Below are 55,062 nucleotides of genomic sequence, written 5' to 3' on the forward strand. Positions count from 1 at the left end.
GGTTTGAGGCCGGTTTCACCGTTCAGGTAGACCAGGCCGTCGATCTCGGGGGCGTCGGCGAAGGAGCGGCCGGTGGCGCCCTCTTCGTCCACTTCGTCGATCAGCACTGTCATCTCCTTGCCGACCTTGCGGGCCAGCTTGCGGATGGAGACCTGTTGCTGCAGCTCCATGAAGCGCTGGAAACGCGCTTCCTGCACCTCTTCCGGCACAGGATCCGGCAGCTCGTTGGCCTTGGCACCCTCGACCGGGCTGTATTTGAAGCAGCCAACGCGGTCCAGCTCCGCCTTGTCGATGAAGTCCAGCAGCATCTGGAACTCTTCTTCGGTCTCGCCGGGGAAGCCGACGATGAAGGTGGAACGCAGGGTGATCTCGGGGCAGATCTCGCGCCACTTCTGGATGCGCTCCAGGGTGCGCTCGACGGTACCCGGGCGCTTCATCAGCTTGAGGATGCGCGGGCTGGCGTGTTGTAGCGGTATGTCCAGGTAGGGCAGCACCTTGCCGTCGCGCATCAGCGGGATGACGTCATCCACGTGGGGATAGGGGTAGACGTAGTGCAGGCGCACCCAGATGTCGAGCTTGGCCAGCTCCTCGCACAGGGCGACCATGCTGGTCTTGACCGGCATGCCGTCGTAGAAACCGGTGCGGTGCTTGACATCGACGCCGTAGGCGGAAGTGTCCTGGGAGATCACCAGGATCTCCTTCACGCCGGCCTCTTTCAGGCGCTTGGCCTCGGCCAGTACCTCGCCGATGGGGCGGCTCACCAGATCCCCGCGCATGGAGGGGATGATGCAGAAGGTGCAGCGGTGGTTGCAGCCCTCGGAGATCTTGAGGTAGGCGTAGTGACGGGGAGTCAGCTTGACGCCGTGGGCCGGCACCAGGCTGGTGAAGGGGTTGTGGGTCGGCTTCTCCACGTATTTGTGAACGTGGCCCAGCACCTCTTCATAGGCGTGGGGGCCGGTGATCTCGAGCACCTTGGGGTGGATCTCGCGGATCTGGTTCTCTTTGGCGCCAAGGCAGCCGGTGACTATCACCTTGCCGTTTTCGGCCAGGGCCTCGCCGATGGCTTCCAGCGACTCCTGTACCGCGCTGTCGATGAAGCCGCAGGTGTTGACCACCACCAGCTCCGCATCGTCATAGCTGGGCACCACATCGTACCCTTCGGTACGCAGCTGGGTCAGGATACGCTCGGAATCGACCAGATTTTTGGGGCAACCCAAGGAGACGAATCCTACTTTGGGGGCCTGTTTTGTGTTGGACATCGCTCAATCACTCTTAGGTGGCTCTCTTATAAGGGCGCGGATTTTACCGGAATGGCTAACCAAAAACTATACAACCGAGGTTGTCAGGCCGAACAATATTTACGGTCAGCTTTTGTCCCTTGCCGTCAGGGAGGCTGTGCCCGCTCATGAGGGCACAGCCGCCGTCCCCTCGCCGTCGGGGGAGCCTGGCCCAGGTTGACCCGCTGGAGGGGACAGGCACTCAGGACTTCTTTGAGTAGTCTTTAATCTGATAGGGTGACATGTCCGCTGATGGGATATTAAAGGAGCACACAATGAAGAGCCGATCCTGGTTGATTGCCGCCGTCCTGGCACTTGCATCTGGCCCCAGTCATGCCGACTGGGCGAAATTGAAGGAAGCGGCCTCCGAGCTTGGCACCGCGGTGAGCGACACCAGCAAGGAAGCCTGGCAGGGGATCACCGACTTCTCCAAGGCGACCTGGGAGTCTGTCTCCACCTGGGGAGCCGATGCCTACAACAAGGCGGGCGCCTGGACGGAAGAGAGCGCCGCCACCGGCAAGGAGTGGTTGACGGCCGCCGACAAGAAGCTCGACACCATGCTGGAGCCCAAGACCCCCGCCGAGGCCAGAACCGCCCTGGATACCATGGCCGATACCGCCCTGGTGCGGCTGTTCAACGAGCAACCCTCCGCCAAGCTGCTGTTTGACAAGGCCTATGGCTATGCGGTGTTCGACTCGCGCAAGTTCTCCCTGATGGTGCACACCAACCAGGGATCCGGGGTTGCCATCAATCGCAAGACGGGCAAGCACACCTATATGAAGATGTTTGGCGCCGGGCTGGCTGCCGGCATGGGGGGCAAGTTCTACCAGCAGGTGGTGCTGTTTGAAGACAAGGCCAGGTTCGATGCCTTCGTCAACAAGGGCTGGGAGGCCACCTCCGAAGTGGGGGCCGTGGCCGGCAAGGAGAGTGCCGAGCTGACCGCCAAGTACAATGGCGGCATGGCCATCTACCAGATCGGGGAGAAGGGGCTGCTGCTCGATGCCAATATCTCGGGTTCCAAATACTGGCTTGATGAGGATCTGAACAAGTGACTAAGGTCCCTGGCAGCGATCCGGTATTTTTCTTTTATCATGTTGAAATACTGCCTGTTTAAATGACGTGACTTGCAGTAAAAAGGGGGCCTTCGGCCCTCTTTTTCATGGGCGCAAGCAAGACACAGTCGTTGAACAAGGAGAGTGGCATGACCCAAGCATCTGAATCTGCCGTGGACCGGCGCCGGGAGTGGGAGCGGCAGAGCATCTATCTGCGGCTGCAGGAGGGCAGTCCCATGGTCCTCTGGGTCAATGGCGATGAGGTCGAACCCCTGGCGGAAGGGGCGGCTGAGGGGGGCGTCTTCGGCTGGGGACGGGCGGACGAGGCGACCATGGCTCTGGCGCTGGCCATCGTCGCCAGGCTGGTGGCGGTGGGCCTGGTGGCCCCTGAGCAGGCCACCGAGAAGGCGCGCTTTCTGCACGACGAGGTGCTGGTCAAGCTACCAGCGGACGAGCACCGAGATCTGCATCTCGGTTATCTGAAGCTGGTGCTGGGGTGACATGAGCCGGGGCCAGGGGGCCCGCTTGTGGCTGCCCCTTGGCGCCGGCGGCCAGTCCATCTTCCCTTTTGGCACTCTAATTGCTTAAGGCTTGCCAGTGTCAATGATTTGTCTGGGAAGGGAAGATGGAAATTAGCGCAAGCAGCCTGATGCAAGAGATGCAGGCACTCAAGGTCGAAGCCGGTGCCACGCCGCTGACCCAGCCCGGTCGTCCGGTCAACTCGGATTTCGGTCAGATGCTGCAGCAGGCCCTGGACAACGTCAACGAGTTGCAGGGCAGCGCCAACGATCTGCGCACCCGGTTCGATATGGGCGACAAGTCGGTGGACCTGTCCGAGGTGATGATCGCCGGGCAGAAATCCTCCATCGCCTTCGAGGCGACGGTACAGGTGCGCAACAAGATGGTCGATGCCTACAAGACCATCATGAACATGCCGGTATAACTCGGCCCCATGGCGACCGAGCATCACGAAGATGTCAGCAATAAGGACCTGAAGAGTGGCTAACGATCCAAACGGCGATCTGCTGATGAACAACGAGGGGGCTGCCGCCCTCGATGAGCACGAGCAGAAGAGCTCGGCCCTGGGCTTTCTGTCCAACACCGATGTGTTGCGGCAGATCACCCTGATCCTGGGGTTGACCATCTGTCTGGCCATCGCCGTCTTCATCCTGCTGTGGGGCAAGGAGCCGGAGATGCGTCCCCTCGGCACCTTCAACACCCAGGAGCTGGTCTCCACCCTGGATTACCTGGATCAGCAGAAGATCCCCTATCAGGTCGAAGGCAAGAGCGTGCTGGTCAGTGCCGAGAATTATGCGGACATCCGGCTGCGCCTGACCCGCGCCGGCCTCGCCAGCAGCAGCGAGGCCAGCAACGACGGCGAAGCCATACTGCTCAAGGACTCCAGCTTCGGGGTCAGCCAGCGCATGGAGAGCGAGCGTCTGAAACTGAGCCGCGAGCGCCAGCTGGCGAGCGCCATCGAGCAGTTCCAGAACGTCGCCAAGGCCCAGGTGCTGCTGGCCATCCCGAAAGACAACGTGTTCGCCCGCAACGAGCGCAAGCCGAGCGCGACCGTCGTGCTGAGCCTGAAAGGGGCTGCCCTGGGCCAGGGGGAGGTGGACTCCATCGTCGACATGGTCGCCTCCGCCGTGCACGGCCTGGAGCCGACCCGCGTCACCGTGACCGATCAGAACGGTCGCCTGCTCAACTCCGGCTCGCAAGACCCGCTCTCTGCCCAGACTCGCAAGGAGTTTGCGATGCAGCAGAAGCAGGAGCTCGAATACAAACAAAAAATTGACGCCATCCTGATCCCGGTGCTGGGAGCCGACAACTATACCGCCGAGGTGGATCTCTCCCTCGACTTCTCCCAGCAGGAGCAGACCCGCAAGACCTACAATCCGGACCTGCCTGCGGTGCGCTCCGAGATGACGGTGGAAGAGAACAGCGCCAATGGCAGCAATGGCGGCGTGCCTGGTGCGCTCACCAATCAGCCCCCCGCCGCCTCCAGCATTCCCGAACAGGCCGCCGGCGCTGAAGGGGGAACCGGCTCTTCCGGCCGCTCCCGCAAGGAGGCGACCCGCAACTTCGAACTGGACACCACCGTCAGCCACATCCGGCGCCAGCAGGGCGGCATCCGCCGCATGACGGTGTCGGTGGCGGTGGATTACAAGGCCACTCCCGGTGCTGAGGGGGCCGTCACTCGCGAGCCCCGCAGCCAGGCCGAGCTCGATACCCTGCGCCGTCTGCTCAGCGGCGGTCTCGGCTTTGACGTGACCCGGGGAGACACCCTGGAGGTGGTTGCCATTCCGTTCAACCGCCCCGAGCTGGAAGCCGTGGCCGACATGCCTATCTACGAGCAGCCCTGGTTCTGGCGCGCGGTGCGCATCGCCGCCTCGGTGCTGGTCATCATAGTGCTCATCGTCACCGTGGTGCGGCCCATGCTCAAGCGCCTGCTCTACCCGGATGCCAAGCCGGAAGGGGAGCTGGACTTCGACAACCACACCGTACTGGGTGGCGACGACGAGCTGAGCCTGCTGGCGGCCCAGGCCGAGGCCGAGCCGGTGTTCGGCTTGCGGGATGGCCAGCTCAAGCTGCCTGATCTGCACCGTGACGAGGACCTGCTCAAGGCCGTGCGCGCCTTGGTAGCGAATGAACCAGACCTGGCCGCTCAGGTCATCAAAGAATGGGTAACGAACCGAGATGCCTGAAGAGAAGAAAAACCAAGTCACCGGTAACGACATCACCGAAAGCCAGCGCCAGATCCTGGATCAGATGGGCGGGATGGAGATGGCGGCGGTGCTGATGCTGAGCCTCAACGAGGAGGATGCCGCCCAGATCTTTCGCCACCTCGAGCCCAAGCAGGTGCAGCGGCTCGGCATGTCCATGGCCTCCATGTCGGATTTCAGTCACGACCGGGTGGCGGCGGTGCATCGTCAATTTATCGACGACATCCAGAAATACACCAACATCGGCATCGGCAGCGAAGACTTCGTGCGCAAGGCCCTGGTGGCGGCGCTCGGGGAGGACAAGGCCAGCAACCTGGTGGATCAGATCATCCTGGGATCCGGCGCCCGCGGCCTCGACTCCCTCAAGTGGATGGATGCCCGCCAGGTGGCCAGCATCATCCAGAACGAGCACCCGCAGATCCAGACCATAGTGCTCTCCTATCTGGAGCCGGAGCAGTCCGCCGAGATATTGAGCCAGTTCCCGGAGCAGGTGCGCCTCGACTTGGTGATGCGTATCGCCAACCTCGAAGAGGTGCAACCGGCGGCGCTGCAAGAGCTCAACGACATCATGGAGAAGCAGTTCGCCGGTGCGGCCGGGGCCCAGGCGGCCAAGATGGGTGGCCTCAAGGCGGCCGCCAACATCATGAACTACCTGGACACCAACATCGAAGGCCAGCTGATGGACTCCATCCGCGAGTCGGACGAGGAGATGAGCCAGCAGATCCAGGACTTGATGTTCGTGTTCGAGAACCTCATCGACGTGGACGATCGGGGCATCCAGACCCTGCTGCGGGAAGTGCCTGGGGATCTGCTGCAACGGGCCCTCAAGGGCTCGGACGACCAGATGCGCGAGAAGGTGTTCAAGAACATGTCCAAGCGGGCCGCCGAGATGCTGGCGGACGATCTGGAGGCCATGGGGCCGATCCGGGTCTCCGAGGTGGAAGCCGCCCAGAAGGAGATCCTCTCCACGGCACGCCGTCTGGCGGACGCGGGCGAGATCATGCTGGGGGCCGGCGGTGGCGAAGAGTTCCTCTAAGCCATGGGCAATGGAATGTGCGATGATGTCGCCCCCTTCGTCCGGCACGCCAGGAGTGTCTTTCGCACATGAATAACAAGAACAGCAAGCTGCGGGGTTATGTCAGACCCGAGACGGACGAGACCCGGGTAGAGGCCTGGGGCTGGCCCGAGATGGAGGTCGAATCCGAGATCCAGAGCAATGCCCTGGGGCTCGGCCCTGACTGGTATCGCCAGGAGCAGGCGGACGAGATGCCGCCAGAAGAGCAGCCGGAGGAGCCCACCCCCAGCATCACCGCCGAAGAGGTGGAGGCAATCCGCCAGGCCGCCTGGGAAGAGGGGATGGCCGAGGGGCGGGAGGCCGGTTTTGCCAAGGGGCTCGAAGAGGGCAAGCTGGAAGGCTTGCAGCAGGGCCATCAGGCGGGTCTGGAGCAGGGCCGCGAAGAGGGGCTGGCCCTGGGCCGCGACCAGGTGGAGCAGGAGATTGCCCACTGGCAGGGGCTCGCCGCCCGCCTCGCCAATCCGCTCCAGGAGCTGGATGGCGCCGTGGAGCAGCAGCTCATCACGCTGGTCCAGCAGCTCGCCCGCGCCCTCATTCGCCACGAGGCCGAGACCTCCCCAAGACTGCTGCTCGAGGCCCTCAAGCAGGGCCTTGCCCTGCTGCCCGCCGCCGAGCAGGGGGTCACCTTGATGCTGCATCCGGACGATGTGGCCCGGGTCGAGCAGGCCTTCGGCGCCGAGGAGTGTGCACGGCGCCACTGGCGGCTGCAAAGCGATCCCACCCTCTCCCCGGGGGATCTGCAGCTGGCCACCGAACTCTCCAGCATCGATCTGACCCTCACGGGGCGCATCGAGCAACTGCTGCGCAACTTCCTTCGTGACAATGCTGGCTGACACCCTTTTCCGGTCAGGCACAGGGGAGCCAGGCTGCTGCGCACCCTCTCCCTTCGCGGCAATGCCGGCTGACACCCTTTTCCGGTCAGGCAAGGGGAAGCCAGGCTGCTGCGCACCATTTCCCTTCGCGGCAATGCCGGCTGACACCCTTTTCCCTTTCTCTCTGGAGGCGCGATGACCGCATCCCTGCTCAGTCGACTGCAAGGCTACCGGGTCCGCGATCTCGCCCCCATACCGCCGGTGGCGGGCAAACTCACCCGGGTGGTGGGGTTGACTCTGGAAGCCATCGGCTGCCGCGCGGCCATCGGTGCCCTCTGCCGCATCGATACCCAGGACGGCGTGCTGGAGGCCGAAGTGGTGGGCTTCTCCGGTGATCGGCTGTTTCTGATGCCGAGCGAGCAGCTCAAGGGGGTCATTCCCGGCGCCCGTGTGGTGCCCATCACCGAGGATCACGGCATCCCGGTGGGCATGAACCTGCTCGGCCGGGTCATAGACGGCATAGGTCAGCCCCTGGACGGGCTGGGCCCCATCATCTCCTCCCAGACGGTGCAGTTCGCCCAGCATCGCATCAACCCCCTGGCCCGTCGTCCCATCCATGAGCCCATGGACGTGGGGGTGCGCGCCATCAACGCCGTGCTCACCGTGGGACGGGGTCAGCGGATGGGGCTGTTTGCCGGCTCCGGGGTCGGCAAGTCGGTGCTGCTCGGCATGATGACCCGTGGCTCGGTGGCGGACGTGGTGGTGGTGGGCCTCATCGGCGAGCGGGGCCGGGAGGTGAAGGAGTTCATCGAGGAGATCCTTGGCGCCGAGGGGCGCGAGCGCGCCGTGGTGGTGGCGGCGCCGGCCGATGCCTCGCCGCTGATGCGGCTCAAGGGGTGCGAGACGGCGCTCGCCATCGCCGAGTATTTCCGCGAGCAGGGGCTCAACGTGCTGCTGCTGATGGACTCCCTCACCCGCTACGCCCAGGCTCAGCGCGAGATCGCCCTGGCGGTGGGGGAGCCGCCGGCCACCAAGGGCTACCCCCCCTCGGTGTTTGCCAAATTGCCGGCGCTGGTGGAGCGGGCCGGCAACGGCAGCGACGGCCAGGGCTCCATCACGGCCTTTTTCACCGTGCTGACGGAGGGGGACGATCTGCAGGATCCCATCGCCGACGCGGCGCGGGCCATCCTGGATGGCCACATAGTGCTGGCACGGGAGCTGGCGGATGCAGGCCACTACCCGGCCATTGACATCGAAAAATCCATCAGCCGGGTCATGCCCATGGTGACCTCACCTGAGCACATGGAGCTGGCGCGCGCCTTCAAGCAGTTCTACTCCCTCTATCAGCAGAACCGGGATCTCATCACCATAGGCGCCTACAGCCAGGGATCGGATCCGCGCATCGACAGGGCCATCATCCAGAAACCCTATCTGGATCAGTTCTTGCAGCAGAAGATGCGCGAGGTCATTCACTACGACGAAGGCCTGCAATCCCTGCAGCTGGTGGCCATGCCGCTGATGCGTTAACCGGTGGAGAGCCCTTATGAGTAAAGGATTGACGTTGCTGGCGGGCCGGCTGCTGGAGGCCGAACAGCAGGCCGCCATGGCGCTGGCCAAGGCCCAGCAGGATCTCAAGCTGTTCATGGATCAGCAAAACGCCCTCAACCAGTACCGCCAGATCTATCACCAGCAGTGGACGGATCGCGGCCTGCAGGGGATCACGCCCCAGCAGAACAGCCAGTATCACGCCTTCATCAACAAGCTGGAAAATGCGGCGACCCAGCAGTACCAAGGGGTGCTGCAGGTGCGCGAGGCGCTGGCCCAGTGCCGTACCCAGTGGCTCGAAGCCCAGCAGCGGCGCAAGGCCGTCGAGCTGCTGCTCGAGAAGCAGGCGGGACGAGCGCAGCTGAAGGCCCAGCGTCAGGAGCAGAAGATGCTGGACGACTACGCCATACTGCGACGCTATCACCATTCTGGCCTGTAACTTGCTTTCTATTGCCAACACAGGCTAAGACGCCGCCTCCGCCCCTGGATGTGCGGTCATCACAGGATTGTCGTCAGGGATCCCAGCATGATACAGACCCAGTTAAACCTAGCGCCCAGTCAGGCAGTCCCTGCCGACGGCGCCCTGTCGCCCTCGCTCCTCGCCGGGGGGGAAGGAAAGGATCTGTCGCTGGCGGACGGCAAGGCCGCATTTGCCGATGCCATGGCCAGGGCCCAGCTGGTGGGCCAGGAGCCATCGGCCAGTCAAGGGGGTGACGACGCCCTGGCTGCGGCCACCCCGGATGCCAAATCTTTGGCGTCTGCCGAGGCAACGGGCAGTCAGGAGACGACCAGCAAGGCGCCCTCTGAGGAGACCGAGCTTCCCCCCGAGGATTTTTTGCAGCAGCTGCAGGCCTCCCTCAGGCAGGATGTCAGCCTGGTGGTGCCCCCTGCCTTGCCCCCCCAGGAGGTGACGGCGACCGTCGACGGCAATGACTTGCCGCCCGAGTCGCATCCCGTGGCACAGGCCGCGGGGCCTGTGATGGCGGGGACGGCGCCTGCCTTGCCGGTGGTGGTCGATGGGCAGGGCGCAGAGGCGCTCCCCCTTGAAAATGAAGAGAGCGGGCTCGCCGCTGACAAGGCACCCGTCGCCGCAGGCAAGGGCCAGCCCTCGGAGCCGCAGCAGAGCGAGCAGGCCACTGCCGAACACAGCACGGCGGCGCCCAAGGGCGGTCAGCCGGCGGCCGCGGTGGCGACTGAACCCTTGTCCGGCGAGGCGCGGGCGGCCCTGCTTGCCAAGGTGGTGGCCGGTGAGGCTCCCCCTGTGCCGGCGAGTCAGGGCTCGGTGGCGGGCGGGCAGCCGTCCGGGCCAGTTTCCCATGACGAACAGCTCACCGCGGCCTCCGCAACCACCGCCAGGGCCTTCGACGCCGGCGTGGTCAGGGTGGAGCCCCAGGGCGGGGCGCAAGCCACGCCAGAACCTGGCACTGCCGGTGGCGAGGGCGACAAGGCGAACCCGGCTGGTGACGCCCGGGAGGCCAAGCCAGGCGCGGCCCCCAGAGCCGAGACGGCGGCCAGTGGCACCACTCCCCAGCCCGCTCCATCCAGCCCGGATCCCGTGCTGACGGCGCCCCAGCAGACGCTGGCGCGTCACGAGTCCCAGGGGCCGCAAGCCTCGCTGACGGCGCTCTCGGCCGGCATCCAGCAGATGGAGGCCGAACCCGCGGTGGCCGTCGGAGCCGCCGTGGATCTCAAGCCGGCGGCGCAGAAATCCAGGCTCGATGAGCTGGGCAAGCAGCTCGGGATCGAGGTCAAGGGCACCGAATCGAGCGAGGGAAGCCAGCCGCTGCAGCATGCCCAGAGCAGCGATGGCAAGCCGGCGGCCGAGGTGAGCGCGCGGCGGGAGCCCCAGAGCCTGCCGCACCTCAAGCTGGCCACCCCGGAGGCGCCAGCCCAGTTGCACCAGAAGGTAAACCTGATGCTGGCGGACAAGTTGCAGCAGGCGGAGATCCAGCTAGACCCCCTGGGCCTTGGCAAGATGAAGATCCAAATCCAGCTGGATGCCTCCAGCCAGGCCAGCGTCCACTTCGTGGTGCAGCATGGCCAGACCCGGGAGATGCTGGAGCAGGCCATGCCGCGGCTGCGGGACATGCTGGCGGGGCAGGGGATCCAGCTCGGTCAGACAGTGGTGCAGCAACAGGCGCAGCAGCAGGGGCAACAGCAGCAGGGACAGCCGTCATCACAGGGCCAGTCCGGCTTCGGCGGTCAGGGTCAGCAAGGGGGAGGCTTTGCCGGTGGCGACCAGTCGGAGGGGGAGGGCAGGGCCCGCACCCTGAGTCTGCTGGTGGAATCGACAAACGATGCCGGAATTGATTTCTATGCTTGATGCCTGCCCGAGTAAGTTTATGATACCGAACAAGTTTGAGACTAGGGTGGACAAGGGATGGCAGACGATAACGAACTGACGCTGAAGGACCCGGCGGCGACCAAGAAAAAGAAGCTGATCATGATAGTCGCCCTGGTCGTCATCCTCCTGGGAGGCGGCGGGGCCGGTGCCTGGTTCATGTTCGCCGGTTCGGACGAGCCGGCGGCCGACACGGCCGAGGCCAAGCCCGAAGCCAGTGCGCCCCAGCCCTCTCTCTATGTGGGCATGCCGCGTCCCTTCGTGTTCAACGTGGCGGGCGGGCAACGGGATCGGCTGGTGCAGATCAAGATCCAGCTGATGGTGCGCGGGGCCGCTGACGAGACCCTGGCGAAACAGAACATTCCCCTGATCGAAGGGACCCTGCTGCGGGTCTTCAGCGCGGCCACCGCCGAGCAGCTGATGACCTTCGAGGGCAAGGAGAAGCTGCGTCAGGATTCATTGGAAGAGTGTCGCCGGGTCCTGAAGGATCTGGTCTCTTCCCCCGTAATAGAACAAGTGCTGTTTACCGGCTTTGTCATGCAATGAAAGGTGAAGCGTGAGCGATCTGTTAAGTCAGGACGAGATTGATGCCCTGCTGCACGGTGTCGATGATGTCGAAGAGGAAGAGCTAGGGGCGGCCGGGGATCCCGGTATCGCCCAGTTTGACTTCTCCTCCCAGGACCGCATCGTCCGTGGCCGCATGCCGACCCTGGAGCTGGTGAACGAGCGGTTCGCCCGTCACATGCGCATCAGCCTGTTCAACATGATGCGGCGCACCGCCGAGGTGTCGATCAACGGCGTGCAGATGCTCAAGTTCGGCGAGTACGTGCACACCCTGTTCGTGCCGACCAGCCTGAACATGGTGCGCTTCCGCCCCCTCAAGGGGACGGCGCTCATCACCATGGAGGCGCGTCTCGTCTTCATCCTGGTGGAGAACTTCTTCGGCGGCGACGGCCGCTATCACGCCAAGATCGAGGGGCGCGAGTTCACCCCCACGGAGCGGCGCATCATCCAGATGCTGCTCAAGCTGGTGTTCGAGGACTACAAGGATGCCTGGGCGCCGGTGATGGATGTCGGCTTCGAATACCTCGACTCGGAAGTGAACCCGGCCATGGCGAACATCGTCAGCCCCACCGAGGTGATAGTGGTGAGCTCCTTCCACATCGAGCTGGATGGCGGCGGCGGCGACTTCCACGTGGCCATGCCCTACTCCATGCTCGAACCCATCCGCGAGCTGCTGGATGCCGGGGTGCAGAGTGACAAGGGTGACACCGACGTGCGCTGGAGCAAGGCCCTGCGCGACGAGATCATGGACGTCAAGGTGGAGCTCAAGGCCAAGCTGCTGGAGACAGAGCTGACCCTGCGCGAGCTGATGGAGCTGCAACCGGGCGACATCATCCCGGTGGAGATGCCGGAGAACCTGCTGGTCTTCGTGGAGGACCTGCCCACCTTCCACGCCAAGATGGGGCGCACCAAGGAGAACGTGGCGCTCAAGATAGTGGACAAAATCAAGCGCCCTGACGGAGTCAAGACAGAGATGCATCTGGTGACCCGGGGGGGCGTGCGCATCGATGGCGAGGCCGAGCTGGAAGAGCTCGAGCGCAGCATCGCCGATAAACAGCCCTAACAGACCCGGTCGCCAACGACCTGGGTCAAGAAGCAGCATGAGGAAGTGAAGATGAGCGGAACCGATGACGAGCAGGATCTGATGGCTGACGCCTGGGCTGCCGCGCTGGAAGAGCAGGTGACGGCCGAGGCCAAGCCCGCCCCCCTGGAAGAGTTGAAGGACGACGCCCCCATCAGTGCCGAGGAGCGGCGCAAGCTGGACACCATTCTGGACATTCCGGTGACCATCGCCATGGAAGTGGGGCGCAGCCAGATCAGCATTCGCAACCTGCTGCAGCTGAACCAGGGCTCTGTCGTGGAGCTGGATCGGGTGGCGGGCGAGCCCCTGGACGTGCTGGTCAACGGCACCCTGATCGCCCACGGCGAGGTGGTGGTGGTGAACGACAAGTTCGGCATTCGCCTGACCGATGTCATCAGCCAGATAGAGCGAATTAAGAAACTCAAATGATCCGTGCTCTCGCTCTGATACTGTTTGCCGTCCCCGCACTGGCCAACCCTGCCAACCCGGGGGCGGGCGCCACTCCCCCCAGCATCACCTCCTGGCTGCTCTCCAGCCTGATGGTGATCGGCCTCATCCTGGTGCTGGGCTTCCTGCTCAAGAAGAGCAAGCTCACCCAGGTGATGGGGGGCGGTCAGATGAAGGTCATCGCCACCCTGCCGCTCGGGTACAAGGAGAAGCTGATGGTGGTCAAGGTGGGCGAGCAACAGCTGCTCATCGGGGTGACGCCGCAGCAGGTCAACTTCCTCTATCGCCTGGAAGAGCCCCTGGACGAGCGTCAGCCCCAGGCCTTCTCCCAGCAGCTCGGCAAATTGATGGGCAAGCATGAAAAAAGTTAACTGGATCGGGGGCCTGGGCCTGCTCTGCGTGCTGCTGTCGCCCCTGGCGATGGCCCAGGACGGCATGTCGGCGCTGACGGTCAAGACCATGGCGGATGGTAGCCAGGAGTACAGCCTGACCCTGCAGGTGCTGGCGCTGATGACCGCGCTCTCCTTCCTGCCGGCCATTGTCATCATGATGACCTCCTTCACCCGGATCATAGTGGTGCTCGGCATCCTCAGACAGGCCATAGGCCTGCAGCAGAGTCCGTCCAACCAGGTGCTGATCGGCATCGCCCTCTTCATGTCCTTCTTCATCATGTCGCCGGTGCTGGATCGCATCAACGAGGAGGCGCTGCAGCCCTATCTGGCGGAGACCATAGGGCCCAAGGAGGCGCTGGAGAAGGCCGAGCTGCCCATTCACCAGTTCATGCTGGCCCAGACCCGGGTCAAGGATCTCAACACCTTCATGGAGATAGCGAACGTGCAGGTGGAGAAACCTGCCGATGTGCCGCTGCGGGTGCTGATCCCGGCCTTCGTCACCAGCGAGCTCAAGACCGCCTTCCAGATAGGCTTCATGCTGTTTCTGCCCTTCCTGGTCATCGATCTGGTGGTGGCGAGCATACTGATGGCCATGGGGATGATGATGCTCTCCCCCATGCTGGTTTCCCTGCCGTTCAAGCTGATGCTGTTCGTCATGGTGGATGGCTGGAACCTGATCCTGGGGTCGCTCGCGACCAGCTTCGGGCTGGGGGCGGGGTGATGCCGTCCCTCAAGCTCATCCCGGTGTCCCTGGCCAGGCTGGTCGGGACGGGCGGTTAAGTCGCGCAAGGAGCACGAACATGAGTCCTGAAACCTTTGTCGACGTATTCCGCGAGGCGCTCTGGCTGGTGACCATCATGGTGTGCGCCGTGATCCTGCCGAGCCTGATGGTGGGGCTGGTGGTCGCCATCTTCCAGGCCGCTACCTCCATCAACGAACAGACCCTGAGCTTCCTGCCCCGTCTCGTGGTCACCCTGCTGGCCCTAGGGGCCGGTGCCCACTGGGGCTTGCAGAGCCTGATGGACTTCTTCCAGCTGATGGTGAGCCAGATCCCCGAGGTGGTCGGCTGATGCCAGTGTCGGCATTTGCGACCGTCAGGCTGCCGATGACGACCCGTCCCACGGCTTTCGGAGCGGCGGCGTGAGCTATACCACTGCGGTGATCATGGAGTGGCTGGCGTCCGTGCTCTGGCCGCTTGCCCGGGTGAGCAGCCTGCTGATGGTGATGGCGGTGTTCGGCAGCCGGCTCGCTCCTGCCAACGTTCGCATGGGGCTGGCGCTCGCCATCACCTTCATCATCGCCCCTCTGCTGCCCCCCATGCCCAAGGTGGAGCTGTTCTCCGTCGGCAGCTTCCTGGTGCTGGGGCAGCAATTGCTCATCGGCATAGCGCTCGGCCTCATGACCCAGTTTCTGCTGGAAAGCTTCGTGATGGCGGGCCAGATCATCGCCATGCAGACCAGTCTGGGCTTCGCCACCCTGGTGGATCCCATGAACGGCCAGTCGGCCCCCGTGGTGGGCCAGTTCTACCTGATGCTGGCGACCCTGGTGTTCCTGGCGGTGGACGGCCACCTCCTGATGATCAGGATGGTGGTGCTGAGCTTCGAGACCCTGCCGGTCTCGGACAGCGGGCTCAGCCTGCCCGCCATCCGCAGCCTGGTGAGCTTCCTCGGGGTCATGTACCAGGCCTCCCTGGTGATGGCCCTGTCGGCCATCATAGCCCTGCTGCTCATCAACTTCGCGTTCGGGGTCATGACCCGGGCGGCCCCCCAGCTCAACATCTTCAGCATCGGCTTTGCGGTCAGCATGATGTCGGGCCTGTTTATCCTCTGGCTCACCATAGGGGGTTTCATGGGGCACTTCGATTCCCTCTGGGAGCGGGTGCAGGAGACCAGCTGCGAGCTTATCAAGGTCCAGTGCCTGGGGGGGCAGAATGGTTGATACCGGTCTGCTCGACAGTTGCCAGCCAGTCGGGAGACTGCATCTCATTGATACCGAGCGGGTCAACGGCACCGAACAACCAGGCCATGCTATCGGCTGGCTGATCGACAGCGGCCAGTCAGTCGGGGGACTGCATCTCATTGATACCGATCGGGTCAATGGCACCGAACAACCAGGCCATGCTATCGGCTGGCTGATCGACAACGGCCAGTCGGTCGGGAGACTGCATCTCATTGATACCGATCGGGTCAATGGCACCGAACAACCAGGCCATGCTATCGGCTGGCTGATCGACAGCGGCCAGTCAGTCGGGGGTCAGCGTGGCTGATACCGATCAGGAACGCACAGAACAACCCACGGGCAAACGACTGCAACAGGCCCGGGAAAAAGGGCAGATTGCACGCTCCAAGGAGCTGGGAACCGCCAGCGTCCTGCTGGCGACCGTGTTCGGCTTGCTGATGATCAAGGAGAGCCTGGCGGGTGCCATGGTCAAGGTGCTCACCATGGGCTTTACCCTGGACCGGGATCAGGCCTTCGATCCCAACGCCATGGGGGTCATGCTGCCCACCCTGCTGTGGGAGCTGCTGCAACCCCTCGGCCTGCTGTTCCTGCTGGTGACCATAGCCGCCTTCGTGGGCAACACCCTGCTGGGGGGGATGAACTTCTCCTCCGAGGCCATGCTGCCCAAGTGGAGCAAGTTGAGCCCCTTGAGTGGTTTGAAGAGGATGTTTGGGGTGCAGTCCTTGGTGGAGCTCGTCAAGTCCATCGCCAAGGTGGTGTTCATCAGCCTGTTCGCCTGGTGGATGCTGTCGAGCCAGTTCAATCACCTGCTCAATCTCTCCCTCGAGGGTTTCCCCGGCGGCATCATAGACGCCCTGGATCTGCTGCTGTGGATGCTGATCATCCTCTGCTGCGCCCTGATCCCCATCGTCGCCATAGACGTGCCCTTCCAGACCTGGAACCACAATCGCCAGCTCAAGATGACCAAGCAGGAGATCAAGGACGAGTTCAAGGACAGCGAGGGCAAGCCCGAGGTCAAGGGGCGGATACGCCAGTTGCAGATGCAGATGGCGATGCGCCGCATGATGGGGGATGTGCCCAAGGCGGACGTCATCATCACCAACCCGACCCACTACTCGGTTGCCCTGAAGTACGACGCGGGCAAGCCGGGGGCCGCGCCCAAGGTGCTGGCCAAGGGGGTGGACGAGGTAGCGATGAAGATAAGGGAGATAGCGCGGGAATACGACATCCCCGTGATGTCCTCGCCGCCCCTGACCCGGGCCATCTACCATGCCACCGAGATTGGCCAGGAGATCCCCGAGGGGCTGTTTGCCGCCGTGGCCCAGGTGCTGGCCTACGTCTATCAGCTCAAGAAGTTCCGCCGTGGTCGTGGCCGCCGTCCGACCCCGGTCGCCAGGGATCTCCCCATTCCGCCGGAATATCGCAAGTAATCTCTATTTTGGGAGGCGCTGGTTGTCTCCATCCCCAGGGATCAGTCCACTGTGCCACCGGAATATTGCATCTAGCCTCGCTCCCGCCCCGTTTGCCATGGATCGGCTCGCTATTCCCCACACTGATCACCATGGCGCTGCCCATTCCAGCGGGATTTGCGGGCAACACCTCGCTGCCCATCAAGCTACCCGAACGTGTCCTCCGACGGACTTCTGACAGCATCAAAATAAAATTCATATAAATCAACTTGTTGGGTAATTGGCTTGATATTTGCTTTAATTCGCCATCGGCAGTGGTAAATCGAGAAGAGCGATGGGATTAAAGGCTGGAGTGAGCCGTTTCAAAGAGTACAGATGGTTGCTCAGCAAGGGGATAGGGACCCCGTTGCTGGTGCTCGCCTCCCTCGGCATGGTGGTGCTCCCCATACCGCCCCTGATGCTGGATATCCTCTTCTCCTTCAACATCGCCCTCTCCATAGTGGTGCTGCTGGTGGCCGTCTATACCCGTCGGCCGCTGGAGTTTGCCGCCTTCCCCACAGTCCTGCTGATAGCGACCCTGCTGCGGCTCGCGCTCAACGTCGCCTCCACCCGGGTGGTGCTGCTGGAAGGCCACAACGGCAGTGCGGCGGCGGGCCATGTGATCGAGGCCTTCGGCAACGTGGTGATCGGCGGCAACTATGCGGTGGGCATCATCGTCTTCATGATCCTGGTGATCATCAACTTCGTGGTGGTCACCAAGGGTGCGGGCCGGATCTCCGAGGTGAGCGCCCGCTTTACCCTGGATGCCATGCCCGGCAAGCAGATGGCCATCGATGCGGACCTGAACGCCGGTCTCATCAACCAGGAAGAGGCGAAGAAGCGCCGTCAGGACGTGACCCAGGAAGCGGACTTCTACGGCTCCATGGACGGTGCCTCCAAATTCGTGAAGGGGGATGCCGTCGCCGGCATCATGATCCTCTTCATCAACATCATCGGTGGCTTCATCATCGGCATGATGCAGCACCAGCTCAGCTTCGGTGAAGCAGCCGAGATCTACACCCTGCTCGCCATAGGTGACGGCCTGGTGGCGCAGATCCCGTCCCTGCTGCTCTCCATCGCCGCCGCCATCATAGTCACCCGCCAGAATACCGATCAGGACATGGGCACGGCCGTGCTCGGCCAACTGTTCGAGAACCCCAAGGCGCTGGTGATCTCCGCCGGCATATTGCTGATGATGGGCAGCGTGCCCGGCATGCCGCACCTGGCCTTCCTGAGTCTGGGGGCCGTGGCGGCAGCGGGCGCCTGGTGGCTGCTGCGCCGGGAGAAACTGAACAAGGCGAGGGCGGCGAGCGGTGAACTCTTGCCGGCCCAGGGGGATGCCCCGGTGGAGCAGAAGGACCTGAGCTGGGACGACGTCATGCCGGTGGACATCATAGGCCTGGAGGTGGGCTATCAGCTCATCCCGCTGGTGGACAAGAACCAGGGGGGCGAGCTGCTCAACCGGATCAAGGGGGTGCGCAAGAAGCTCTCCCAGGAGTTCGGCTTCCTGGTGCCTGCGGTGCATATCCGCGACAACCTGGATCTCGCCCCGAACCAGTACCGCATCACCCTGATGGGGGTGAGCACCGGCGAGGCCACCGTCTATCACGACAAGGAGATGGCCATCAACCCGGGTCAGGTGTTCGGCCAGATCCAGGGCATAGCGACCCAGGATCCCGCGTTTGGACTAGAAGCTGTCTGGGTCGCCAAGGATCAGGTCTCCCAGGCCCAGACCCTTGGCTACACAGTGGTGGATGCGGCCACCGTGGTGGCAACTCACCTCAGTCAGATCCTCTCCAACCATGCCGCCCTGCTACTGGGTCACGACGAGGTGCAGCAACTGCTGGACATGATAGGGAAGCATCAGAGCAAGCTGGTGGAAGGGCTGGTTCCCGAGGTGATCAGCATGGGCAACCTGGTCAAGGTATTGCAAAATCTCCTCAATGAAGGCGTGCCAATTCGCGATATGCGCACTATCCTGCAGACCCTCGTGGAATATGCGCCACGCAGCCCGGACCCGGAAGTGCTGACCGCCGCCTGTCGTATCGCCCTGCGCAGGCTGATCGTGCAGGAGATTGCCGGCCCCGAGCCCGAGCTGCCGGTGATCACCCTTTCACCAGAACTGGAACGCATATTGCATCAATCCCTGCAAGCAGGTGGGGGAGATGGCGCCGGTATAGAGCCGGGACTGGCGGAGCGGATGCAGCGCTCCCTGGTGGAAGCCACTCAACGACAAGAACTGGAAGGCCAGCCGGCCGTGCTTCTGACATCGGGGATATTGCGCAATACCCTGGCGAAATTTGTCAAGAATGCCATTCCTGGATTACGCGTCCTGTCTTATCAGGAAGTGCCTGATGACAAGCAGATCCGCATCGTCAGTGCGGTGGGACAGGGCTAGTTAGCGGAGATGACGGGTGAAGATTAAGCGGTTTTTTGCCAAAGACATGCGCACGGCGCTGGCCGAGGTCAAGGAGACTCTCGGGCCGGATGCCGTCATCATGTCCAACAAAAAGGTCACCGGTGGGGTGGAGATAGTCGCGGCCGTCGATTATCAGTCCCAGGTGCCTGGACCTAAAGATGCGCCGGTTCGCCGTCAGTTGAACGATGAGAGCGTCAATATCTCGTCTGCGGGCAAGCAGATGACGCGCTCGGCTCCCCCCAAGGAGCAGAACGAATACTATGCCGATACCCTGGCGGCCCTGCTGGCGCGCCAGCAGAAGCTCAACCCTGCCAATCCGGCGGGCAACGGCACCCCAGCTCCGGCACCATGGTCCGGGAATGGGGCCGCTGGCGGCAATCAGTCCGCGGGACTGGCGTCCGCCAACGGCGCACCCAGGACGCTGGCCGAACAGGGCCAGTGGGGTGCGGCCCCCGAGCCTGCCAAGCCGAAGGCGCGTCCTGCCCCCGGCCCCCGTGCTGCCCAGTCCGCCCCGCGGGATCAGGAGATGGAGGGGATGCGCAAGGAGATGGCCAGCATCCGCAAGCTGCTGGAGCACCAGATCTCCGGTCTGATGTGGCAGGAGGTGGAGCGCCGCGAGCCGATGCGGGCGCTGCTCATCAAGGAACTCAAGAAGATGGGGTTCGATGATGCCTTCGCCGATCAGCTGGCCGGGCTTATCCCGGAAGACATGCCCATCCATCAGGCCATGGCCCAGCTGGCCGAGGTGCTGACGGCCCAGCTCAAGATCAGCGAAGACGACATCTTGCGCCAGGGCGGTGCCGTGGCGCTGCTCGGCCCTACCGGGGTGGGCAAGACCACCACCATCGCCAAGCTGGCGGCTCGCTTTGCCATGAAGTATGGCGCCGAGCAGGTGGCCCTCATCACCACGGACAACTACAGGATCGGGGCCCACGAACAGTTGCAGACCTATGGTCGCATCATGGGTTGCCCGGTGCGTCAGGTACGTGATGCCGAGGAGCTGGCCAATGCGCTCTATCAGTTCCGTCACCGTCGGCTGGTGCTCATCGACACCGCCGGGGTAGGGCAGCGGGATATCCGCCTGACCGAGCAGCTCGACACCCTGGTCAAGAATGCCAAGGTGCGCATTCGCAGCTACCTGGTCATGTCAGCCACCTCCCAGCGCCGGGTGATGCAGGAGGCGGTGGATCACTTCCGGCGCATTCCGCTCTCCGGCTGCATCCTGACCAAGCTCGACGAGAGCCTGAATCTGGGTGAGGTGATCAACGTATGCATTCAGAACGCCCTGCCCATCAGCTACATCACAGATGGACAGCGGGTGCCGGAAGATATTCAAGTTGCCAATGCGGCGCTGCTGGTCGGCGCGGCCATGGGCTCGCTGGAGCGGGAAACAGAAGACCCTTACTTCTGGGGTTCAGGCTTTGGCGAGGCCGAAGATTCGGAGTTTTATGAGTAACATGTATATGGATCAGGCGAGTGGTCTGCGCAAAATGCGTCAAAACAATCGAGTAAAAGTGATCGCCGTGTCCGGAGGCAAGGGGGGCGTCGGCAAGACCAACGTGACCCTGAACGTGGCGGGAGCCATGGCCGCCCAGGGCAAGCGGGTGTTGGTGCTGGATGCCGACCTGGGTCTGGCCAACGTCGACGTCATGCTGGGGCTGCGGGTGCACCGCAACCTCTCCCATGTGCTGGCGGGGGAGTGCACCATAGACGACATCATCGTCGAGGGGCCCTACGGCATGATGATAGTGCCGGCCACCTCGGGCACCCAGTCCATGGTCGAGCTGTCGCCGGTGCAACATGCCGAGCTCATCCGCGCCTTCAGCGAGATGAAGACCCAGGTGGACGTGCTGCTGGTGGACACGGCGGCAGGGATCTCCGACATGGTGCTGAGCTTCACCCGCGCGGCTCAGGACATCATGGTGGTGGTGTGCGACGAGCCCACCTCCATCACCGATGCCTATGCGCTCATCAAGATCCTCTCCAAGGATCACGGGGTGTTCCGCTTCAAGGTGGTGGCCAACATGGTTCGCTCCCTGCGCGAGGGGCAGGAGCTCTTCGCCAAGCTGACCCGGGTGACCGACCGCTTCCTGGACACCTCTCTGGAGCTGGTGGCCTGCGTGCCTTACGACACCAACCTGCGGGCCGCGGTGCGTAAGCAGAAGCTGATCGTCGAGGCGTTTCCCAAGTCCCCCGCCTCCCTGGCATTCCGTGCCCTGGCGAACAAGGCGGCGAGCTGGCCCATCCCGAACCAGCCGGGGGGACACCTCGAATTTTTCCTGGAAAACTTATTGCAAAAGCCGGTCATAGCACAGGAAGACTCCCGTGAATAAAGCCCAAGCATACTTGCGTCATCAGGATTCCTACGTGCTGGTCGAGCGTCATGCTCCGCTGGTCAAGCGGATTGCCCAGCATTTATTGGCTCGCCTGCCAAGCAGTGTCTTGCTGGATGACCTGATCCAGGCAGGTATGATTGGGCTGCTCGAAGCCTCCCGCAACTTTGACGGCAGCAAGGGCGCCAGCTTTGAAACCTATGCCGGCATCCGCATCCGCGGCGCCATGCTCGACGAGATCCGCCGCGGGGACTGGGTGCCCCGCTCGGTGCACCGCAACAGCCGTGCCATCGCAGAGGCGATCGAGAACGTGGAGCAGGCCCATGGCCGGGATGCCAGAGACACCGAGGTGGCCGCCAGCATGGGGGTCTCCCTTGGCGAATACCATGCCATGCTGCAGGATGTCTCCTGCGGCAAGATCATCGGCATCGAGGATCTCGGGGTCAGCGAGGATGTGATAGGGCATCCCGATGACGCCAGCGGTCACGGCGGCTTCGACGATCTGGCGGCCGAGCGCTTTCAGGGCGCCCTGGCCGAACACATCGCCCGCCTGCCCGAACGGGAAGCCCTGGTGCTGTCGCTGTATTACGACGAAGAGCTGAACTTGCGTGAAATCGGGGAAGTCCTGAGCGTGAGCGAGTCTCGGGTGAGCCAGATCCACAGCCAGGCCATGCACAGGCTGCGGGCCCGTTTGAGAGATTGGAATTTATAAGTGGTTGTACTGGCTACACTGGAACGCAACTCTAAGGCATAATCCGCACCATAAAACCTGCGATCTGCATCATGTAAGTGAGCCGTTTTGGCGGCTATTTAGGAGGGAATTTTGGACAAGAACATGAAAATCCTCATCGTCGACGATTTTTCAACGATGCGCCGGATTATCAAGAACTTGCTGCGTGACCTGGGATATAACAATACCCATGAAGCAGACGATGGCAACACGGCCCTGCCGATGTTGAAAAACGGCGATTATCAGTTCGTGGTCACCGACTGGAACATGCCCGGCATGCAGGGCATAGACCTGCTCAAGGCGATCCGTCTCGATGACAAGCTCAAGCACCTGCCGGTACTGATGGTGACTGCGGAAGCCAAGCGCGAGCAGATCATCGAAGCCGCCCAGGCCGGGGTCAATGGCTATATCGTCAAGCCGTTCACTGCCGCCACCCTCAAAGAGAAGCTCGACAAAATCTTTGAACGAATCGGCTAAGGAGCGGCAGGGATGAAGGCCAAAACGAGTGCCATGATCTCGCTTGAACAGGCAAGGATGCTGGTTGCCCACCTGGAGCGAGAAGAGTTTGAACAGGCCGATACCATCCTCGCCGATGTGTGCGCCCCCAATGCGGCGGCCCTGTTTGACAAGGTGGGGCAGCTGACCCGCCAGTTGCACAACTCACTGCAAGATTTTCGCCTGGATCCCAGGATCCCCGACCTGGCCACCCATGAGATCCCGGATGCCCGGGAGCGGCTCAGCTATGTCATCGACATGACGGACAAGGCGGCCAATCGCACCATGGATGCGGTCGAGGCCAGCCTTCCCATCGCCGATCGGCTCAATGACAACATTCAGCTGGTGATGCCCAATTGGAATGCCCTGATGAGCCGGGATCTTGAACTGGGCCAGTTCAAGGCACTCTGCCATCAACTGAATGATTTTATTAAGGCTTCGGAGACGGATGCCGATAAGTTACGACAACTGCTGACTGAAATCCTGATGGCTCAGGATTTCCAGGACTTGACCGGTCAGATGATCCGCAAGGTGATCAAGCTGGTGCAGGAAGTTGAAACAAAGTTGATAGAGATGCTGACCATGTTTGGTGAGGCCGTCATCGAGAATTCGGCGCGCAGCCTGCCGGCGAGCGGCATCGAGGCAGAGGGCCCCATCATGAACCCGCAGACAAGGTCCGATGTGGTCAATGGTCAAGATGATGTGGACGATCTGCTGTCTAGCCTGGGATTCTAATGGAGTGACGCATGGCCTTCGAAGTTGATGAAGACATACTGCAAGACTTTTTGGTCGAAGCATCAGAAATATTGGAACAGTTGTCTGAACAACTGGTCGACTTGGAAAAGCGGCCCGATGACAAGAATCTGTTGAATGCCATCTTCCGCGGCTTCCATACCGTCAAGGGGGGAGCGGGTTTCCTCTCCCTGACCGAGCTGGTGGACGTCTGCCACGGTGCCGAGAACCTGTTCGATATGCTGCGCAACGGCAAGCGAACCCTCAGTGCCGAGCTGATGGATGTCATCTTGCAGGCTCTTGATGCCATCAACGTCATGTTTGCCCAGGTGCAGAACCGGGAGCCGACCAGCCCGGCCTCTGCGGATCTGCTGCACGATCTGCACGAGCTGTGCAAACCCGAAGGGCAGGAGCAGCTGCGTACCGCCAGTGTTGCCGCCCCGCAGCAGCCAGAACCCGAGCCCGAACCTGAACCCGTCATCGTCGCCGAGAGCGCCCCTGTGGCCGTCAACGGTGGCGGCTCCATCGACGAGATCTCCGCCGACGAATTCGAGCGTCTGCTGGATGAACTGCACGGTGCCGGCAAGGCGCCGACGGTGTCTGCCGCCCCCGTGTTGAGCGGTTCGGGCGACATCACGGACGACGAGTTCGAGGCCCTGCTCGATCAGCTGCATGGCCAGGGCCAGCACGGCGGCGCCCCGGATCTCTCCCCGCTGCAATCGGTACAAAAAGAGGTGGACGAGCTCATCGACGACGACGAGTTCGAACGCCTGCTGGATGAATTGCATGGCCGTGGCCAGGCGCCCCAGCACAGCATGGCGGCTGCACCGGCTCCCGAGCCCAAGGCTCCCGCCGCGCCCGTGGCCCCCAAGGCGCCGGTCACGGCCAGCGCCACCCCCGCCAAACCCGCTTCTGCACCGGCCAAACCGGCCCCGGCACCCGCCCCTGCCAAGCAGGCGGCCCCCGCCGAGAGCAGTGCGGTGCAAAACGACACTACGGTGCGGGTGGATACCAAGACCCTGGACGTCATCATGAACATGGTGGGCGAGCTGGTGCTGGTGCGAAACCGCCTGGTGAGCCTCGGCATCGCCAGCAACGACGAAGAGATGTCCAAGGCGGTGGCCAACCTGGATGTGGTGACCGCCGATCTGCAGGGCGCGGTCATGAAGACCCGCATGCAACCTATCAAGAAAGTCTTCGGTCGCTTCCCCCGCGTTGTGCGCGATCTCGCCCGCACCCTCAAGAAAGAGATCGAGCTGGTGATGGTGGGTGAAGAGACGGATCTCGACAAGAACCTGGTGGAGGCCCTGGCCGATCCCCTGGTTCACCTGGTGCGCAACTCCTGCGACCACGGGGTCGAGATGCCGGACGTGCGGGAGAAGGCGGGCAAGCCCCGTCAGGGTACCATCACCCTGAGCGCCTCCCAGCAGGGTGACCATATCCTGCTCTGCATCGAGGATGACGGCGCCGGCATGGATCCGGAGAAGCTCAAAGCCATCGCCGTCAGCCGTGGCGTGCTCGATGCCGACAGCGCGGCGCGCATGAGCGACAACGACGCCTACAACCTGATCTTCGCCCCCGGTTTCTCCACCAAGTCCGAAATCTCTGACATCTCGGGCCGTGGCGTCGGCATGGATGTGGTGAAGACCAGCATCGTCAGCCTCAATGGCTCGGTGCACATAGATTCGACCTGGGGCAAGGGCACCCGCCTCGAGATCAAGGTCCCCCTGACCCTGGCCATACTGCCGACCCTGATGGTGGAAGTGGGTGAACAGACCTTCGCCCTGCCGCTTGGCTGCGTGAACGAAATCTTCCACCTGGATCTGAAGAAGGCCAACGTGGTGGATGGCCAGCTCACCATCATAGTCCGTGACAAGGCGATCCCGCTGTTCTACCTGCACAAGTGGCTGGTACGCGGTGCCGGCAGAACGGCCCGTCAGGACACAGGCCACGTGGTCATCGTCCAGATCGGCACCCAGCAGGTGGGCTTCGTGGTGGACAACCTCATCGGTCAGGAAGAGGTGGTGATCAAGCCTCTGGACAATCTGCTGCAAGGGACCCCCGGCATGGCCGGCGCCACCATCACCAGCGATGGCGGCATCGCCCTCATCCTGGACGTGCCCAGCCTGCTCAAGGCTTATGCCCGCCGCCACTGAGCGTCTGGCTCAAGGAGTTAAAAGAATAACAATGGCAGTCAAGGTATTAGTGGTCGACGATTCGAGTTTCTTCCGTCGCCGGGTCAGCGAGATCATCAATCAGGACCCCCTGATGACGGTGATCGACACGGCCCAGAACGGCCGGGAGGCGGTAGACAAGGCGCTGCAGTTGCGGCCTGACGTCATCACCATGGACATCGAAATGCCGGTGCTCGACGGTATCAGCGCCGTGCGCGAGATCATGGCCAAGTGTCCGACCCCCATACTGATGTTCTCCTCGCTGACCCATGAGGGGGCCAAGGCGACCCTGGATGCACTGGATGCCGGAGCCCTGGATTTCCTGCCCAAGAAGTTCGAAGACATAGCCAGGGACAAGGATGAGGCCGTCAAGCTGCTGCAACAGCGCGTCAGGGAGATAGCCCGCAAGCGCTTCCTGATGGCGGCCGCCAGACCCCGGCCGCCGGAGCCTGCGGTGCGCCCCGCCCTCGGTGCTGCCCTAGCGCGTCCTCTTGAGCGCCAGCCCGAGCCGGTTCGCGCCGCGGCGCCCGCCAGCTTCAAGCGCAGCGGCAAGAGCTATCAGCTGGTGGCCATCGGCACCTCCACCGGTGGCCCGGTGGCGCTGCAGAACGTGCTGACCAAGCTGCCGGGAGATTTCCCTCACCCCATATTGCTGATCCAGCATATGCCGGCCACCTTCACCGCGGCCTTCGCCGCCCGTCTCAACGGCCTGTGCCAGATCGGCGTCAAGGAGGCTGAAGACGGTGACGTGCTGAGGCCTGGTCACGCCTATCTGGCCCCAGGTGGCAAGCAGATGCTGCTGGAAGGGCGCGGGCCAGGTGCTCGCCTTCGCATCATAGAGGGCAATGACAAGGTCAACTACAAGCCCTGCGTCGACATCACCTTCGCCTCCGCCGCCAAGATCTACGGCGACAAGGTGCTCGCCATCGTGCTGACCGGCATGGGCGCCGATGGCCGGGACGGGGCGCGTTTGCTCAAGGAGCAGGGCGCCACCATCTGGGCGCAGGATGAAGCCTCCTGCGTGGTCTACGGCATGCCCCAGGCGGTTGCCAAGGCGGGCATAGCCAGCGAATCCCTGCCGCTGGACAGGGTAGCCCAGCGCATCCTGGTCGAGTTGGGCCGCTGACCATGGGCATGTTCGGCCTGGTGCTGGCGCTGGTCGCCGTGGCCGTCGCCCAATGGTGGCACGGCGGCAGCCTGCTGACCCTGCTGGATGGCCCTGCCTTCGTCATCGTGGTCGGGGGCACCTGGGGTGCCGTCATCCTGCAGACGCCCCGCAAGTACATGCTGTCCGCCCTCGCCCAAGCGCGCTGGATGCTGTTCCCGCCGCAACTGGATCTGGTGCAGCAGGCCGAGCGCCTGCAGGCCTGGGCCCAGTTTGCGCGCCAGCAGGGGTTGCTGGCGCTGGAGAACCAGGCCGAACAGGAGAGCGATCCCTTCACCCGCCAGGGGCTCACCATGATAGTGGACGGCGTCTCCATCGAGGATATCCGTCGCCTGCTGGAGGCGGACATCGACATCGAGCAGGAGCGCAACGAGCACGCTGCCAGGGTGTTCGAGGCCATGGGGGGCTACAGCCCGACCATAGGCATCATAGGGGCCGTAATAGGCCTCATCCAGGCCATGTTTCATCTGGAGGAGCCCGGCACCCTGGGCGCCGGCATCGCCATCGCCTTCGTCGCGACCATCTACGGGGTGGGCTTTGCCAACCTCCTCTATCTGCCGATAGCGAATCGCCTGCGGGCATTCCACTACCACTACGGTCTCTATCAGGAGATGACGCTGGAAGGGTTGCTGGCCATCGCCCACGGGGAGAACGGCCAGCAGGTTGAACGGCGGCTACGGGCTTATCTGAAAGGGGAATAGCCATGCGCAAGCGCTATCGTTTGCACCTGCAGGGGCGAGAACATCTCGATCGCTGGCTGGTCTCTTATGCCGATTACATGACGCTCATCTTCGCCCTCTTCGTGGTGCTCTACTCGGTGGCCATCGTCAACAAGGAGCAGTACCGCGCCGTCATCGAGGGCATGACCCAGGCCTTCAACCAGGTGCCGCGCAGCGATGGCCTGCTGGAAGGGCAGGGCAACTCCCTGCTCAACAACCCGGTGTCGGCCGCGCCTTCCCTGCTGGAGAGCCAGGCCTCACCGTCGCCTTCGCGCGCCCCCATCACGGGCACCCCGATCCAGCAAGATGGCACGGCCCTTGCGACCATAGACCTGCAACTGCAGGAGGCCATGGGCGCCCTGGTGGATGCCGGCGTGGTCAAGCTGGCGAAGGATGACAACTGGCTGACGGTGGAGCTGAGTTCCGGCCTGCTGTTTCGCAGCGGCAGCGCCTTTCTGGGGAGCAATGCGGCCCCTGTGCTCGATACGCTTTCAGGTATTCTGAAACCGGTCGATAACTATGTCAGGGTGCGGGGTTACACGGATAACCAACCGATCAACAACGAGATGTTTCGCTCCAACTGGACCCTGTCTGCCGCCCGCGCCGAGGCTGTGCTCGGTGCCCTGGTGGCCAAGGGAATAGCCCCCGAGCGGCTCGCCTACGAGGCCTATGGGGAGTTCTCCCCCTTCGCCGACAACGGCAGCGAGCAGGGGCGGTTACAGAATCGCAAGGTCGTGGTCGCCATATCCAGATTCGCCTGGGTGCCGCGACTCCCCGTCAACTCCCTGACGGTGACGCCGGCTCCGGCTGCGCCACAGAGCGTCGACAGCGAGAACGTCAGAGTGGTGACGCTGCCCGGTGGTGGCATACGCATAACAACAAGGCAGGATTGATACAGTGATTGTTTGGACGGTTGCCAATCAGAAGGGTGGAGTCGGTAAAACCACCACGGTCGTCTCCCTGGCGGGCATTCTGGCCCAGCGTGGCCAGCGGGTACTGCTGATCGACACCGATCCCCACGCCTCCCTGACCTCTTATTTCGATTTTGACTCGGACCGGCTGGAAGGCACCCTCTACGAGCTGTTCCAGGCGGCCAAGCCCAGTGCCGAGCTGGTCAACCGGATGACCCTGAAGACCAAGTTCGAGAACATCCACCTGCTGCCCGCCTCCATCACGCTGGCGACCCTGGACAGGGTCATGGGCAACCGGGAAGGCATGGGGCTGGTGCTCAAGCGTGCCCTGTTGCGGGTGCAGGATCAGTATGACTATGTGCTCATCGACTGCCCGCCCGTGCTGGGGGTGATGATGGTCAATGCGCTGGCGGCCTGCGATCGCATCCTGGTGCCGGTGCAGACCGAATTTTTGGCCTTGAAGGGGCTGGAGCGGATGATGAAGACCTTCGAGATCATGCAGCGATCCAAGCGGGACAAGTTCCGCTATACCGTGATCCCGACCATGTTCGACAAGCGTACCCGGGCCTCCCTGATGACGCTGCAGTCCATCAAGGAGCAGTATGGGGAGGCGGTGTGGAATGCGGTCATTCCCATCGACACCAAATTCCGGGATGCCAGCCTGCTGCACGTTCCGCCCTCCATCTATGCACCGGGCAGCCGTGGCACCTATGCCTACGAGACCCTGCTCAACAATCTCGATGCGCTTGAGCGTCAACGGACCCAGGAGGTGAAGCCATGAGAGAGACCACCCAGGTTCGGGCCATGGATGACTATTTCCACTCCCTGCTGCTCGATGATCTCCTGCTGCGGGACGATCCGGACGACGAGGCGCCGGCCCCTGTGCTGCAGTTGCAGCCTCAGCCCGCCCCCTTGCCCGAGGTGGCTGCGGCCCCCTATCTCGAAGCCGACAGCCGGCTGGCGCAACTGAGCGAGCTGCTCGCCCAGGTGAGCCAGGTGCAGGATGAGATGGATGTCCTGAGCCATGAAGAGCTGCATGTCGAGCCCTTCCAGCTCGAGGTCGAGGCAGAGCCCGAGCCAGTCGAGGTGGCCCTGGTGACGCCCGAGGTGATCCCGGTGATCCCGGTGATCGCCGAGCCCGTCGCCCTGGCACTGGCCGAACCCGTGCTGGCGGCGGAACCTGAGCCTGCTCCTGCGCCCTGGGAAAACCTGGATACCGGCAACGAGTTTCAGGCGCTCTTCTTCGACGTGGCCGGGGTGACCTTCGCCGTGCCCCTGACCGAGCTCGGCGGCATTCACCAGCTGGGGGAGGTGACTTCCCTGTTCGGCCAGCCGGGCTGGTACAAGGGGATCATGACCTCCCGGGAGCAGAAGATGAACGTGGTCGACACGGCCCAGTGGGTCATGCCGGGCCAGCATCTGGAGATAGACGAGTACAAATATCTGATTATGCTGGGGGAATCACCCTGGGGACTGGCCTGTCATCAGTTGAAGGGCACTGAACTGCTGCATCGGGATCAGGTGAAGTGGCGCCATCAGGAGGGGAAACGCCCCTGGCTGGCGGGCATGGTCAAGGAGAAGATGTGTGCCCTGCTGCACGTCAGGGAGCTCTTGGTGCTCCTTGGCCGAGGCGTGAACATCGAAGGCCGCTGACAACATCGGCACTGCCATGGTTTTATTGCTAATTTTACCCGTTGACGGGTTCATACAAGGATCAAGAAGATGACAGAGAAGCGCAATATTGCACAAAATCTGGCCGAGGACGAAGTGCTGCAGTGGGTGACCTTCCAGTTGGAAAACGAGACCTATGGCATCAACGTGATGCAGGTCCAGGAAGTGTTGCGCTACACCGAGATAGCCCCGGTCCCGGGTGCGCCCGACTATGTGCTGGGCATCATCAACCTGCGTGGCAACGTGGTGACCGTCATCGACACCCGCTCCCGCTTCGGCCTGCCGGCCGGTGATGTGAGCGAGAATTCGCGCATCGTCATCATAGAGGCGGAGAAGCAGGTGATCGGCATCATGGTGGACAGCGTGGCCGAGGTGGTCTATCTGCGCTCCTCCGAGATCGACGCCGCCCCGGCGGTGGGCACCGAGGAGAGCGCCAAGTTCATCCAGGGTGTCAGCAACCGCGACGGTCAGCTGCTGATCCTGGTGGATCTCAACAAGCTGCTCTCCGACGAAGAGTGGGACGATATCGGCTCCCTGTAACGGCGCGTCAAAAAGTGATACAACAGCGGTCCCGGATCTGCCCGTGGCACCTTGATGCCGAGCGGGACCCTGTGATGAGGAAGGTGACAGTTTGATGATTGAATTCGCAGCCTTGGGGTTGTCCTTGTTGGCGCTGGTGCTGGCCCTCTACGGTCTATTGGGTCACCGCCGCCGTCAGCGAGAGTCCGAGGCCAGGATGGAGACGCTGCAGGGGCAGCTCGAGAGTCTGCGCAAGCAGATGATGGAGCTGCATACCGGTGCCATCGGCATGGGTCAGCGCCTGCAATCCGCCGAAGGGGCCATGCAGAAGATCCAGGATAGCCAGCAGGAGTTGACCCTGCAGGATCCGGAGCGCCGCCTCTACAGCCGCGCCGCCAAGATGGTGGAGCTCGGCGCCGATCTCGACGAGGTGATGAGCGAATGCGAGTTGCCCCAGGCCGAAGCCGAGTTGCTGATCTCCCTGCGCAAGGGTCGCACCTGACCCCTGCTTCGGATCGAGAGGGGAGGCATGTGCCGCCCCTCTTTTCCCTGCCACCTCTTCCGCTGTTTGTGCGCGATCTCCCCCACTTTTCCCCTGCCACCCCTTCCTCTTCCCGTGCCTGGTCACTCCAGTTTCCCCTGCCACATCTTCCGCTGTTTGTGCGCGATCTCCCCCACTTTTCCCCTGCCACCCCTTCCTCTGCCCGTGCCTGGTCACTCCAGTTTCCCCTGTCACATCTTCTTCTGCCGGTGCGCGATCTCCCCCACAAATCCTGTTGATTATTGGCATCTTTGAAAAGACGCCTCCGGATCCTGTGTTAAGATGCAGGCCGCCTCATTTTCAACGATTACACCCTCATGCTGCTTCAAGCCAACAATCTGAGCTGCGTGCGTGAAGATCGCACCCTGTTTGAACATCTCTCCTTCGCGGTGCGCTCGGGCGATCTGATGCAGATTGAAGGCCCCAACGGGGTGGGCAAGACCAGCCTGCTGCGGCTGCTGACCGGCCTCTCCCAACCCTTCGCGGGGGAGGTGTGCTGGAACGGGGAGAACATCCGCCACTGCCGGGATGAGTTCCATGCCAGCCTGCTCTACTTGGGCCATCAGCCCGGCGTCAAGGCGACCCTGACCCCCCTGGAGAACCTCTCCTTCTATCAGAAGCTGCACGGCACGGCCGAGGCTTCCGTGGATCTCTGGCAGGTGCTGGCCCAGGTCGGCCTCGCCGGCTTCGAGGATTATCCCGCGGGCCAGCTCTCCGCCGGGCAGCAGCGGCGGGTGGCGCTGGCGAGGCTCTGGCTGAGCGAGCGCCCGGCGCTCTGGATCCTCGACGAGCCCTTCACCGCCATCGACAAGCAGGGGGTCAGGGTGCTGGAGCAACTGTTCCTCGCCCACGCGGATCGGGGGGGCATGGTGGTGCTCACCACCCATCAGGATCTGACCCTGATGCAGGGGCGGCTCAAGACACTGTCGCTGACCTCGTTGTTGCAGGAGTAGCCATGCTGCGCGCCGTCATACACCTTATTCACCGCGAGTTGCTGATGGCCCTGCGCCAGCGCGCCGACATCTTCAACCCGCTCTGGTTCTTCCTCATCGTCATCACCCTCTTTCCGCTGGGCATCGGGCCCGAGCCCCAGCTGCTGGCCCGCATCGCCCCCGGCATCATCTGGGTGGCGGCTCTGCTGGCGGCCATGCTCTCCCTGGAGCGGCTGTTTCGCGACGACTTCAGCGACGGTGCCCTGGAGCAGATGATGCTGATGCCTCATCCCCTCGGGCTGCTGGCGCTGGCGAAAGTGATCGCTCACTGGTTGCTGACCGGCCTGCCGCTGCTGCTGGTCTCCCCGCTGCTCGCCATCCTGCTCTCCCTGGACATGAAGAGCTATCTGGCCGTGGTGGCCACCTTGGCCCTCGGCACCCCTGTGCTGAGCCTGCTCGGTGCCGTCGGGGTGGCGCTGACGGCGGGACTGCGCAAGGGGGGCGTGCTGCTCAGCCTGCTGCTGCTGCCGCTCTATATCCCGGTGCTGATCTTCGCCACCTCCGCCATCGATGCGGCGAGCATGGGGTTGCCCTACGGGGGGCAGCTGGCGATCCTGGGGGCCATGCTGGTGGGGGCCCTGACCCTGACGCCCCTGGCCATCTCGGCGGCACTGCGGGTCAGCGTCAACTGATTAATTATCAAAAAAGCCTCTTTTGAGGCTGTTTTTTGAAAAATATAATTGAGATAGATCAAGGGGATGGCTGCTTATTGCTTTGGGGGGATATGATGTTTCCCGGCGGTGGGTATGGTAGGCCTCGCCACTTAAAAATTAATAACTGAAAGGTTCTGTGAGCTATGTGGAAATGGTTGCACCCTTATGCCAAACCCGAGCGCGCCTATGGGCTGGCCGGCACCCTGCTGCCCTGGTTTGTCGTGACAAGCCTGCTCGCCTTCATCATAGGCACCGTCTGGGGGCTGGCCTTTGCCCCCGCCGATTATCAGCAGGGTGACTCTTTCAGGATCATCTACATCCATGTGCCTGCCGCCATCCTCTCCATGGGGGCCTACTCCACCATGGCGGTGGCGGCCTTCATCGGCCTGGTGTGGCAACTGCGGATGGCGGACATGACGGTAGCGGCCATCGCCCCGGTGGGCGCCGTCTTCACCTTCATCGCCCTCTTCACCGGCGCCGCCTGGGGCAAGCCCATGTGGGGCACCTGGTGGGTGTGGGACGCGCGCCTCACCTCCGAGCTTATCCTGCTGTTTCTCTACCTCGGCGTCATCGCCCTCTACAACGCCTTCAGCGACAAGGTGGTGGCGGGGCGCGCCGCCGGCATACTGGCGCTGGTGGGGGTGATCAACCTGCCCATCATTCACTACTCGGTGGAGTGGTGGAACACCCTGCATCAGGGCGCCTCCATCACCAAGTTTGACAAGCCCTCCATCTCCCCCGAGATGCTGTGGCCGCTGCTCATCATGATACTGGCGTTTGCCACCTTCCTCGGGGCCCTGACCCTGATGCGGTTCAGAAACGAGCTGCTGATGCGGGAGTGGCACCGCCCCTGGGTTGCCGACATCGCCAGACAGGAGAAGTAAGCATGCACTTTGCCTCATTCAGCGACTTCATGGCCATGGGCGGTTACGCCTTCTACGTCTGGCTCTCCTTCGGCCTGACCGCGATCTGCCTGGTCGGTATCGTCATTTCCACCCGGTTGAAAACCCGCAGCCTGCTCGGCGAATTGCGCAACAAGCAGGCCCGCGAGGCCCGTCGCAAGGCGGCCCAGCAGATGGAGAACACCCTATGAACCCGAGACGCAAGAAACGCCTCACCATCATTCTGGCCATCAGCCTGGGCCTCGCCAGCGTGACTGGTCTGGTGCTCTATGCCCTCAGCCAGAACATCGATCTCTTCTATACCCCAAGCGAATTGGTGGAGGGCAAGGGGCCGGACAAGATCAAGCCGGAAGAGGGTCAGCGCCTGCGCATCGGCGGCCTGGTGGTGCCGGGCTCGGTGCAGCGGGATCCCCAGAGCCTCAAGGTGGCCTTCAAGCTGGTGGACAACGGCGGCCATCTGGTGACGGTGGAGTTTGACGGCATACTGCCGGATCTCTTCCGGGAAGGGCAGGGCATAGTCGCCCAGGGCACCCTCAAGGATGCCAGCACGGTGGCTGCCTTCGAGGTGCTGGCCAAGCACGACGAGAACTACATGCCGCCGGAAGTGGCGGACGCCACCAATGGCATGCACTTCAAGCCCGAATATACCGAGGCGCAATTGCAGGGGGCCAAGCAATGACGCTGGCAGCCTTGACCTTGTGTTCACCTCGTTTCGCCGCCGGATCGGTATGTCTCACAGCGCCATCGAAAGGAAATAGTCAATGATCCCCGAAGTAGGGCAGTTCTCACCGTCTCATGCCTGTGCACCGGTTCTGGTCGCGGCGCAATTGAAAGGAAGTCAGCCATGATCCCTGAACTGGGGCAATTCGCACTGATCCTGGCCTTTGCCACCGCCCTGCTGCTGGGCAGCTACCCGCTGATCGGCGCCCGACTGGGGCGCCTCGGCATGATGTCGGCGGCCCGTCCGCTCGCCTACAGCCAGTTCCTGCTGCTGTTGCTCTCCTTCCTCTGCCTCACCTGGGCCTTCGTCGACAACGACTTCACCGTGCAGTATGTGGCCACCAACTCCAACAGCCTGTTGCCGTTGCAGTACCGCATCTCGGCGGTGTGGGGGGCTCACGAGGGTTCCCTGCTGCTCTGGGTGCTGACCCTGGGGGGCTGGACCGCGGCCGTGGCCCTGTTCAGCCGCAGCCTGCCGCTGGATGCGGTGGCGCGGGTGCTGGGGGTGCTCGGCCTCATCTCGGTGGGCTTCACCGCCTTCGTGCTGTTCACCTCTGACCCCTTCACCCGCACCCTGCCGTACTTCCCGGTGGATGGGCGCGACCTCAACCCCTTGCTGCAGGATCCGGGTCTCATCTTCCACCCGCCGATGCTCTACATGGGCTATGTGGGCTTCTCGGTGGCCTTCGCCTTTGCCATCGCCTCCCTGATGACGGGGCGCCTCGACGCCACCTGGGCGCGCTGGTCCCGTCCCTGGACCATGGCGGCCTGGGTCTTCCTGACCCTTGGCATAGTGCTCGGCTCCTGGTGGGCCTATTACGAGCTCGGCTGGGGCGGCTGGTGGTTCTGGGATCCGGTGGAAAACGCCTCCTTCATGCCCTGGCTGGCGGGCACGGCCCTGCTCCATTCCCTGGCGGTGAGCGAGAAGCGCGCCACCTTCAAGGCCTGGACTGTGCTGCTGGCGCTCTCGGCCTTCTCCCTGAGCCTGCTGGGTACCTTCCTGGTGCGTTCCGGCGTGCTGGTGTCGGTCCACGCCTTTGCCTCCGACCCGACCCGCGGCCTCTTCATCCTGGGCTTCCTGCTGGCGGTGATAGGCAGCTCCTTGCTGCTGTTCGCCTTCAAGGGCTCCCAGGTGAAGAGCCACGGCAAGCACGAGCTGTGGAGTCGCGAGACCCTGCTGCTTGGCAACAATATCCTCTTGGTGGCTGGCCTGCTGACGGTGCTGCTCGGCACCTTGCTGCCCCTGGTGCACAAGGAGCTGGGGCTTGGCAGCATCTCCATCGGCACCCCCTTCTTCAACCACATCTATAGCTGGCTCATCATCCCGTTCGCCCTGCTGCTGGGGGTGGGGCCGCTGTTCCGCTGGCGCCGTCAGGAGCTCGGTGAGCTCAAGGGCAAGGTGGTGCTGGCCCTGGGGCTGAGCCTGGCCGCCGCCCTGCTGCTGCCGCAGCTCTTCGCCGGGGAGTTCAAGCCCTGGGCCGCGCTCGGCATAGGCCTGGGCAGCTGGATCATCATCACCAGCATCCAGGAGACCTGGGTGCGGGCTACCCACAAGCACGGCTTTGCCACCGGGGTGCGCAAACTCGGCAACAGCCACTGGGCCATGATCCTCGGCCACGTGGGGCTGGCGGTCAGCATCATCGGCATCGCCTGCACCCAGAACTACAGCATCGAGAAGGACTTGCGGATGCAGGCCGGCGATCGGGTGCACTTCGCCGATTACGAATTCGTGTTTGCCGGTATCAGCGAAAAGAACGGCCCCAACTACGACGGCTTCAAGGGGGTGCTGGAGGTGCACAGGAACGGCAAGCAGGTGGCCCTGCTCAAGCCCGAAAAGCGGATGTACAAGGTCAGTCGCATGCCGATGACGGAAGCCGCCATCGATGCCGGCTTCACTCGGGATCTCTATGCGGCGCTGGGCGAACAGCTCGACAACGGCGCCTGGGCGGTGCGGATCTACTACAAGCCCTTCGTGCGCTGGATCTGGTTCGGCGGCGTCTTCATGGCCATCGGCGGTGTGCTGGCCATGCTGGACAAGCGCTACCGATTCGGCCGTCGTGACGAGGAGACCAAGGCATGAGCAAGAAGACCTGGCTGTTTCTGCTGCCCTTCATCATCTTCCTGATGGGGGCCGTGTTCCTGTTCAAGGGGCTCTACTCGGACCCCACCAAGCTGGAATCCGTGATGGTGGACAAGGAGGTGCCCGTGTTTACCCTGCAGGACATCTACGACCTCGACAAGCAGCATGACAGGAGCATCTTCAAGGGGCGTCCCATGCTGCTCAACGTCTGGGCCACCTGGTGCCCGACCTGCTATGGGGAGCACACCTACCTCAAGCAGCTGGCGGGGCAGGGCATTCCCATCGTCGGCATGAACTACAAGGATGAGCGGGACAAGGCCATCAAGTGGCTGGCGGAGCTTGGCAACCCCTATGAGGTCAACCTCTATGATCCGGACGGCATGCTGGGGCTGGATCTGGGGGTCTACGGCGCCCCCGAGACCTTCTTCATCGACAGCCAGGGCATCATCCGCTATCGCCACGTGGGGGACGTCAATCCCGAGGTCTGGGCCTCGACCCTCAAACCCATCTTCGAGGCCATGAAGTGAGGGCAACTCCGATGAAAACGCTTATTGCATCCCTGTTGCTGCTGGCAGGCCTGCTGGGTGCCGGCCAGGCTCGCGCCGCCATCGACGTCTACACCTTCGACAGCGATGCCCAGGAGCAGACCTTCCGCGAGCTGACCAAGGAGCTGCGCTGCCCCAAGTGCCAGAACCAGGACATCGCCGACTCCAATGCGGGGCTCGCCAAGGATCTGAGGGACAAGACCTACCAGATGGTGCGGGACGGCAAGGACAAGCAGGAGGTGGTGGATTACATGGTGGCCCGTTACGGCAACTTCATCCTCTATGATCCCCCCCTGATGGCCTCCACCCTGATCCTCTGGCTTGGCCCCCTGCTGGTCATCGTCATCGGTGCCGCCACTGTGGTGGTGCGCAGCCGCCGTGCCCCGGCGGCGACAAAACGAATGGATAACGCCCTGAGCGAAGAAGAGCGGTGCCGTCTGGCCGAGCTGCTCAAAGAGGAAGAGAAACAATGACCGCATTTTGGATAGTGATCGCGGCCCTGCTGGCGCTGGCGAGCCTGGCGCTGATCCTGCCGCTGTGGCGCGGCGAGGGTCGCCAGAGCATCAGCCGTTCGGCCCTCAACAAGCAGCTCTACCGTCAGCGTCTGCGGGAGATAGGCGAGGAGCGTGAGCAGGGGATACTGGCCGAGGAGTCCGAGTCCCTGGTGGAGCTGCAACGCAGCCTGCTGGACGACATCCCCGACGTGGAGCAGAGCGCCCGCGGCGGCAAGAGCCTGACCTGGATCCCGGGTGTGCTGGTGCTGGTGGTGGTGAGTCTGGGGCTTTATTACCAGCTGGGGGCCTGGCAGGAGGTGAGCCGTTGGCAGGATGCCAGCAGCCGTCTTGGTGAGCTCAGTAACCGCATCCTGGTGGAGCGGGATAGCAATGTCACTGAGCAGGATCTGCTGGACTTCACGCTGGGGCTGCGCACCCGGCTGAAAGAAGAACCGAACGACTATCGTGGCTGGCTGCTGCTGGGGCGTCTGACCCTGGATGGCAACGACCCCGAGATGGCCCGCGAGGCGCTGGAGCGGGCCTACTCCCTGGCCCCGCAGAAGGCCATGGTGGCGGTACCCTATGCCCAGGCCCTGATGATGACGGGGGAGGAGGCCAGGGCGGATCAGCTGCTGCAGGCGGCCATCGCCCAGGATCCGGCCAACATAGAGGCGCGTTCGGTCCATGCCTTCATGGCGCTGCAGAAAGAGGACTTCCAGACCGCGCTGGTGCGCTGGCGAGCCATGTTGCCGCTGCTGGAGAAGGGCTCGACCCGTCACGCCATGGTGGAGCGCTCCATCGAGTATGCCGAGCAGCAACTGCGTCAGCGCGGCATCGCCGTGACAGCCGCACCCGCCGCCCAGGCCGAGCAGGGTAATGCCCAGGTAGTGGTGAAGGAGGGAGAGTATCCCCTGCACATCACTCTGGCGCCGGGTATCCAGCTGCCGGAGGATGCCCACCTGTTCGTCTTTGCGGTGATCCCCAATGGCCCGCCCATGCCCATCGCGGTCAAGCGCATCCCGGGCCCGCAGTTGCCCCTCACCCTGTCACTGGGGGATGGGGATGCCATGATAGAGGGGAGCAAGCTGGCGGCCTATCCCGAGCTGCAGTTCAAGGCTCGCCTCTCCCGGGGCGGCAACGTCATGAACAAGGAAGGCGCCTTCGAGGGGGTCTCGGTCACAGTGCCGACCACCACCATCCCCACAGCGCCGATTGACATCCGCATCGATCACGCACTCTAATACCCCCTTGGCCCGACCCCGGGACGGGGCGGGCCTACCTATAATCCATAAAGATTCCCAAAAAAGCTTAGGACTTTCATATGTATCTGCGTTCAGGAGCATTGGCAGTGGCACTGCTGTTGGGGGGCTGTGCCGGTGGCCCTCCCAAGCCGGGCCCAGAGAGCCTGGATCTCAACGAAACCCCCAGTCGCCCCGGGGCGACCAGCACGGCCAGCGATCCCCGTGACCCCTTCCAGGGGGCGAACCGGGCCATGTGGGCCATCAACTACGACGTGCTGGAGCCCTATGTGGCCCGCCCCGTGGTCCATGGCTACGCCCGCTATGTGCCGCAGGGGATGAAGGACGGCATCGACAACCTGGTGGAGAACTTCGACGAGCCGAGCAGCATGATCAACCACCTGCTGGTCGGCGATCTGAAGGGGGCGGGGACCAACCTGGGCCGCTTCACCCTCAACACCACCATAGGTCTGCTGGGGATCTTCGACGTGGCCAAGCATGCCGGCCTCGAGCGCAACATGCTGGAGATGGATACTGTGCTCGGCAAGGCGGACATCGGGGATGGCGCCTACATCATGGTGCCCGTCTACGGCCCGACCACCACCCGCGAGCTGGTGGGGGATACCATCGATACCCTCTACTTCCCCTATGCCCTGCTGACCTTCCCGATGAAGTTCGTGCACTGGGCGCTGGATGGCCTGGGCACGCGCTCCAAGCTGATCGATCAGGAGCGGATCATCGACAATGCGCTCGATCCTTATGCCCTGACCAAGGACTTCTACCTGCAGTACAACGACGGCAAGGTGACGGGTCGCCAGCCTGAGCTCAAGCAGCAGGGCCAGCAGGAGGATGACAGCAACCTGGACGAGTATCTGGACGAGATAGACCAGTAACGGCCCATGGTTATCAGAAAGGCGCCCATGGCGCCTTTTTCGTTGCCTGTTCGCCATAAAAAACGCCCCGCAGTGCGGGGCGTTTTGGCGAGAAGAGGCTATCAGGCAGCCAGGTTCTTGGCCACGAATTCCCAGTTGACCAGGGCCCAGAAGGTTTCCATGTACTTCGGACGCAGGTTGCGGAAATCGATGTAGTAGGCGTGCTCCCACAGGTCGACGGTCAGCAGCGGGGTGGTCCCGGCTTCGGTCAGCGGGCAGCCGGCGTTGGAGGTGTTGACGATGGCCAGGGAGCCATCGGCTTTCTTCACCAGCCAGGTCCAGCTAGAGCCGAAGTTGCCGATGGCAGACTTGGTGAACGCATCCTTGAACTCGGCGAAGGAGCCGAACGCCTTGTTGATGGCATCGGCCAGGGCGCCGGTGGGCTCGCCACCGCCGTTCGGGGAGAGGCAGTGCCAGTAGAAGGTGTGGTTCCAGATCTGGGCGGCGTTGTTGAAGACACCGCCAGTGGAGGTCTTGATGATCTCTTCCAGAGACTTGCCTTCAAACTCGGTACCCGGCACCAGGTTGTTCAGGTTGACCACGTAGGTGTTGTGGTGCTTGCCGTGGTGATATTCCAGGGTTTCCTGGGAGATGTGCGGTTCCAGAGCATTGATTGCATAGGGCAGAGCGGGAAGTTCGAAAGCCATTTTCTACTCTCCATTGGCTGGGCCGTGCGAAGGCGACGGTTGCAAGACATTGCGTACTCTTTTCTATGTTGAAAAGAATTGTTCTTGAAATGATGGGGCCAGACGGCCCAAAGCCCGTCGATTGTAGCAGCATCAAAGATGGGCGAACAACTCTTGATTCTCGCCATGATCCGGATCAAGCTGCGGCGTATTGATTCATCACTTCTTGCATTCGGGACGGTTTGCCAGTTTGTGGTCTGCCCGGTTTGCAGTAGAATGGCCGCCGAAATCGCTCTAGTGAGGCATTTATGGAAACTATTGAAAAGATCAAACAGCAGCTGGCTGAGAATCCCATCATCCTGTACATGAAGGGATCCCCCAAGCTACCCAGCTGCGGTTTCTCTGCCCAGGCCTCCCAGGCCCTGATGTCCTGTGGCGAGCCCTTTGCTTACGTCGACATCCTGCAAAACCCGGACATCCGTGCCGAGCTGCCGAAATTTGCCAACTGGCCCACCTTCCCGCAGCTGTGGGTGGAAGGTGAGCTGGTCGGTGGTTGCGACATCATGATCGAGATGTTCCAGGCTGGCGAGCTGCAGACCCTGATCAAGGAAGTCGCCGCCAAGCACAAGCAGGATGATGCCGCCGCCGAATAAGGTCGCATCCGCATCATGCAAAAAGGGGAGCCAATGGCTCCCCTTTTCTATGCGTGCGCTGACAGCCCAGAACCTGTTCACGATGTGTCACGAGGGGCTGTCAGCAAGGTGAAGAGCCGCGGAGGAACCGGAGTGTGTAAATACACATGAGGATTCCGAGCAGCACATGAGCCTTGATCACGGCCTCGCAGTCAGATCGTGAGCGGGTTCTCAGCCGATGCGCTCGATCCGTGCCATGTAGAAACCGTCGAAGCCGGTCTCTGAGGGGCTGACGGTGTGGTCATCCCGCAGGCGATAGTTCTCGTTGGCCGCGAGGAACTTGTCCACCTGCTGGCGGTTCTCCTCTGGCAGGATGGAGCAGGTTGCATAGACCAGCAGGCCGCCCACCTTCACCATCTGGCTGTAACGCTGCAGTATCTCTTCTTGCAGCGCGACCAGCACCGGCAGGCGCTCGGCGGTGTCGCGCCACTTGGCATCCGGATTGCGCTTGAGCACGCCAAGACCGGAGCAGGGCACGTCCAGCAGCACGCGATCGGCGCTCTCCTTGAGGCGCTTGACGGTCTTGCTGCTGGTGATGACACGGGTCTCCACGTTGTGGGCACCGGCGCGGCGGGCGCGCTGCTTGAGGTTCTCCAGCTTCCACTCTTCCACGTCCATCGCCAGCAGGCGGCCCTTGCCTTCCATCATGGCGGCGATGTGCAGTGTCTTGCCACCGGCACCGGCGCAGGCGTCGATGACCCGCATGCCCGGGGTCACTTCCAGGGCGGCGGCGACCAGCTGGGAGCCGGCATCCTGCTGCTCGAAGCAGCCATCGGCAAAGGCCTTGGTGCGGAACAGGGCGGCATCCGAGGTGACCTGCAGGGCTGTATCAACACCGTCAACCGGAATGGTGGTGACATGCTCTTTGGCCAGTATGGCCTGCAGCTCTTCCCGGGTGCACTTGAGGGTGTTGACCCGCAGGTAGCGCTTGGGCATCCAGGCCAGGGCGGCACGCTCGGCAGGCCAGGTCTCCCCCAGCTGCTCGTTGCCCAGCTTCTCCAGCCAGGCCGGGCAACCGTCCATCAGCACCGGGTTCTTTTTGGCCTCGGTCAGACGGCGACGGAATGCCTCTTCGTTGAAGCGATCCAGGGTCGGGTTGTTGGGCTGGGCAATCTTGTGGAAGGCGTGCCAGCTGTGCAGCAGCGGCCAGACATTCTTTTCGGCCTGACGGACCTGAATGCCGGTCAGGAAGCAATAGAGGCTGAGACGACGCAGCAGGTCGCCGGTGACCAGGGCAATCCTTGCCTGTTCTTGCGGTTTGAGTTCGATGCCGGAGAAGTGACGGGCATAAGCGCGGTCCAGGGTGAGACCCTGACCGAGTACATCGTCAACGATGGCAACGACCAGATCCCCGAAACGGGGCAACAGTGGGGATTTGAGCATGAGATTAACCTTGGCCAAAAAAGGATGAACCGGCCCGTGACACAGGAGGGTTCTGAAACGGACAAATCCGCGCCATGATAGGGGCTAGACTGCATTGGTGCAACCGTCCCCATTCGGGGAATGTACAGAGGATGGGGCTGGACTTCTCACCCTGGCAGGAAAATGATGCTGAGGCAGTTCAGGCGAACGCATGGAAAAAGGAATAACAAAGATGCAGTTGATGAAATACTCTCCGCTGGCGTTGCTGGTGGCTGGTCTGATGAACGCCACCGGCCTGGCCGCCAGTGAGTGGAATACGGTGGCGGCGCGGGCCACCGCCGCCGATGGCTATGAGGTGCGGGCCAGCCAATATCGCATTGCCACTGTGCCGGCCGATCACTTCGCCGGTTTGCAGGGAGGGGAGCCCCGACTGACCCTGCCGCTGCCGGATGGCAAGGAGGTGACCTTCAACCTGCAGGCCTATGATCTGCTGCCATCGGATCTCGCCGCCAGGTATCCCGGCATTCTGGCATTCAAGGGGTATGACGAGTCCAACCCGATGGAGACGGGACGCTTCGATCTCGGTCCCCAGGGGTTCCACGCCATGTTCAGCCACCAGGGCCGCATGGTGTTCGTGGACCCGCTCAGAAACGGTGAAGGCTACGCCATCTATTACCAGCAGGATGCCCACAGCCGGCTGGAGGAAGAGGCAGACAGGGTCATCGGCTCCCAGGCCAAGACGCTGGCCCGTCAGGTCCTGGTGGATGGCAACGAGCGCAAGCGCTACGTCATCGCCATCTCGGCGGCGGGGGAGTACACCCAGTATCACGGTGGCACCGTAGAGGCGGGTCTCGGCGCCATCGCCACCCTGCTCAACCGGGTCAACGAGGTGTACCAGCGTGACGTCGCCGCCGAGTTCCAGCTCGCCAGCGGCAACGACACCATTATTTATACGGATACTGCTGCCGACCCCTTCCAGAACGATGACGGTGACATAGATGCCAACGTCCTCGTGCAGCAGCAGGCACAGACCCAGGCAGGCACCAGGCTTGGCCCCTTCGACATAGGGCACGTGGTCAACACCGGGGGCGGCGGCCTGGCGGGGCTGGGGGTGCTCTGCACCGCGGAGAAATCGGCGGGCATGACGGGCTCCCCGGATCCGGTGGGGGATGCCTTCTTCATCGACTACGTGGCCCACGAGATCGGTCACCAGTTCGGCGCCGACCACACCTTCAACGGCACCACAGGCAGCTGTGGCGGTGGCAACCGTGAGGCCAGCCAGGCCTGGGAGCCCGGCAGCGGCAGCTCTATCATGGCCTACGCGGGGATCTGCGGGGAGGAGAACCTGCAGGCCAACAGCCTGCCCTACTTCCACAGCAAGTCCATCGAGCAGATGCGGGCCCACATGGCCACGGTCGCGAGCTGCGGCACTCCCCAGCGCCTGACCAACAACGCGCCCCAGGTCGCCGCTGGCAACGACTATGTGATCCCGGCCAACACCCCCTTCGTGCTCAAGGGCGCCGGGGCGGATCTGGATCAGGATCCCCTGAGTTACACCTGGGAGCAGATCGATCTCGGCACCGAGTCCTTCAGCGTCGCCAGCATGGTGGACGACGGCAGTCGCCCGCTGTTTCGCTTCGTGGCGCCGACCGCGTTGCCGGAGCGCACCCTGCCAAGCCTGCCCTCCCTGCTCACCAACACCCTGGCGAAGGGGGAGGCCTGGCCTGCCACCAACCGGGATCTCAACTTCCGTCTCACGGCGCGGGATGGCAAGGGCGGTGTCGCCAGTGACGACATGAAGATCCAGGTGGTCAACACCGGCAAGGCCTTTGCCCTGACCAGCCCGCTGGTGACCCCGCTCGGAGCCGGCGCCAGCCAGACCATCAGCTGGGACGTGGCCGGCACCAACGCGGCCCCCATCAACTGCAGCAAGGTGGATCTCTCCCTGACCCGGGACGAGGGGGTGAGCTGGACCCTGCTCGCCAGCGGCCAGCCCAACTCGGGCTCGGCCAGCGTCACCATACCCGCTGGCAACGACGGCACCGCCAGGCTGAAGGTGGCCTGCAGTGACAACCTCTTCTTCGCCATCAGCCCGCTCAAGCTGTCGGTGACCCAGCGTGGGGAAGAGGGCGGCGGTGGTGGCGGTGGCGCCCTCGGCTTCTGGACCCTGGCCCTGGCGCTGCTGGGCTGGCAACGGAGGCGGGCATGAGGCTGGCCGGCGTGCTGCTGCTCGCCCTGCTCGGCGGCTGTCAGGCCGATGCCGACACCCTGGATCAGGCGGTCAGTGACAGCCTGGCCAGGCAGGACTACCGGCTGATAGTGCGGGCCGGTCGTGGCGAGGTGGCACCCGGCATCGCGGCGGATCAGCAGGCGGCGGCCAAGGCCCGCTGTGGCGTGCGCTACCTGGAGGGGCTCGGCGATGTCATCAAGCCGGATCAGAAGGAGGCCCACGCCAGGCTGAGCGCCTATGCGGCGGAATATAACCGGCAAATGCTGGCCCATTGCCCGCCGGTTGACGGCAAACCATAGGCAGGCGGCAAGCTGCCGGCAGAAAAAGGGAGGCACAGGCCTCCCTTTGTGTTTCTGGTGCCGGCATTTGGCCTCCCCCAGGCTTGTACCCATGGCGTGCTCGTCGCACAATGCCTGCACCCATAGCCGCAGGGGCGGCAAAGAAAGAGAGAAGGAAAATCAAGATGATGGATGTGGCTGATCTGCGTCGTGAATACACCAGGGGCGGACTGCACCGGGCCGATCTGCCGGCCGAACCTCTCGCCCTGTTCGAGAAGTGGCTGGCCCAGGCGTGCGAGGCCAGGCTGACCGACCCCACCGCCATGGTGGTGGGCACAGTGGATGCCGACGGCCAGCCCTGGCAGCGTACCGTGCTGCTCAAGCACTACGATGCCGAAGGCATGGTGTTCTACACCAACATGGGCAGCCGCAAGGCGCATCAGCTGGAGGGCAACCCCCGCATCAGCCTGCTCTTCCCCTGGCACCCCCTGGACAGACAGGTGCACGTGACCGGCCGGGTGGAGAAGATGAGCACCTTCGAGGTGATGAAGTACTTCCACAGCCGTCCCAAGGATAGCCAGATAGCCGCCTGGGTCTCCAAGCAGTCGACCCGCATCTCGGCCCGCGGCGTGCTGGAGGCCAAGTTCCTGGAGCTCAAGCAGAAGTTTGCCAATGGCGAGGTGCCGCTGCCGAGCTTCTGGGGCGGTTTCCGGGTGCGGATCGAGACGGTGGAGTTCTGGCAGGGGGGCGAGCATCGCCTGCACGATCGCTTCTACTACACCCGCGAGGGGGATGGCTGGCACATAGAGCGACTGGCCCCCTGATGAACATCGCCAGGCTCAAGAACTTCACCGAGATAGTGAAGAACAACTTCAACATCTCGGCGACGGCAGAGAAGCTCTACACCTCCCAGCCGACCCTCAGCAAGCAGATGAAGATGCTGGAAGACGAGCTGGGGCTGGCGCTCTTCACCCGCAAGGGCAAGAACCTGGTGGGCCTGACCCTCATGGGGGAGCAGGTGATGGAGCTGGCCAAGGGGGTGGTGGCCCAGGTGGAACAGATTGGCCAGCTCTCCCTTGGGGATCAGCTGGCCACCAGCGGGGTGCTGCGCATCGCCACTACCCACACCATGGCCCGCTACAAGCTGCCGTCGGTCATTACGGAATTCTCTCGCCGCTACCCCGAGGTCAGCATACAGCTGCATCAGGGGGCGCCGGCCCAGCTGGCGCAGATGGTGCAAAACGGGGATGTGGAGATGGCCATCGCCACCGAGTCCATGCACCTGTTCGACGAGCTGGCGACCGTGCCCTGTTACCGCTGGGGACGCGGCGTTGTGGTGCCCCACGGTCATCCGCTGCTCGACTGTCAGCCCCTGGCCATGGCGGATCTGGCCCGTTATCCCCTCATCACCTATGTGTTCGGCTTCACCGGTCGCTCCAAGATGGACAAGGCGTTCGGTCGTCATGGCCTCAGCCCCCGCATAGTGCTGACCGCCACCGACAGCGACATCATCAAGCACTATGTGCGCCTCGGCATGGGGGTCGGGGTGATCGCCACCTCGGCGTTCGACGAGGGAGACAGGGAGAGCCTGGTCTGCCTCAACATCGATCACCTGATCGCCTCGAGCGTGGCCCATGTCTGCCTGCGCAGGCATGCCCACCTGAGGGACTACATGTATGACTTTATCCACCTCTATGCCCCCCACGTGAGCCGTGAGACGGTGCAGCTGGCGCTGCTCAACCAGGGGACGCCAGCCCCGTCGACGACCCTGCCCTGGTTGTAGCGCCGGATCCGTGCTGCGGCCCTGAACGACAGAGACAACTAGCCGGGGCTGCGATGCAGCGCGAAATGGCAGAGGTAAAAAAAGAGAGGCCATTGGCCTCTCTTTTTTACTTCCGTCGGGTGACTAGGCTGCCCTGGTCGCCAGATTGACAAAGATCTGGGCTCCCACCAGCAGACAGTCATCGTCCAGGTAATAGGGATTGGCGTGCAGGTAGTTGCAGATCCCCTTGGCCTGGCAGCCGCTGCCGAGGAAGAACATGGCCCCCTTGCGATCCGGGGTGGCGTTGATCATGTAGCTGAAGTCCTCGCTGCCGGTCATGGGCTGGCCCTGTGCATTGATGCCATCGGCGGGCAGCACGCCGGCGGCGGCTTGCAGCAAGCGCTCGCAGGCCTCGGCGTGGTTCTCCACCGCCGGGTAGCCGGCATGGACCATGGTGGTCTTGAAGCCGCGCAGCTCGCTCTGGGCGATGATGTCCCTGAAGCTGTTTTTCAGGATCTGGTCGGTCTCGGCGTCCATGGCGCGGATGGTGCCACGGGCCTGCACATGATCGGCGACTGCATTGGGGATGGTGCCGCCGTTGATCATGCCGCAACCAAAGACCGCCGGGCTGAACGGACTGGTGCGCTTGGCGACTATGTAGTCCATGTCCTCGATGATCCGCACCGCCTCGCGGATGGCATCCAGCCCCTTGTGGGGGGTGGAGCCGTGGGCGGAGATGCCGTGCACATCCAGGGTCCAGGCGGAGCCCCAGGAGGACATGACCCCCTGGTTGAACTTGATGGTGCCGGTCTCCATGGCGCCGTCGTTATGCAGGGCATAGACCTCGTCCACCCCCTTCATGCAGCCCAGTTCCACCATCTTCTCGGCACCCGGTACTCGCATGTCCTCCTCCGCCATCTGGAAGATAAAGCGGACGTTGTAGCGCAGCCGCTCTTGGTGCCCTGCCAGGAATTTTGCGGTGGTCAGGGCGATCGCCATATGGGAGTCGTGGCCGCAGTTGTGGGCCATCCCCTCATGGGTGGACTTGAACGCCACCTCGCTCATGTCGTGCATCTCCAGGCCATCCATGTCGGCCCGAAACGCTATGGTGGGCAGCGCAGGGTCTATGTGCAGATCCCCGTGAAAACCGGTGAAGCCGGGATACAGGGTGATCTGGTAGCCGAACTCTTCCATCAATCCCCGGCAGTAGGCGGAGGTCTTGAACTCGGCCCCGGAGTATTCCGGGATGCGGTGCAGGTGGTGGCGAACCTCGTGGCTGAAGTCGCGCAGGGCAAGCAGGTCAGGTTCGATATGGTAGTGGTTCATCAGATGATCCCTTGAATGGAGAAACCGAGCTGGGCAACCAGGGAGGCGCCGAAGAAGCAGCAGGTGGAGACGATCATGAAGATGAGGATCACCTTCCACGACATCTTCTTGAGCTCCTCGAGCTGACCGCCCACCGAGAGACCGGCAAAGGCCAGCAGCGGCACGCAGCAGGAGAGGAAGGAGATCCTGGCCACGGCGTCGATGAAGAGGCCGCGCACCGGGGTCTCGGGCAGGCAGATGAGGATGCCGATGATGGTGGCATAGGCGAAGGCCGGCAAGGACGAGGGCAGATAGCGCTTGGCCACCAGGGAGGCGAACACCACCAGGGACATGGCGACGAAGCTGTCACCCATAAGCCAGAGCGGGGTGCCCGTGGTCAGGGTCTGGGTGAACATGGCCAGCAGGATCGCCAGGAAGACGAAGCGCATATCCATCACGATGCTTTTCATGCTTTCTCTCCTTTGGTAGAGATGGCGAAGATCTTCTCGGCAAGCGGCAGCCCCAGATAGGTGAGGGAGAGCGCGCCCAAGGCGGAGGAGAGCAGGTTGGAGGCGGCGGCTATGCTCAGCACCTGCTGGGCCAGCGCCTCGTCGAGGCCGTTGATCAGGGCGCCGGAGGCGGCGCTCAGCATGGAGCCTGAGCCCACGCCGGAGCCGGCGGCCAGGGCCAGGGGGTGCAGGCCGGTGAGGGGCGCTATGCTGCCGAGCACGCTGAACCAGAGGGTGCCGATGACGGAGCCGCACAGGTAGATGGCGAGCACCCCTATGTACTCCTGGGAGCCGGTGCCGAACCTGCCCTGGATCACCGCAACCGAGGGTTCACGGCTGATGGAGGAGCAGGCCCCGATGGCGCGGCGGCCAAAGCCGAACTTCACCGCCAGCGGAATGGCGATGAGGATGGGCAGCAGGTTGCCTATCTCCTGCAGGAAGAGCGGCACGCCGACGCTCAGGATCATCTTGAGGTTGGGGATGATCATGCCCGCATACTGGGTGCCCAGGATCAGCAGGCTGAAGCCCACCATCTTGCCGCAGAAGCCCTCTTCCTTCTCGCCAAAGAGGCGCTTCCAGCCGGGGATACGATCCTTGACGGGCTTGGCGGAGACCATCATGCCGATGATGACGGCAAAGAGCATGGGCAGTATGGGGATGATGGCGATGCCTATCCTGATCTCCTGTTTCCCGATGAGGTACTGGGCCACGAAGATCAGCAGGGCGGTCGCCAGGGTACTGACTAACACCGTTTTGAGTGGGCTGGTTTGCTGCATAGTGTGTTCTCTTGTTATGCGTTGTCATTCACGAGCGGCGCCGGCCGCAGCGAGATGGGGGCATGATAGGAAGGGCAGGGGGGCATTAATGTGACCGCCATCAAGCTGGCCATATGGCATTTTTTCATGGGGTATGCCGTTTAACCACGCTAAAGATATGGGTTAACAAACCATTAGCAGCCGGTTATGCTGCGCCGTTCGACGGTCGCAGGGGGAAGCATGGAACTGTTGATAGAAGAGGCGCTCTGGCAGCCTCGCTGGCAGGGGGCGCTGCAGGGGTGGCAGGGGCAGGGCAACCGTTGGCAGTTGCTGCGCGGCAGGGGCGGCGAGCAAGGGGCAGTGACCCCTGCGCCCTGGGCCAGCTGCCCGCCCGACGGCATCCTCTCGGCCAGCGGCTTGCTCGCCGTCTGGCTGGGGGAGGATGAGTCGCCCCTCATGACGGCGGACCCGAGCCGCCAGATCCTGATCTCGGCCTCCAGCGTCCTCCTGACCCTGGCCAAGGAGAGCGGCCTGCTCACCCTGGGGCCCAATGGGGCGGACATGCGCCTTGGCGCCGATGGGGATCTGGCCGCCGCACTGCAACGCCTGCTGGCCCGGCGCCTGACCACGCCCCTGCTGCGTGAACCCGGGGGTGCAGCCTCCCCGGCCCTGGTGCTGCGGCCGCTGCAAGCCACCGACGAGCCGGCCATACTGCGCTACTGCTCGGATGCGGCGCTTGCCCGCTACACCCTCAACATCCCCCACCCCTATCCACCGGAGGCGGCCCGCGACTGGCTCGCCATGAGCGGGCGCAAGGCCGCCCTCGGGCTGGGGCGGACCTGGGCCCTGACATTGCCCCCAGGTGATGAGCCGGCCCCTCTGCTCGGGGTCATCTCCCTGCACTGGCACGGCGAGCTGGCCTGGTGGGTGGGTGTCCCTTGGCAAAACCGCGGGCTGGCCACCCGGGCGGGACGGCTGGTCAGGGCCTTTGCCTTCGAGCAGCTGCGCCTGCCCGCCCTGACCGCCCGCCACATGTCGGGCAACCTGGCCTCCGGCCGGGTGATGGCCAAGCTCGGCATGCGCCATTGCGGTCGGCGGCCCGGGTCGGCACGCCAACCCGCTGAACTGGATCATTGGCGGCTGGATCGCCCGCCGCACCTGCCGGACGGCCTCAAGGGGGCGCTGGCCCCCTGGCTCGAAGACGATCGGGTGGCGGTGGCCATCCTCCATGAGGACGAGATCGGGGGGCAGGAGGTGGCGCTCTTCATGGAAGGAACCGAGGCGAGCGGCGAGCGGCGCCTCCCCGCAGGGCTGACGGTCAGGTGCTATCCGCTCGACTGGCTGGCGCCTGAGGCTCCCGGAGTGCAGGCCCATGGTGGCGGCGTCCTGCTCAAGGACAGGGGCGAGCTTGGCCTCGGGTATCTGCTGCGATTGCTGGGGGAGCCTGGTGCTTGATGCTGGCGAAGCCGGTGGGAAGAAGGTGCATGGCGACGCTTTGTGCACGAATGGCCATTCGTTTTCCTGAGTCAGCCCTCCCATTTTCGGATAAAGGCACTCAAGTCCGGGGCCACTTCTGTGAAATAATGGCCGCCCTGCTGTACGAGGAGTAACCCTGTATGTTGAGAACCGAGCGTCCCGGCGACATGCTGCCAGTCTACGAGCTGGTGAGTGCCGCCTTTGGTCGTCCCGACGAGGCCGAACTGGTCAATCGCCTGCGCGAGTGTGGGGCCGCCGTGGTCACCATGGTCGAGGAGGAAGAGTACGAGTTCATGGGGCACCTGATGCTGAGCCCGATCACCATTGATGGCCAGGAAGGTCCCTGGCTCGGGCTGGCGCCGGTGGCCGTCCATCCGGACTGGCAGGGGCAGGGCATAGGCTCGGATCTGGTGCGGGAAGGGCTGGATACGGCGCTGGAGATGGACTGGAAGGCGGTGGTGGTGCTCGGTGATCCGGCTTACTATGGCCGCTTCGGCTTCAGGCCCGCCAGCGACTTCGGCCTGCACTGCATCTACGAGGTGCCCGCCGACTGCTTCATGGCGATGGAGCTGCAGCCCGGGGGACTGGCCGGCCTGCGGGGGGAGGTGCTCTACCACCCCCTGTTCGACGAAGAGCCGGTGGAATAACCGCCTGAATGCCATAGAAAAAGGACCCGTACAGGGTCCTTTTTCATTTCAATCCCCCCTCACTGGGCCAGGGATTTCAACTGCTGTTTGCCCGGCGGGTTGTTCCAGTCGATGGGGCCGTGGGTGAAGCGATACTGCAACCTTGGCAGACTGAGCTCCAGCCACTCCTCCCTGAAGTAGGCATAGCCCAGGTCCCAATCCGGGTCATTGGCCCAGCCGGTTTGCAGGAAATAGAGCCGGGTGCCCTGACCCTCGGGCACGAAGCGCAGGCTGACCTGGGTCTTCTGCTGACGGATATGGGGAAACTGGGGCGGGAAATTCCAGCTGAAGCTGAGCAAGTCATGGGGCATGACCGCCATCACCCGGCACCCTTCACTGCCGCGCTCCCCGAGCGGGGCTTCTGGCCTGAAATAGATTTCGAAAGGACCGTTGGGTTCCGGCACCATCAGACACTCCGGCGCCAGGAAGCTGCGCAGACCGCTCTCCGTGGTCCAGGCCCGCCAGACATCGTCGATATGGGCGGGTACCAGAATACTGCCTTCTATTTGCTTGTTATCCATAAATCAGTGAACCTCAAACCAGTCATGGACGGGACCCAGGCAGTATAGCCCCTAAGGCGATAAAATAGGCAGCCCTGCGTCACAGCATCACGTATTCAAGGGGGTCCATATTGCCGATTTGACAGCGCGGCGGGATCCATCGAGAGTGGGAGGCAGTGAGCAGGCAAATCAAGGATGTCTTCATGATCAGAATGATGCGAGATGCAGATGAACCCATGCTGGCGCAACTGTTCCTCAAGGGGAGGCGGCAGGCCTTTCATTGGGTCGAGCCCTCTCTGTTTAGGCTGGAGGATTTTGCCGAGCAGACCCGGGGTGAGCAGATCTGGGTGGCGGAGAAGGGCGGTACCCCCTGCGGATTTGTCTCCATCTGGGGTCAAGACAGTTTCGTGCATCACCTCTATGTGGTGGCCGACTGGCATGGGCAGGGAATGGGGCGGGCCTTGCTGGCCGCCGGGCTGGCCGGACACAAGCCCCCGGCATCCCTCAAGGTGGCCACCCGCAACACCACGGCGCTGGCGTTCTATCACCGGCTGGGTTGGGAAAATACCGATGAAACGGGGCACTGTGACATCACGGGCCCCTGGCGCAGACTGGTCCTGACATCCGGCGACTAGTCTCCCTCGCGAGGACGCCCTCTGCCACGGCAGAGGGCGGCATCAGCCCTCCACAGCCCCCGACCAGGTTGCCAGTGCCAGCTCAGACATGAACGCAAGCCATAAAAAAGGCCACTTCCTGCGAAGTGGCCTTTTCCAAACGTTTGGTGGAGCTGGGGGGATTTGAACCCCCGTCCAAAATTACTACATCCTCGGTACTACATGCTTAGTCACTCTTTACATTCGCCAACACGCTGCGGAGAGACACGCCACGCATTGACTAGCTCGATTGGTTTTAATGCTTCCGCCCCGAGCAGGACTTCCACACGATCCTGTGAAGGATGACCTTCCAATTCCCTAGGACACAGGCAAGCTAGGGGAGAAGGGCTCAGCGCAGGTTATTAAGCTGCGAGTGCGTAGTTTTCGTCGTTTGCGACTATTTTTTTGCGGTTTGTTAACGAGGCCTACCGCACCTCGGCATGCACCTTGGGTTTCGTGAATCTTGTCGAATCCAGAATCAGCCCCAAGTTGTCAAAAGCGATTGTACGCAAAAATCCTGCTATGGCAAGGCGTTGATGGCAATCGACCGGCACGGGCCGGTCGATTGCTGGTTTATTGGTCGCCGCACGGGCGCTGGCGGCGCACAATCAACCGCGGTTCTTGTTCTTCATGATGCGGGCCTTCTCCCGGTCCCATTCCCGGGCCTTGGTGTCTTCCCGCTTGTCGTGTTCTTTCTTGCCCTTCACCAGGCCGATCTCGACCTTGACCCAGCACTCTTTCCAGTAGAGCGCCAGCGGCACTATGGTGTAGCCCTGGCGGGCAACCAGGCTCTCGAGCTTGTCGAGCTCACGGCGGCTCAGCAGCAGCTTGCGGGTGCGGGTTGGGTCACACACCACGTGGCTGGAGGCGGCGTTCAGCGGCAGGAAGCTGGAGCCGAACAGGAAGGCTTCGCCCTGCAGGAAGATGACATAGGCTTCGCTGATGTTGGCCTTGCCCGCCCGCAGGGATTTGACTTCCCACCCTTGCAGGGACAGACCGGCTTCCACGCGCTCTTCGATGAAGTACTCGTGACGGGCGGTTCTGTTGAGTGCAATGGTGCTGGACCCGGCTTTGTTTTTACTGTTCTTTTTGCTCATGACGGGGGCCTTCGGCAATGTTTAGGAAGGCGCATTATACGTGGGTGGCGGCGGCTGTAAAACGTGCAACCACTCGAGTGGCGGCTTTGTGAGCAGTTCGGTGATGTTTTTGGCTGGCAAGGTGGTGTAAAGCTGGTCATCAGGGGCGGCAATTGCGCGCGTGGCGGCCAGGTGAGCAGTTTCGGCGGTGATTTTGGCTGACAAGGTGATAAAATCGGCCCGATTGGATGAGGAAAGCCCATGCCCCGTATTACTCGCAGTGCCCTGGTGATGTTCAGCGCGGAACAGATGTTCCGTCTGGTCAACGATGTTCACGCTTATCCCGAGTTTCTGCCCGGTTGTGTCGGCAGCCGCGTTCACGAGACGGGTGAGGACTACATGATGGCCTCGGTGGATGTGGCCAAGGCGGGCATCGCCAAGACTTTTACCACCCGCAACCAGCTCGATACCAATCGACGAATCAAGATGGAGCTGGTGGAAGGTCCCTTCAAGACGCTGGCGGGCTGGTGGACCTTCACGCCGCTGGACGTGGATGCCTGCAAAGTGGAGTTCGATCTCGACTTTGAATTTACCTCCAAGCTGATCGAGCTGGCCTTTGGCCAGATCTTCCGTGACCTGGTGAGTTCCATGGTGCTCGCCTTCTCCAACCGCGCCAAGGTGGTCTACGGTGTCTGATCTGCTCAATATCGAAGTCGCCTATGCCCTGCCCGAGCGACAAACCGTGCTGTGCATCCGGGTGGCCCCGGGCACCAGCGTGCTGGCTGCCATCGAGCAGTCCGGCATAGTGCAGAAGCACCCGGAGATCGATCTCTCGGTCAACAAGTTCGGCATCTACAGCCGTCCGGTCAAGGGGAGCGAGCCGGTGCAGGACGGGGATCGCATCGAGATCTACCGCCCCCTCATCGCCGATCCCAAGGAGATGCGCAAGAAGCGGGCCGAGAAGGCCAAGGAAGAGGGGCGGGCCGACGTGGTCACCGGCGGGCGCCCCGACGTGCACCGCAAGCGGGACGACGGCGAATCAGCTTGATGCGGGGAAGACCGAGCAATGAAAAGAGGCGCCATGGCGCCTCTTTTCTATTGGATGTTTTACCACAGGGGCTGCACTGGCCTGGGCCTTACAGGGTGAGCAGCCGCTCGTTCTGCACTATCTCTACCCCTACCCCCTGAGCCTGGTTGGCGAGCACCGTCATGGCATGGGCCACCTGGCTCGCCTCTATGGCCTGCCAGCGCCTGAGGGGCCCCTGCAGCAGGGGCTTTATGCAGGGATAGATGGCCTGAACTAGCTGCTCGGAGCGGCGTGGAGGCTCGCGATGGCCGAGCAGCATGGCGGGGCGCAGTATGACGAGTCGCTGCCACGCCTGGGCCAGCAAGGCCTGCTCCATCTCGCCCTTGGTGCGGGGATAGAGGGCGGGAGCGCGCGGGTTGGCCCCCAGGCTGGAGACGACCAGCA

61 protein-coding genes and 1 other RNA gene (1 of these 62 only partly in view) are annotated in these 55,062 nt (G+C 63.0%); 52 read left to right on the top strand and 10 right to left on the bottom strand.

Annotation, left to right across the window (positions count from 1 at the left end):
- The coding region (gene rimO / locus AC3WR3_RS16085; RefSeq protein ID WP_492292298.1) for a 30S ribosomal protein S12 methylthiotransferase RimO at positions 1-1,259 on the bottom strand (1,259 nt) is incomplete at its 3' end.
- Between the two features lie 293 nt (positions 1,260-1,552).
- On the opposite strand from rimO, the gene befA reads away from it, so the two are divergent.
- From befA to AC3WR3_RS16295, 42 genes are all read left to right on the top strand, one after another.
- Positions 1,553-2,329 carry a beta cell expansion factor BefA gene (gene befA / locus AC3WR3_RS16090; RefSeq protein WP_139435540.1) on the top strand — a complete coding sequence of 259 codons (777 nt, stop codon included), beginning with the start codon at positions 1,553-1,555 and terminating at the stop codon, positions 2,327-2,329.
- 149 nt (positions 2,330-2,478) lie between these two features.
- Complete coding sequence (locus tag AC3WR3_RS16095) at positions 2,479-2,829, top strand: hypothetical protein (protein ID WP_265436194.1); 351 nt, start codon at positions 2,479-2,481, stop codon at positions 2,827-2,829.
- 125 nt (positions 2,830-2,954) lie between these two features.
- A complete protein-coding gene (gene fliE / locus AC3WR3_RS16100) occupies positions 2,955-3,272 on the top strand; it encodes a flagellar hook-basal body complex protein FliE (protein WP_106887480.1) in 318 nt (105 codons plus the stop codon).
- Positions 3,273-3,327: 55 nt separating this feature from the next.
- Positions 3,328-5,034 carry a flagellar basal-body MS-ring/collar protein FliF gene (gene fliF / locus AC3WR3_RS16105; RefSeq protein ID WP_162519164.1) on the top strand — a complete coding sequence of 569 codons (1,707 nt, stop codon included), beginning with the start codon at positions 3,328-3,330 and terminating at the stop codon, positions 5,032-5,034.
- Positions 5,027-6,088, top strand: coding sequence for a flagellar motor switch protein FliG (gene fliG, locus AC3WR3_RS16110; RefSeq protein ID WP_139435536.1), 1,062 nt, complete (start codon positions 5,027-5,029; stop codon positions 6,086-6,088). Before fliF ends, fliG begins: the two co-directional genes overlap by 8 nt.
- 68 nt (positions 6,089-6,156) lie before the next feature.
- Complete coding sequence (gene fliH / locus AC3WR3_RS16115) at positions 6,157-6,960, top strand: flagellar assembly protein FliH (RefSeq protein WP_492292301.1); 804 nt, start codon at positions 6,157-6,159, stop codon at positions 6,958-6,960.
- A gap of 174 nt (positions 6,961-7,134) precedes the next feature.
- Positions 7,135-8,466: a flagellar protein export ATPase FliI gene (gene fliI, locus AC3WR3_RS16120; protein ID WP_139435531.1), complete on the top strand. Its 1,332-nt coding sequence runs from the start codon at positions 7,135-7,137 to the stop codon at positions 8,464-8,466.
- 16 nt (positions 8,467-8,482) lie between these two features.
- Positions 8,483-8,923 carry a flagellar export protein FliJ gene (fliJ, locus tag AC3WR3_RS16125; protein WP_139435529.1) on the top strand — a complete coding sequence of 147 codons (441 nt, stop codon included), beginning with the start codon at positions 8,483-8,485 and terminating at the stop codon, positions 8,921-8,923.
- Between the two features lie 87 nt (positions 8,924-9,010).
- The gene (locus tag AC3WR3_RS16130) at positions 9,011-10,807 is read left to right on the top strand and encodes a flagellar hook-length control protein FliK (protein ID WP_492292304.1); all 1,797 of its coding nucleotides are present in this window, start codon (positions 9,011-9,013) and stop codon (positions 10,805-10,807) included.
- 57 nt (positions 10,808-10,864) lie between these two features.
- A complete protein-coding gene (gene fliL / locus AC3WR3_RS16135; RefSeq protein ID WP_042650083.1) occupies positions 10,865-11,371 on the top strand; it encodes a flagellar basal body-associated protein FliL in 507 nt (168 codons plus the stop codon).
- A 10-nt stretch (positions 11,372-11,381) separates the two neighbouring features.
- Positions 11,382-12,452 carry a flagellar motor switch protein FliM gene (gene fliM / locus AC3WR3_RS16140; RefSeq protein WP_042650084.1) on the top strand — a complete coding sequence of 357 codons (1,071 nt, stop codon included), beginning with the start codon at positions 11,382-11,384 and terminating at the stop codon, positions 12,450-12,452.
- A 51-nt stretch (positions 12,453-12,503) separates the two neighbouring features.
- On the top strand, positions 12,504-12,899 hold the full coding sequence (gene fliN / locus AC3WR3_RS16145; RefSeq protein ID WP_025326247.1) for a flagellar motor switch protein FliN: 396 nt from the start codon (positions 12,504-12,506) through the stop codon (positions 12,897-12,899).
- A complete protein-coding gene (gene fliO, locus AC3WR3_RS16150) occupies positions 12,896-13,288 on the top strand; it encodes a flagellar biosynthetic protein FliO (protein ID WP_492292307.1) in 393 nt (130 codons plus the stop codon). Before fliN ends, fliO begins: the two co-directional genes overlap by 4 nt.
- The gene (gene fliP / locus AC3WR3_RS16155; RefSeq protein WP_202046412.1) at positions 13,275-14,030 is read left to right on the top strand and encodes a flagellar type III secretion system pore protein FliP; all 756 of its coding nucleotides are present in this window, start codon (positions 13,275-13,277) and stop codon (positions 14,028-14,030) included. The genes fliO and fliP overlap by 14 nt, the downstream gene beginning before the upstream one ends.
- 79 nt (positions 14,031-14,109) lie before the next feature.
- Positions 14,110-14,379, top strand: a complete 270-nt coding sequence (gene fliQ / locus AC3WR3_RS16160) for a flagellar biosynthesis protein FliQ (protein WP_010673927.1) — start codon at positions 14,110-14,112, stop codon at positions 14,377-14,379.
- A gap of 70 nt (positions 14,380-14,449) precedes the next feature.
- A complete protein-coding gene (gene fliR / locus AC3WR3_RS16165; RefSeq protein WP_202046411.1) occupies positions 14,450-15,247 on the top strand; it encodes a flagellar biosynthetic protein FliR in 798 nt (265 codons plus the stop codon).
- The gene (locus AC3WR3_RS16170; protein ID WP_492292310.1) at positions 15,240-15,575 is read left to right on the top strand and encodes a hypothetical protein; all 336 of its coding nucleotides are present in this window, start codon (positions 15,240-15,242) and stop codon (positions 15,573-15,575) included. The genes fliR and AC3WR3_RS16170 overlap by 8 nt, the downstream gene beginning before the upstream one ends.
- Positions 15,568-16,698 (top strand): flagellar biosynthesis protein FlhB, encoded by a 1,131-nt coding sequence (flhB, locus tag AC3WR3_RS16175; protein WP_042650090.1) that lies wholly within the window; start codon positions 15,568-15,570, stop codon positions 16,696-16,698. Before AC3WR3_RS16170 ends, flhB begins: the two co-directional genes overlap by 8 nt.
- Before the next feature lie 313 nt (positions 16,699-17,011).
- Complete coding sequence (flhA, locus tag AC3WR3_RS16180) at positions 17,012-19,114, top strand: flagellar biosynthesis protein FlhA (protein ID WP_492292312.1); 2,103 nt, start codon at positions 17,012-17,014, stop codon at positions 19,112-19,114.
- A 16-nt stretch (positions 19,115-19,130) separates the two neighbouring features.
- Positions 19,131-20,591, top strand: coding sequence for a flagellar biosynthesis GTPase FlhF (gene flhF, locus AC3WR3_RS16185; RefSeq protein ID WP_492292314.1), 1,461 nt, complete (start codon positions 19,131-19,133; stop codon positions 20,589-20,591).
- A 1-nt stretch (position 20,592) separates the two neighbouring features.
- The gene (locus tag AC3WR3_RS16190) at positions 20,593-21,468 is read left to right on the top strand and encodes a MinD/ParA family protein (protein ID WP_025326254.1); all 876 of its coding nucleotides are present in this window, start codon (positions 20,593-20,595) and stop codon (positions 21,466-21,468) included.
- Complete coding sequence (locus AC3WR3_RS16195; protein ID WP_492292316.1) at positions 21,461-22,180, top strand: RNA polymerase sigma factor FliA; 720 nt, start codon at positions 21,461-21,463, stop codon at positions 22,178-22,180. Before AC3WR3_RS16190 ends, AC3WR3_RS16195 begins: the two co-directional genes overlap by 8 nt.
- A gap of 123 nt (positions 22,181-22,303) precedes the next feature.
- Positions 22,304-22,675, top strand: a complete 372-nt coding sequence (cheY, locus tag AC3WR3_RS16200; protein ID WP_425266319.1) for a chemotaxis response regulator CheY — start codon at positions 22,304-22,306, stop codon at positions 22,673-22,675.
- A 12-nt stretch (positions 22,676-22,687) separates the two neighbouring features.
- On the top strand, positions 22,688-23,428 hold the full coding sequence (locus tag AC3WR3_RS16205) for a protein phosphatase CheZ (RefSeq protein WP_025326257.1): 741 nt from the start codon (positions 22,688-22,690) through the stop codon (positions 23,426-23,428).
- An 11-nt stretch (positions 23,429-23,439) separates the two neighbouring features.
- The gene (locus AC3WR3_RS16210) at positions 23,440-25,581 is read left to right on the top strand and encodes a chemotaxis protein CheA (RefSeq protein ID WP_492292319.1); all 2,142 of its coding nucleotides are present in this window, start codon (positions 23,440-23,442) and stop codon (positions 25,579-25,581) included.
- A 31-nt stretch (positions 25,582-25,612) separates the two neighbouring features.
- A complete protein-coding gene (locus AC3WR3_RS16215; RefSeq protein WP_492292321.1) occupies positions 25,613-26,725 on the top strand; it encodes a protein-glutamate methylesterase/protein-glutamine glutaminase in 1,113 nt (370 codons plus the stop codon).
- A gap of 2 nt (positions 26,726-26,727) precedes the next feature.
- Entirely contained in the window at positions 26,728-27,465 is a 738-nt protein-coding gene (locus tag AC3WR3_RS16220) for a flagellar motor protein (protein WP_162519155.1), read from the top strand.
- 2 nt (positions 27,466-27,467) lie between these two features.
- On the top strand, positions 27,468-28,376 hold the full coding sequence (locus AC3WR3_RS16225; protein WP_202046406.1) for a flagellar motor protein MotB: 909 nt from the start codon (positions 27,468-27,470) through the stop codon (positions 28,374-28,376).
- A gap of 4 nt (positions 28,377-28,380) precedes the next feature.
- Positions 28,381-29,175, top strand: a complete 795-nt coding sequence (locus AC3WR3_RS16230) for a ParA family protein (protein ID WP_342057774.1) — start codon at positions 28,381-28,383, stop codon at positions 29,173-29,175.
- Positions 29,172-30,047, top strand: coding sequence for a chemotaxis protein CheW (locus tag AC3WR3_RS16235; RefSeq protein ID WP_492292324.1), 876 nt, complete (start codon positions 29,172-29,174; stop codon positions 30,045-30,047). The genes AC3WR3_RS16230 and AC3WR3_RS16235 overlap by 4 nt, the downstream gene beginning before the upstream one ends.
- 69 nt (positions 30,048-30,116) lie before the next feature.
- On the top strand, positions 30,117-30,605 hold the full coding sequence (locus AC3WR3_RS16240; protein WP_005333026.1) for a chemotaxis protein CheW: 489 nt from the start codon (positions 30,117-30,119) through the stop codon (positions 30,603-30,605).
- A gap of 94 nt (positions 30,606-30,699) precedes the next feature.
- On the top strand, positions 30,700-31,086 hold the full coding sequence (locus AC3WR3_RS16245; protein WP_139435279.1) for a DUF2802 domain-containing protein: 387 nt from the start codon (positions 30,700-30,702) through the stop codon (positions 31,084-31,086).
- Between the two features lie 356 nt (positions 31,087-31,442).
- Entirely contained in the window at positions 31,443-32,078 is a 636-nt protein-coding gene (ccmA, locus tag AC3WR3_RS16250) for a cytochrome c biogenesis heme-transporting ATPase CcmA (RefSeq protein ID WP_492292326.1), read from the top strand.
- A gap of 2 nt (positions 32,079-32,080) precedes the next feature.
- Positions 32,081-32,749, top strand: coding sequence for a heme exporter protein CcmB (gene ccmB / locus AC3WR3_RS16255; RefSeq protein WP_025326266.1), 669 nt, complete (start codon positions 32,081-32,083; stop codon positions 32,747-32,749).
- Positions 32,750-32,913: 164 nt separating this feature from the next.
- Positions 32,914-33,654 (top strand): heme ABC transporter permease, encoded by a 741-nt coding sequence (locus AC3WR3_RS16260; RefSeq protein WP_025326267.1) that lies wholly within the window; start codon positions 32,914-32,916, stop codon positions 33,652-33,654.
- Between the two features lie 2 nt (positions 33,655-33,656).
- The gene (gene ccmD, locus AC3WR3_RS16265) at positions 33,657-33,863 is read left to right on the top strand and encodes a heme exporter protein CcmD (RefSeq protein WP_202046403.1); all 207 of its coding nucleotides are present in this window, start codon (positions 33,657-33,659) and stop codon (positions 33,861-33,863) included.
- Positions 33,860-34,351 carry a cytochrome c maturation protein CcmE gene (gene ccmE, locus AC3WR3_RS16270; protein WP_139435273.1) on the top strand — a complete coding sequence of 164 codons (492 nt, stop codon included), beginning with the start codon at positions 33,860-33,862 and terminating at the stop codon, positions 34,349-34,351. Before ccmD ends, ccmE begins: the two co-directional genes overlap by 4 nt.
- A 165-nt stretch (positions 34,352-34,516) precedes the next feature.
- Positions 34,517-36,472 (top strand): heme lyase CcmF/NrfE family subunit, encoded by a 1,956-nt coding sequence (locus tag AC3WR3_RS16275; protein ID WP_202046402.1) that lies wholly within the window; start codon positions 34,517-34,519, stop codon positions 36,470-36,472.
- Positions 36,469-36,999 carry a DsbE family thiol:disulfide interchange protein gene (locus AC3WR3_RS16280; RefSeq protein WP_139435269.1) on the top strand — a complete coding sequence of 177 codons (531 nt, stop codon included), beginning with the start codon at positions 36,469-36,471 and terminating at the stop codon, positions 36,997-36,999. Before AC3WR3_RS16275 ends, AC3WR3_RS16280 begins: the two co-directional genes overlap by 4 nt.
- A gap of 11 nt (positions 37,000-37,010) precedes the next feature.
- Positions 37,011-37,490 (top strand): cytochrome c-type biogenesis protein, encoded by a 480-nt coding sequence (locus AC3WR3_RS16285; protein WP_342057777.1) that lies wholly within the window; start codon positions 37,011-37,013, stop codon positions 37,488-37,490.
- A complete protein-coding gene (ccmI, locus tag AC3WR3_RS16290) occupies positions 37,487-38,752 on the top strand; it encodes a c-type cytochrome biogenesis protein CcmI (RefSeq protein ID WP_492292330.1) in 1,266 nt (421 codons plus the stop codon). Before AC3WR3_RS16285 ends, ccmI begins: the two co-directional genes overlap by 4 nt.
- An 80-nt stretch (positions 38,753-38,832) precedes the next feature.
- Positions 38,833-39,642, top strand: a complete 810-nt coding sequence (locus AC3WR3_RS16295; RefSeq protein ID WP_139435263.1) for an MlaA family lipoprotein — start codon at positions 38,833-38,835, stop codon at positions 39,640-39,642.
- A gap of 101 nt (positions 39,643-39,743) precedes the next feature.
- On the opposite strand, the gene sodB is transcribed toward AC3WR3_RS16295, so the two are convergent.
- Positions 39,744-40,328, bottom strand: a complete 585-nt coding sequence (gene sodB, locus AC3WR3_RS16300) for a superoxide dismutase [Fe] (RefSeq protein WP_005331469.1) — start codon at positions 40,326-40,328, stop codon at positions 39,744-39,746.
- A 287-nt stretch (positions 40,329-40,615) separates the two neighbouring features.
- Between sodB and AC3WR3_RS16305 the strand changes: the two genes are divergently transcribed.
- Positions 40,616-40,960, top strand: coding sequence for a Grx4 family monothiol glutaredoxin (locus AC3WR3_RS16305; protein WP_139435261.1), 345 nt, complete (start codon positions 40,616-40,618; stop codon positions 40,958-40,960).
- A gap of 210 nt (positions 40,961-41,170) precedes the next feature.
- On the opposite strand, the gene AC3WR3_RS16310 is transcribed toward AC3WR3_RS16305, so the two are convergent.
- Positions 41,171-42,382: an RsmB/NOP family class I SAM-dependent RNA methyltransferase gene (locus AC3WR3_RS16310; protein WP_492292333.1), complete on the bottom strand. Its 1,212-nt coding sequence runs from the start codon at positions 42,380-42,382 to the stop codon at positions 41,171-41,173.
- Positions 42,383-42,593: 211 nt separating this feature from the next.
- Between AC3WR3_RS16310 and AC3WR3_RS16315 the strand changes: the two genes are divergently transcribed.
- The 4 genes from AC3WR3_RS16315 to AC3WR3_RS16330 all read left to right on the top strand — a co-directional run bounded on the left by AC3WR3_RS16315 (position 42,594) and on the right by AC3WR3_RS16330 (position 46,652).
- A complete protein-coding gene (locus AC3WR3_RS16315) occupies positions 42,594-44,570 on the top strand; it encodes a reprolysin-like metallopeptidase (protein ID WP_492292335.1) in 1,977 nt (658 codons plus the stop codon).
- Positions 44,567-44,890 (top strand): hypothetical protein, encoded by a 324-nt coding sequence (locus AC3WR3_RS16320; protein ID WP_492292337.1) that lies wholly within the window; start codon positions 44,567-44,569, stop codon positions 44,888-44,890. Before AC3WR3_RS16315 ends, AC3WR3_RS16320 begins: the two co-directional genes overlap by 4 nt.
- Before the next feature lie 164 nt (positions 44,891-45,054).
- On the top strand, positions 45,055-45,693 hold the full coding sequence (pdxH, locus tag AC3WR3_RS16325; RefSeq protein ID WP_139435254.1) for a pyridoxamine 5'-phosphate oxidase: 639 nt from the start codon (positions 45,055-45,057) through the stop codon (positions 45,691-45,693).
- Positions 45,693-46,652 (top strand): LysR substrate-binding domain-containing protein, encoded by a 960-nt coding sequence (locus AC3WR3_RS16330; protein ID WP_139435252.1) that lies wholly within the window; start codon positions 45,693-45,695, stop codon positions 46,650-46,652. Before pdxH ends, AC3WR3_RS16330 begins: the two co-directional genes overlap by 1 nt.
- Before the next feature lie 123 nt (positions 46,653-46,775).
- Here AC3WR3_RS16330 and AC3WR3_RS16335 read toward each other — a convergent pair whose 3' ends face one another.
- The 3 genes from AC3WR3_RS16335 to AC3WR3_RS16345 are packed head-to-tail and all read right to left on the bottom strand — an operon-like array spanning position 46,776 to position 49,221.
- Positions 46,776-47,957 (bottom strand): M20 metallopeptidase family protein, encoded by a 1,182-nt coding sequence (locus AC3WR3_RS16335; protein WP_492292339.1) that lies wholly within the window; start codon positions 47,955-47,957, stop codon positions 46,776-46,778.
- Positions 47,957-48,406, bottom strand: coding sequence for a hypothetical protein (locus AC3WR3_RS16340; RefSeq protein WP_139435248.1), 450 nt, complete (start codon positions 48,404-48,406; stop codon positions 47,957-47,959). The genes AC3WR3_RS16335 and AC3WR3_RS16340 overlap by 1 nt, the downstream gene beginning before the upstream one ends.
- Positions 48,403-49,221 (bottom strand): DUF3100 domain-containing protein, encoded by an 819-nt coding sequence (locus AC3WR3_RS16345; RefSeq protein ID WP_139435246.1) that lies wholly within the window; start codon positions 49,219-49,221, stop codon positions 48,403-48,405. Before AC3WR3_RS16345 ends, AC3WR3_RS16340 begins: the two co-directional genes overlap by 4 nt.
- Positions 49,222-49,440: 219 nt before the next feature.
- Between AC3WR3_RS16345 and AC3WR3_RS16350 the strand changes: the two genes are divergently transcribed.
- Both AC3WR3_RS16350 and AC3WR3_RS16355 read left to right on the top strand, forming a co-directional pair.
- A complete protein-coding gene (locus AC3WR3_RS16350; RefSeq protein ID WP_492292342.1) occupies positions 49,441-50,655 on the top strand; it encodes a GNAT family N-acetyltransferase in 1,215 nt (404 codons plus the stop codon).
- Positions 50,656-50,816: 161 nt separating this feature from the next.
- Complete coding sequence (locus AC3WR3_RS16355) at positions 50,817-51,323, top strand: GNAT family N-acetyltransferase (protein ID WP_139435242.1); 507 nt, start codon at positions 50,817-50,819, stop codon at positions 51,321-51,323.
- A 59-nt stretch (positions 51,324-51,382) separates the two neighbouring features.
- On the opposite strand, the gene AC3WR3_RS16360 is transcribed toward AC3WR3_RS16355, so the two are convergent.
- Positions 51,383-51,883: an SRPBCC family protein gene (locus AC3WR3_RS16360; RefSeq protein ID WP_202046392.1), complete on the bottom strand. Its 501-nt coding sequence runs from the start codon at positions 51,881-51,883 to the stop codon at positions 51,383-51,385.
- Between the two features lie 182 nt (positions 51,884-52,065).
- Between AC3WR3_RS16360 and AC3WR3_RS16365 the strand changes: the two genes are divergently transcribed.
- On the top strand, positions 52,066-52,497 hold the full coding sequence (locus AC3WR3_RS16365; protein WP_171269249.1) for a GNAT family N-acetyltransferase: 432 nt from the start codon (positions 52,066-52,068) through the stop codon (positions 52,495-52,497).
- A gap of 144 nt (positions 52,498-52,641) precedes the next feature.
- Here the strand turns inward: AC3WR3_RS16365 and ssrA are convergent.
- Both ssrA and smpB read right to left on the bottom strand, forming a co-directional pair.
- Positions 52,642-53,001: a transfer-messenger RNA gene (gene ssrA / locus AC3WR3_RS16370) on the bottom strand.
- A gap of 122 nt (positions 53,002-53,123) precedes the next feature.
- Positions 53,124-53,612, bottom strand: coding sequence for an SsrA-binding protein SmpB (gene smpB / locus AC3WR3_RS16375; RefSeq protein WP_041206169.1), 489 nt, complete (start codon positions 53,610-53,612; stop codon positions 53,124-53,126).
- Positions 53,613-53,852: 240 nt separating this feature from the next.
- Between smpB and AC3WR3_RS16380 the strand changes: the two genes are divergently transcribed.
- Both AC3WR3_RS16380 and AC3WR3_RS16385 read left to right on the top strand, forming a co-directional pair.
- Positions 53,853-54,287 (top strand): SRPBCC family protein, encoded by a 435-nt coding sequence (locus AC3WR3_RS16380; protein WP_139435216.1) that lies wholly within the window; start codon positions 53,853-53,855, stop codon positions 54,285-54,287.
- Entirely contained in the window at positions 54,280-54,639 is a 360-nt protein-coding gene (locus AC3WR3_RS16385) for an RnfH family protein (RefSeq protein ID WP_139435214.1), read from the top strand. The genes AC3WR3_RS16380 and AC3WR3_RS16385 overlap by 8 nt, the downstream gene beginning before the upstream one ends.
- Before the next feature lie 88 nt (positions 54,640-54,727).
- Here the strand turns inward: AC3WR3_RS16385 and AC3WR3_RS16390 are convergent, their stop codons facing one another.
- On the bottom strand, positions 54,728-55,062 hold the 3' portion of the coding sequence (locus tag AC3WR3_RS16390) for an NAD(P)H-binding protein (protein ID WP_492292347.1). It continues 307 nt past the right edge of the window; only the last 335 of its 642 coding nucleotides appear in the window; its start codon lies beyond the right edge, outside the window; its stop codon occupies positions 54,728-54,730.

Source organism: Aeromonas sp. EU05-FHT14A05, assembly GCF_058791175.1.

Coding starts and splice junctions, on each gene's coding strand:
- fliG (WP_139435536.1), top strand. CDS start 5,027: ATGCCTGAAGAGAAGAAAAACCAAGTCACCGGTAACGACATCACCGAA.
- ccmB (WP_025326266.1), top strand. CDS start 32,081: ATGCTGCGCGCCGTCATACACCTTATTCACCGCGAGTTGCTGATGGCC.
- AC3WR3_RS16305 (WP_139435261.1), top strand. CDS start 40,616: ATGGAAACTATTGAAAAGATCAAACAGCAGCTGGCTGAGAATCCCATC.
- AC3WR3_RS16320 (WP_492292337.1), top strand. CDS start 44,567: ATGAGGCTGGCCGGCGTGCTGCTGCTCGCCCTGCTCGGCGGCTGTCAG.
- ccmI (WP_492292330.1), top strand. CDS start 37,487: ATGACCGCATTTTGGATAGTGATCGCGGCCCTGCTGGCGCTGGCGAGC.
- sodB (WP_005331469.1), bottom strand. CDS start 40,328: ATGGCTTTCGAACTTCCCGCTCTGCCCTATGCAATCAATGCTCTGGAA.
- AC3WR3_RS16260 (WP_025326267.1), top strand. CDS start 32,914: ATGTGGAAATGGTTGCACCCTTATGCCAAACCCGAGCGCGCCTATGGG.
- fliN (WP_025326247.1), top strand. CDS start 12,504: ATGAGCGGAACCGATGACGAGCAGGATCTGATGGCTGACGCCTGGGCT.
- ccmD (WP_202046403.1), top strand. CDS start 33,657: ATGCACTTTGCCTCATTCAGCGACTTCATGGCCATGGGCGGTTACGCC.
- AC3WR3_RS16350 (WP_492292342.1), top strand. CDS start 49,441: ATGGAACTGTTGATAGAAGAGGCGCTCTGGCAGCCTCGCTGGCAGGGG.
- AC3WR3_RS16315 (WP_492292335.1), top strand. CDS start 42,594: ATGCAGTTGATGAAATACTCTCCGCTGGCGTTGCTGGTGGCTGGTCTG.
- AC3WR3_RS16215 (WP_492292321.1), top strand. CDS start 25,613: ATGGCAGTCAAGGTATTAGTGGTCGACGATTCGAGTTTCTTCCGTCGC.
- AC3WR3_RS16365 (WP_171269249.1), top strand. CDS start 52,066: ATGATCAGAATGATGCGAGATGCAGATGAACCCATGCTGGCGCAACTG.
- AC3WR3_RS16340 (WP_139435248.1), bottom strand. CDS start 48,406: ATGAAAAGCATCGTGATGGATATGCGCTTCGTCTTCCTGGCGATCCTG.
- AC3WR3_RS16330 (WP_139435252.1), top strand. CDS start 45,693: ATGAACATCGCCAGGCTCAAGAACTTCACCGAGATAGTGAAGAACAAC.
- fliO (WP_492292307.1), top strand. CDS start 12,896: ATGATCCGTGCTCTCGCTCTGATACTGTTTGCCGTCCCCGCACTGGCC.
- fliP (WP_202046412.1), top strand. CDS start 13,275: ATGAAAAAAGTTAACTGGATCGGGGGCCTGGGCCTGCTCTGCGTGCTG.
- fliE (WP_106887480.1), top strand. CDS start 2,955: ATGGAAATTAGCGCAAGCAGCCTGATGCAAGAGATGCAGGCACTCAAG.
- flhA (WP_492292312.1), top strand. CDS start 17,012: ATGGGATTAAAGGCTGGAGTGAGCCGTTTCAAAGAGTACAGATGGTTG.
- AC3WR3_RS16345 (WP_139435246.1), bottom strand. CDS start 49,221: ATGCAGCAAACCAGCCCACTCAAAACGGTGTTAGTCAGTACCCTGGCG.
- befA (WP_139435540.1), top strand. CDS start 1,553: ATGAAGAGCCGATCCTGGTTGATTGCCGCCGTCCTGGCACTTGCATCT.
- AC3WR3_RS16335 (WP_492292339.1), bottom strand. CDS start 47,957: ATGAACCACTACCATATCGAACCTGACCTGCTTGCCCTGCGCGACTTC.
- ccmE (WP_139435273.1), top strand. CDS start 33,860: ATGAACCCGAGACGCAAGAAACGCCTCACCATCATTCTGGCCATCAGC.
- AC3WR3_RS16275 (WP_202046402.1), top strand. CDS start 34,517: ATGATCCCTGAACTGGGGCAATTCGCACTGATCCTGGCCTTTGCCACC.
- fliI (WP_139435531.1), top strand. CDS start 7,135: ATGACCGCATCCCTGCTCAGTCGACTGCAAGGCTACCGGGTCCGCGAT.
- AC3WR3_RS16295 (WP_139435263.1), top strand. CDS start 38,833: ATGTATCTGCGTTCAGGAGCATTGGCAGTGGCACTGCTGTTGGGGGGC.
- fliJ (WP_139435529.1), top strand. CDS start 8,483: ATGAGTAAAGGATTGACGTTGCTGGCGGGCCGGCTGCTGGAGGCCGAA.
- cheY (WP_425266319.1), top strand. CDS start 22,304: ATGAAAATCCTCATCGTCGACGATTTTTCAACGATGCGCCGGATTATC.
- AC3WR3_RS16130 (WP_492292304.1), top strand. CDS start 9,011: ATGATACAGACCCAGTTAAACCTAGCGCCCAGTCAGGCAGTCCCTGCC.
- AC3WR3_RS16190 (WP_025326254.1), top strand. CDS start 20,593: ATGTATATGGATCAGGCGAGTGGTCTGCGCAAAATGCGTCAAAACAAT.
- AC3WR3_RS16285 (WP_342057777.1), top strand. CDS start 37,011: ATGAAAACGCTTATTGCATCCCTGTTGCTGCTGGCAGGCCTGCTGGGT.
- AC3WR3_RS16355 (WP_139435242.1), top strand. CDS start 50,817: ATGTTGAGAACCGAGCGTCCCGGCGACATGCTGCCAGTCTACGAGCTG.
- AC3WR3_RS16205 (WP_025326257.1), top strand. CDS start 22,688: ATGAAGGCCAAAACGAGTGCCATGATCTCGCTTGAACAGGCAAGGATG.
- fliH (WP_492292301.1), top strand. CDS start 6,157: ATGAATAACAAGAACAGCAAGCTGCGGGGTTATGTCAGACCCGAGACG.
- AC3WR3_RS16225 (WP_202046406.1), top strand. CDS start 27,468: ATGCGCAAGCGCTATCGTTTGCACCTGCAGGGGCGAGAACATCTCGAT.
- fliL (WP_042650083.1), top strand. CDS start 10,865: ATGGCAGACGATAACGAACTGACGCTGAAGGACCCGGCGGCGACCAAG.
- AC3WR3_RS16210 (WP_492292319.1), top strand. CDS start 23,440: ATGGCCTTCGAAGTTGATGAAGACATACTGCAAGACTTTTTGGTCGAA.
- AC3WR3_RS16240 (WP_005333026.1), top strand. CDS start 30,117: ATGACAGAGAAGCGCAATATTGCACAAAATCTGGCCGAGGACGAAGTG.
- fliQ (WP_010673927.1), top strand. CDS start 14,110: ATGAGTCCTGAAACCTTTGTCGACGTATTCCGCGAGGCGCTCTGGCTG.
- AC3WR3_RS16380 (WP_139435216.1), top strand. CDS start 53,853: ATGCCCCGTATTACTCGCAGTGCCCTGGTGATGTTCAGCGCGGAACAG.
- AC3WR3_RS16235 (WP_492292324.1), top strand. CDS start 29,172: ATGAGAGAGACCACCCAGGTTCGGGCCATGGATGACTATTTCCACTCC.
- AC3WR3_RS16245 (WP_139435279.1), top strand. CDS start 30,700: ATGATTGAATTCGCAGCCTTGGGGTTGTCCTTGTTGGCGCTGGTGCTG.
- AC3WR3_RS16310 (WP_492292333.1), bottom strand. CDS start 42,382: ATGCTCAAATCCCCACTGTTGCCCCGTTTCGGGGATCTGGTCGTTGCC.
- AC3WR3_RS16280 (WP_139435269.1), top strand. CDS start 36,469: ATGAGCAAGAAGACCTGGCTGTTTCTGCTGCCCTTCATCATCTTCCTG.
- smpB (WP_041206169.1), bottom strand. CDS start 53,612: ATGAGCAAAAAGAACAGTAAAAACAAAGCCGGGTCCAGCACCATTGCA.
- AC3WR3_RS16220 (WP_162519155.1), top strand. CDS start 26,728: ATGGGCATGTTCGGCCTGGTGCTGGCGCTGGTCGCCGTGGCCGTCGCC.
- pdxH (WP_139435254.1), top strand. CDS start 45,055: ATGATGGATGTGGCTGATCTGCGTCGTGAATACACCAGGGGCGGACTG.
- ccmA (WP_492292326.1), top strand. CDS start 31,443: ATGCTGCTTCAAGCCAACAATCTGAGCTGCGTGCGTGAAGATCGCACC.
- AC3WR3_RS16170 (WP_492292310.1), top strand. CDS start 15,240: ATGGTTGATACCGGTCTGCTCGACAGTTGCCAGCCAGTCGGGAGACTG.
- AC3WR3_RS16095 (WP_265436194.1), top strand. CDS start 2,479: ATGACCCAAGCATCTGAATCTGCCGTGGACCGGCGCCGGGAGTGGGAG.
- AC3WR3_RS16360 (WP_202046392.1), bottom strand. CDS start 51,883: ATGGATAACAAGCAAATAGAAGGCAGTATTCTGGTACCCGCCCATATC.